The sequence below is a fragment of the Vicinamibacteria bacterium genome (assembly GCA_035570235.1).
Lineage (GTDB): Bacteria > Acidobacteriota > Vicinamibacteria > Fen-336 > Fen-336 > DATMML01.
Genome location: DATMML010000107.1, coordinates 1 through 56098, shown reverse-complemented (window position 1 = coordinate 56098; position 56098 = coordinate 1). Strand labels below are relative to the sequence as shown.

General features: G+C 69.6%; 55 protein-coding genes (1 of these 55 cut by a window edge). 31 read left to right on the top strand and 24 right to left on the bottom strand.

Annotated elements, in window-relative coordinates; all coding sequences use genetic code 11:
* The coding region annotated (locus VN461_20365) for a TonB-dependent receptor (GenBank protein ID HXB57130.1) crosses the window boundary (this coding region is incomplete at its 3' end): on the bottom strand, window positions 1-533 show 533 of its 1085 nt. The annotated region extends 552 nt beyond the left edge of the window.
* A 106-nt stretch (window positions 534-639) separates the two neighbouring features.
* On the bottom strand, window positions 640-4851 hold the full coding sequence (locus VN461_20360; GenBank protein HXB57129.1) for a hypothetical protein: 4212 nt from the start codon (window positions 4849-4851) through the stop codon (window positions 640-642).
* 236 nt (window positions 4852-5087) lie between these two features.
* Here VN461_20360 and VN461_20355 point away from each other — a divergent pair, with 236 nt between their 5' ends.
* From VN461_20355 to eno, 3 genes are all read left to right on the top strand, one after another.
* A complete protein-coding gene (locus VN461_20355) occupies window positions 5088-5720 on the top strand; it encodes a cyclase family protein (GenBank protein HXB57128.1) in 633 nt (210 codons plus the stop codon).
* 73 nt (window positions 5721-5793) lie between these two features.
* On the top strand, window positions 5794-7041 hold the full coding sequence (gene glgC / locus VN461_20350) for a glucose-1-phosphate adenylyltransferase (protein HXB57127.1): 1248 nt from the start codon (window positions 5794-5796) through the stop codon (window positions 7039-7041).
* 47 nt (window positions 7042-7088) lie between these two features.
* Complete coding sequence (gene eno / locus VN461_20345) at window positions 7089-8375, top strand: phosphopyruvate hydratase (protein HXB57126.1); 1287 nt, start codon at window positions 7089-7091, stop codon at window positions 8373-8375.
* A 34-nt stretch (window positions 8376-8409) separates the two neighbouring features.
* Here the strand turns inward: eno and VN461_20340 are convergent, their stop codons facing one another.
* Entirely contained in the window at window positions 8410-8712 is a 303-nt protein-coding gene (locus tag VN461_20340) for a hypothetical protein (protein HXB57125.1), read from the bottom strand.
* 101 nt (window positions 8713-8813) lie between these two features.
* Here VN461_20340 and VN461_20335 point away from each other — a divergent pair, with 101 nt between their 5' ends.
* Complete coding sequence (locus tag VN461_20335) at window positions 8814-10442, top strand: methylmalonyl-CoA mutase family protein (protein ID HXB57124.1); 1629 nt, start codon at window positions 8814-8816, stop codon at window positions 10440-10442.
* A gap of 128 nt (window positions 10443-10570) precedes the next feature.
* Here the strand turns inward: VN461_20335 and VN461_20330 are convergent, their stop codons facing one another.
* The 3 genes from VN461_20330 to VN461_20320 form a co-directional block, all read right to left on the bottom strand.
* Window positions 10571-11158: a DUF2911 domain-containing protein gene (locus VN461_20330; protein HXB57123.1), complete on the bottom strand. Its 588-nt coding sequence runs from the start codon at window positions 11156-11158 to the stop codon at window positions 10571-10573.
* A gap of 85 nt (window positions 11159-11243) precedes the next feature.
* Window positions 11244-12725: an Asp-tRNA(Asn)/Glu-tRNA(Gln) amidotransferase subunit GatB gene (gene gatB, locus VN461_20325; GenBank protein ID HXB57122.1), complete on the bottom strand. Its 1482-nt coding sequence runs from the start codon at window positions 12723-12725 to the stop codon at window positions 11244-11246.
* A gap of 93 nt (window positions 12726-12818) precedes the next feature.
* Window positions 12819-13223 (bottom strand): helix-turn-helix domain-containing protein, encoded by a 405-nt coding sequence (locus tag VN461_20320; GenBank protein HXB57121.1) that lies wholly within the window; start codon window positions 13221-13223, stop codon window positions 12819-12821.
* Window positions 13224-13311: 88 nt separating this feature from the next.
* On the opposite strand from VN461_20320, the gene VN461_20315 reads away from it, so the two are divergent.
* From VN461_20315 to VN461_20300, 4 genes are all read left to right on the top strand, one after another.
* On the top strand, window positions 13312-13782 hold the full coding sequence (locus tag VN461_20315) for a (2Fe-2S)-binding protein (protein ID HXB57120.1): 471 nt from the start codon (window positions 13312-13314) through the stop codon (window positions 13780-13782).
* Window positions 13779-15932 carry a xanthine dehydrogenase family protein molybdopterin-binding subunit gene (locus tag VN461_20310; protein ID HXB57119.1) on the top strand — a complete coding sequence of 718 codons (2154 nt, stop codon included), beginning with the start codon at window positions 13779-13781 and terminating at the stop codon, window positions 15930-15932. Before VN461_20315 ends, VN461_20310 begins: the two co-directional genes overlap by 4 nt.
* A 19-nt stretch (window positions 15933-15951) precedes the next feature.
* A complete protein-coding gene (locus VN461_20305; GenBank protein ID HXB57118.1) occupies window positions 15952-16533 on the top strand; it encodes a hypothetical protein in 582 nt (193 codons plus the stop codon).
* Between the two features lie 71 nt (window positions 16534-16604).
* A complete protein-coding gene (locus VN461_20300) occupies window positions 16605-16823 on the top strand; it encodes a cytoplasmic protein (GenBank protein HXB57117.1) in 219 nt (72 codons plus the stop codon).
* 14 nt (window positions 16824-16837) lie between these two features.
* Here VN461_20300 and VN461_20295 read toward each other — a convergent pair whose 3' ends face one another.
* Window positions 16838-17221 carry a tautomerase family protein gene (locus VN461_20295; GenBank protein HXB57116.1) on the bottom strand — a complete coding sequence of 128 codons (384 nt, stop codon included), beginning with the start codon at window positions 17219-17221 and terminating at the stop codon, window positions 16838-16840.
* 79 nt (window positions 17222-17300) lie between these two features.
* Here VN461_20295 and VN461_20290 point away from each other — a divergent pair, with 79 nt between their 5' ends.
* From VN461_20290 to VN461_20275, 4 genes are all read left to right on the top strand, one after another.
* Complete coding sequence (locus tag VN461_20290; GenBank protein HXB57115.1) at window positions 17301-17819, top strand: DinB family protein; 519 nt, start codon at window positions 17301-17303, stop codon at window positions 17817-17819.
* Between the two features lie 166 nt (window positions 17820-17985).
* The gene (locus VN461_20285; protein ID HXB57114.1) at window positions 17986-18663 is read left to right on the top strand and encodes a sterol desaturase family protein; all 678 of its coding nucleotides are present in this window, start codon (window positions 17986-17988) and stop codon (window positions 18661-18663) included.
* Window positions 18660-19682 (top strand): GntG family PLP-dependent aldolase, encoded by a 1023-nt coding sequence (locus tag VN461_20280; protein ID HXB57113.1) that lies wholly within the window; start codon window positions 18660-18662, stop codon window positions 19680-19682. Before VN461_20285 ends, VN461_20280 begins: the two co-directional genes overlap by 4 nt.
* A 4-nt stretch (window positions 19683-19686) precedes the next feature.
* Complete coding sequence (locus tag VN461_20275; protein ID HXB57112.1) at window positions 19687-20898, top strand: MFS transporter; 1212 nt, start codon at window positions 19687-19689, stop codon at window positions 20896-20898.
* 24 nt (window positions 20899-20922) lie between these two features.
* On the opposite strand, the gene VN461_20270 is transcribed toward VN461_20275, so the two are convergent.
* On the bottom strand, window positions 20923-21570 hold the full coding sequence (locus VN461_20270; GenBank protein HXB57111.1) for a methyltransferase domain-containing protein: 648 nt from the start codon (window positions 21568-21570) through the stop codon (window positions 20923-20925).
* A 71-nt stretch (window positions 21571-21641) separates the two neighbouring features.
* Between VN461_20270 and VN461_20265 the strand changes: the two genes are divergently transcribed.
* Both VN461_20265 and bla read left to right on the top strand, forming a co-directional pair.
* Entirely contained in the window at window positions 21642-23192 is a 1551-nt protein-coding gene (locus VN461_20265; GenBank protein ID HXB57110.1) for a SpoIIE family protein phosphatase, read from the top strand.
* Between the two features lie 178 nt (window positions 23193-23370).
* Window positions 23371-24840, top strand: a complete 1470-nt coding sequence (gene bla / locus VN461_20260; GenBank protein ID HXB57109.1) for a subclass B3 metallo-beta-lactamase — start codon at window positions 23371-23373, stop codon at window positions 24838-24840.
* A gap of 89 nt (window positions 24841-24929) precedes the next feature.
* On the opposite strand, the gene VN461_20255 is transcribed toward bla, so the two are convergent.
* Both VN461_20255 and VN461_20250 read right to left on the bottom strand, forming a co-directional pair.
* Entirely contained in the window at window positions 24930-25415 is a 486-nt protein-coding gene (locus VN461_20255) for an SRPBCC family protein (GenBank protein HXB57108.1), read from the bottom strand.
* Window positions 25408-25740: a metalloregulator ArsR/SmtB family transcription factor gene (locus tag VN461_20250; protein HXB57107.1), complete on the bottom strand. Its 333-nt coding sequence runs from the start codon at window positions 25738-25740 to the stop codon at window positions 25408-25410. The genes VN461_20255 and VN461_20250 overlap by 8 nt, the downstream gene beginning before the upstream one ends.
* Before the next feature lie 466 nt (window positions 25741-26206).
* On the opposite strand from VN461_20250, the gene VN461_20245 reads away from it, so the two are divergent.
* Genes VN461_20245 through pepE form a run of 3 tightly spaced genes read left to right on the top strand, consistent with a single transcriptional unit; the run spans window position 26207 to window position 29868 of the window.
* Complete coding sequence (locus VN461_20245; protein ID HXB57106.1) at window positions 26207-27649, top strand: FAD-dependent oxidoreductase; 1443 nt, start codon at window positions 26207-26209, stop codon at window positions 27647-27649.
* Between the two features lie 45 nt (window positions 27650-27694).
* Window positions 27695-29170: a diguanylate cyclase gene (locus VN461_20240; GenBank protein HXB57105.1), complete on the top strand. Its 1476-nt coding sequence runs from the start codon at window positions 27695-27697 to the stop codon at window positions 29168-29170.
* Window positions 29167-29868, top strand: a complete 702-nt coding sequence (pepE, locus tag VN461_20235) for a dipeptidase PepE (GenBank protein ID HXB57104.1) — start codon at window positions 29167-29169, stop codon at window positions 29866-29868. Before VN461_20240 ends, pepE begins: the two co-directional genes overlap by 4 nt.
* A 14-nt stretch (window positions 29869-29882) precedes the next feature.
* Here pepE and VN461_20230 read toward each other — a convergent pair whose 3' ends face one another.
* From VN461_20230 to hisC, 4 genes are read right to left on the bottom strand one after another with little or no spacing between them, the layout of a single operon-like run.
* Complete coding sequence (locus VN461_20230) at window positions 29883-30662, bottom strand: class I SAM-dependent methyltransferase (protein ID HXB57103.1); 780 nt, start codon at window positions 30660-30662, stop codon at window positions 29883-29885.
* Window positions 30655-31371 carry a class I SAM-dependent methyltransferase gene (locus VN461_20225; GenBank protein ID HXB57102.1) on the bottom strand — a complete coding sequence of 239 codons (717 nt, stop codon included), beginning with the start codon at window positions 31369-31371 and terminating at the stop codon, window positions 30655-30657. Before VN461_20225 ends, VN461_20230 begins: the two co-directional genes overlap by 8 nt.
* Before the next feature lie 39 nt (window positions 31372-31410).
* On the bottom strand, window positions 31411-31845 hold the full coding sequence (locus VN461_20220) for a CBS domain-containing protein (protein HXB57101.1): 435 nt from the start codon (window positions 31843-31845) through the stop codon (window positions 31411-31413).
* Between the two features lie 36 nt (window positions 31846-31881).
* Window positions 31882-33036, bottom strand: coding sequence for a histidinol-phosphate transaminase (hisC, locus tag VN461_20215; GenBank protein ID HXB57100.1), 1155 nt, complete (start codon window positions 33034-33036; stop codon window positions 31882-31884).
* Between the two features lie 115 nt (window positions 33037-33151).
* On the opposite strand from hisC, the gene VN461_20210 reads away from it, so the two are divergent.
* Genes VN461_20210 through VN461_20185 form a run of 6 tightly spaced genes read left to right on the top strand, consistent with a single transcriptional unit; the run spans window position 33152 to window position 38375 of the window.
* Window positions 33152-34333, top strand: coding sequence for an acyl-CoA dehydrogenase (locus VN461_20210; protein HXB57099.1), 1182 nt, complete (start codon window positions 33152-33154; stop codon window positions 34331-34333).
* 10 nt (window positions 34334-34343) lie between these two features.
* The gene (gene meaB / locus VN461_20205; GenBank protein HXB57098.1) at window positions 34344-35318 is read left to right on the top strand and encodes a methylmalonyl Co-A mutase-associated GTPase MeaB; all 975 of its coding nucleotides are present in this window, start codon (window positions 34344-34346) and stop codon (window positions 35316-35318) included.
* Complete coding sequence (mce, locus tag VN461_20200) at window positions 35315-35740, top strand: methylmalonyl-CoA epimerase (protein HXB57097.1); 426 nt, start codon at window positions 35315-35317, stop codon at window positions 35738-35740. Before meaB ends, mce begins: the two co-directional genes overlap by 4 nt.
* Window positions 35741-35750: 10 nt before the next feature.
* Complete coding sequence (locus VN461_20195) at window positions 35751-36590, top strand: MBL fold metallo-hydrolase (protein HXB57096.1); 840 nt, start codon at window positions 35751-35753, stop codon at window positions 36588-36590.
* Window positions 36587-37453 (top strand): S-methyl-5'-thioadenosine phosphorylase, encoded by an 867-nt coding sequence (mtnP, locus tag VN461_20190; GenBank protein ID HXB57095.1) that lies wholly within the window; start codon window positions 36587-36589, stop codon window positions 37451-37453. The genes VN461_20195 and mtnP overlap by 4 nt, the downstream gene beginning before the upstream one ends.
* A gap of 10 nt (window positions 37454-37463) precedes the next feature.
* A complete protein-coding gene (locus VN461_20185) occupies window positions 37464-38375 on the top strand; it encodes a PfkB family carbohydrate kinase (GenBank protein ID HXB57094.1) in 912 nt (303 codons plus the stop codon).
* A 60-nt stretch (window positions 38376-38435) separates the two neighbouring features.
* On the opposite strand, the gene VN461_20180 is transcribed toward VN461_20185, so the two are convergent.
* The 5 genes from VN461_20180 to lpxB all read right to left on the bottom strand — a co-directional run bounded on the left by VN461_20180 (window position 38436) and on the right by lpxB (window position 41884).
* Window positions 38436-38819 carry a response regulator gene (locus VN461_20180; protein HXB57093.1) on the bottom strand — a complete coding sequence of 128 codons (384 nt, stop codon included), beginning with the start codon at window positions 38817-38819 and terminating at the stop codon, window positions 38436-38438.
* An 87-nt stretch (window positions 38820-38906) separates the two neighbouring features.
* Window positions 38907-39299: a hypothetical protein gene (locus VN461_20175; GenBank protein HXB57092.1), complete on the bottom strand. Its 393-nt coding sequence runs from the start codon at window positions 39297-39299 to the stop codon at window positions 38907-38909.
* A gap of 60 nt (window positions 39300-39359) precedes the next feature.
* Window positions 39360-39902, bottom strand: coding sequence for a hypothetical protein (locus tag VN461_20170; protein ID HXB57091.1), 543 nt, complete (start codon window positions 39900-39902; stop codon window positions 39360-39362).
* A gap of 71 nt (window positions 39903-39973) precedes the next feature.
* Window positions 39974-40345, bottom strand: coding sequence for a hypothetical protein (locus tag VN461_20165; GenBank protein ID HXB57090.1), 372 nt, complete (start codon window positions 40343-40345; stop codon window positions 39974-39976).
* A 411-nt stretch (window positions 40346-40756) separates the two neighbouring features.
* Window positions 40757-41884 (bottom strand): lipid-A-disaccharide synthase, encoded by a 1128-nt coding sequence (gene lpxB, locus VN461_20160; protein HXB57089.1) that lies wholly within the window; start codon window positions 41882-41884, stop codon window positions 40757-40759.
* Window positions 41885-42126: 242 nt separating this feature from the next.
* Between lpxB and VN461_20155 the strand changes: the two genes are divergently transcribed.
* On the top strand, window positions 42127-43185 hold the full coding sequence (locus tag VN461_20155; GenBank protein ID HXB57088.1) for a PEGA domain-containing protein: 1059 nt from the start codon (window positions 42127-42129) through the stop codon (window positions 43183-43185).
* Window positions 43186-43192: 7 nt separating this feature from the next.
* Here the strand turns inward: VN461_20155 and VN461_20150 are convergent, their stop codons facing one another.
* On the bottom strand, window positions 43193-44200 hold the full coding sequence (locus VN461_20150; protein HXB57087.1) for a penicillin-binding transpeptidase domain-containing protein: 1008 nt from the start codon (window positions 44198-44200) through the stop codon (window positions 43193-43195).
* A 125-nt stretch (window positions 44201-44325) separates the two neighbouring features.
* Between VN461_20150 and VN461_20145 the strand changes: the two genes are divergently transcribed.
* Together VN461_20145 and VN461_20140 are read left to right on the top strand one after the other, a co-directional pair.
* Window positions 44326-45747 carry a GWxTD domain-containing protein gene (locus VN461_20145; GenBank protein ID HXB57086.1) on the top strand — a complete coding sequence of 474 codons (1422 nt, stop codon included), beginning with the start codon at window positions 44326-44328 and terminating at the stop codon, window positions 45745-45747.
* Window positions 45748-45782: 35 nt separating this feature from the next.
* Window positions 45783-46055 (top strand): HU family DNA-binding protein, encoded by a 273-nt coding sequence (locus VN461_20140; GenBank protein HXB57085.1) that lies wholly within the window; start codon window positions 45783-45785, stop codon window positions 46053-46055.
* Between the two features lie 20 nt (window positions 46056-46075).
* Here the strand turns inward: VN461_20140 and VN461_20135 are convergent, their stop codons facing one another.
* On the bottom strand, window positions 46076-47239 hold the full coding sequence (locus VN461_20135; protein ID HXB57084.1) for a S41 family peptidase: 1164 nt from the start codon (window positions 47237-47239) through the stop codon (window positions 46076-46078).
* A 416-nt stretch (window positions 47240-47655) separates the two neighbouring features.
* On the opposite strand from VN461_20135, the gene VN461_20130 reads away from it, so the two are divergent.
* Window positions 47656-48375, top strand: a complete 720-nt coding sequence (locus VN461_20130) for a hypothetical protein (GenBank protein HXB57083.1) — start codon at window positions 47656-47658, stop codon at window positions 48373-48375.
* A 192-nt stretch (window positions 48376-48567) separates the two neighbouring features.
* Here the strand turns inward: VN461_20130 and VN461_20125 are convergent, their stop codons facing one another.
* Both VN461_20125 and VN461_20120 read right to left on the bottom strand, forming a co-directional pair.
* A complete protein-coding gene (locus VN461_20125; GenBank protein ID HXB57082.1) occupies window positions 48568-49701 on the bottom strand; it encodes a peptidoglycan DD-metalloendopeptidase family protein in 1134 nt (377 codons plus the stop codon).
* Window positions 49698-51791 (bottom strand): alkaline phosphatase family protein, encoded by a 2094-nt coding sequence (locus VN461_20120; GenBank protein ID HXB57081.1) that lies wholly within the window; start codon window positions 51789-51791, stop codon window positions 49698-49700. Before VN461_20120 ends, VN461_20125 begins: the two co-directional genes overlap by 4 nt.
* Before the next feature lie 100 nt (window positions 51792-51891).
* On the opposite strand from VN461_20120, the gene VN461_20115 reads away from it, so the two are divergent.
* Window positions 51892-52728 (top strand): rhomboid family intramembrane serine protease, encoded by an 837-nt coding sequence (locus VN461_20115; protein HXB57080.1) that lies wholly within the window; start codon window positions 51892-51894, stop codon window positions 52726-52728.
* A gap of 63 nt (window positions 52729-52791) precedes the next feature.
* Here the strand turns inward: VN461_20115 and VN461_20110 are convergent, their stop codons facing one another.
* Window positions 52792-53934, bottom strand: a complete 1143-nt coding sequence (locus VN461_20110; GenBank protein ID HXB57079.1) for a serine/threonine-protein kinase — start codon at window positions 53932-53934, stop codon at window positions 52792-52794.
* 84 nt (window positions 53935-54018) lie between these two features.
* Here VN461_20110 and ruvX point away from each other — a divergent pair, with 84 nt between their 5' ends.
* The 3 genes from ruvX to VN461_20095 all read left to right on the top strand — a co-directional run.
* Window positions 54019-54462 carry a Holliday junction resolvase RuvX gene (gene ruvX, locus VN461_20105; GenBank protein HXB57078.1) on the top strand — a complete coding sequence of 148 codons (444 nt, stop codon included), beginning with the start codon at window positions 54019-54021 and terminating at the stop codon, window positions 54460-54462.
* Window positions 54434-55495, top strand: coding sequence for an endolytic transglycosylase MltG (gene mltG, locus VN461_20100; GenBank protein HXB57077.1), 1062 nt, complete (start codon window positions 54434-54436; stop codon window positions 55493-55495). The genes ruvX and mltG overlap by 29 nt, the downstream gene beginning before the upstream one ends.
* The coding region (locus VN461_20095; protein ID HXB57076.1) for a hypothetical protein at window positions 55495-56098 on the top strand (604 nt) is incomplete at its 3' end. The genes mltG and VN461_20095, both read left to right, overlap by 1 nt.

Below are 56098 nucleotides of genomic sequence, written 5' to 3'. Positions count from 1 at the left end.
GGCGTCACGCTCGTCACGGTCATCACGCCCAGCGGTGGCTCTTCGTTGCGCTCCTCCAGCACCGAGCGGCGCTTGTGGCGGAGCAGCCATCGCCATTCGCGCAGGGCGACGATGTCGCTGATCATGTCCGCGGTCGCCGACTCCCGCTCGGGCCCCGGCTTCTCGCCGATGGGGGTGAGGCTGAGCGTGAACAGGGAGTCCCGGTCGGGGAGAACCGTGACCTCGCGCGCGGGCGCGGGCAGGTGGCCGGGGCCGAGCGCGCGCAGCCGGTAGGAGCCCGCGGGAAGGGCGGGCAGCGTGAACCAGCCCGCGCTGTCGGAGAGGGTCACGAGGCCGCCGCCCCGCATCCCCTTCCCGAAAACCGAGATCACCGCTCCCGCCACGGGAGCCCCTTGGGTGTTCTCGACCCAGCCCACGACTCCGCCGCCCTCGGCGGCGAAGGCCACATCAGTGAAAAGGAGGGCAAGGAGTGCTGCGGCCCCCCGATGGTGGAGGATCGCCGCACGCATCCGTGCTGCGGAGAGGGATCCCATCGTGTCCCTCGAAGCTAACAGGCTGAGTTCCCCCTGTCAACTGCGATTTTGCGAGCGTATAGAGAGTAAACACACGATCTGCTCATGTTGTGGCCCGATGAGTCGATCACAGCCCCTTTGCCCCGCTCTCCACGGGCCCCCCCGAAGCCGGCGGGCCGGAAGGAGGGGAGGCGGGCGCGGCGTCCGGGGCGGCCGCGGCCTTCCGACGTGGGCGCGACAGGGGCCGCCACCAGCCGCCCGCGGCCAAGGCTCGCCAGGCCCAAGCGCCCCAGCGCAAGAGGCTTTTGGCCAGCCAAAGCGCCCAGGCCAGCATCAGGCCTCGGTAAGTCCAAAGGGGCAGGCTCAAGACGCCGGCGGAAGGGCTGGTGTGGTCGATGCGGTCCGTGTACCAGCGCAGGACGGTGTTGGTGCTCCCCGCCCCCGCGACCTGCATGTCGGGCCGCAGCAAGAGTCCCGTCTGAACGACGTCGTAGAGCAGGACGAGCGCCGCCGCCACCCAGACCGCGAGCAGGACCTGGAGGGCATCGTGGGCCAGGGCCGATGATCTGGGCTGCCGCGCGCGCCAGGAAAGCGCGACGAACAAACCGGCCACCAAAACCCCGCCCAGGGCTGACGTCTGGGTGAGGCCCAGGGCCAAGAGCAGCCACTGCCCGACCCCGAGCGGGCTCTCCGCGAAGAGGCCGAGGCAGAAGGCCACGAGGAGCGCGAAGCCCAAGTAGCTCCAAAAGAGCACGGCGGGGCCCCATGCGGGCCCCCGCGCGTAGAGGAGCCACCGGTTGTCGGGCAGATGCAGCGTGGTCTCGACGTTGACCGCGGGGAGGGGCAAGCCAACCGCGGGGACACGGTGATAGAGGCTCATGCCCCGCGGCTCGCGCCATTTCACGATCACAGCCTGCGTGCCCGCGGGCACGGTGAGACGCAGGCCGGCCTGGTCGGGCTTACCGGGCCGGGCCGTACCGCCGACCGTGACCTCCTGGACCTCGGCGTCGGGGGGGATGGTGAGCACGAAAGACTCCTCGCGGCTGGCGCGTACGGCCAAGGTGAGAACGGTCGTGCTCAGGCGCCCGCCCGGGGTCGTGTCGATGCGGAGGGAATCCACGGTGACGGTCGGGCCCGCCACCGCCTGCGGGCGGCGGAAGCGGAGCGTGAGGGACTCGCCGGGCCAGGGGCGGAACTCGGGAGCCAGCACGCCCTGGCTCTCCCGGCTCACCGGAGGGAGCCCATCGGCCTCGCACTGCCAGATCACACCGCACTCCAGCTGCCAGACTTCGGACCAGGGCTGGCCCTCGGGCGCTTTCAGGCTGAGGGCGTCGCTCAAGGGCAGGGTGGAGGACCAGCCCGCCTCGGCCTGGTCGCGACCGAGAGCGACACGGGCGACACCATCCTTGGTCTCGAGGTCGGCCTCGAGCGGCGCCTCGCCGCGGAGGAGCGGGATGCTCAGGGAGACGGGGGAGCCGGTCTGGCTCACCCGATGAACCTCGGTCCGGACGCGCCAGGTCAGGCCCAGGCTGAGCGTGCGCTTGATCTCGAGCCAGGGGGCATACTGGCCGGCCTCCTCGCGCGCGTGCTCGCCCGCGCGAAGACGACGGCTGAGCTGGATGGAGATGTCCGGCGGGCCGTCCCTGCGCAGGCCCGCGATCTCCCACCCCGGTGCGTCCGCGCTCGCCTGCTGGGGGCGGTCGCGGAGCTGCAAGGTGAGGGTGTCCGCGGGAGGGGCTGGCCCCGCGACCTCGAGACGATGGACCCCGGGCGAGACCCGCACATAGAGGAAGCCGTCATCCAGGCGGGCGAGGGCGCTCGTGGGCTGATTGTCCACGCGGACCCGGCTCGGGGCCCAGCTCGTCGGGGGGCCGGGAATGGCCCAGGCCCCCGCGTCGGCGGCGTGGACCTCGGCCTCGAAGGAGAGCCCCCCTTCCGCGAGGCGCAGGCGCAGCGACGAGGTGGAGATGCAGTTGGGCTGGCAGGGCTCGGGACGGGTCAAACGGCGCTTCAGCTCTTCGAGGAGGGCGCGGTCGGGAAAGGCGCCGCCTTCTTGGGCGCCGGCGGGCGTGGGGGTCAGGGCAAGCAGAGCGAGCATGAGCGCCGCGGGCGCGCCGGCCGAGAGCCGAAGCCCCCCGCCCACCAAGAGCCGCCCGGCAAGAAGAAGGACGAGCAACAGGCGGAGGAACGTGATCAGCCGGTTCAGGCCGGAGGAGATCAGGAAGAGGCGCACGGTCTGGTCGCCCTTCACGGGCCCGGACCACGCGAGGGGATAGCTCCGCCACGACCAACTCGGCACTCCCGGTCCGGTCTGGAGGACGGCCCGCGGGTCCTGCTCGAGGGCGACGTTCAGGGAAGAAGCGTATTGACGGCCCGCCTTCGCGCGCGGCTCCGCCTCGTCTTTGGCGATCGTCTTCTCGTCGGCGCTCTTCCTCGTTCGCGCCAGGCCTCCGAGCTTGCCCCCCACGACACCGCCGGCCACCCCACCTTCGATTCCCTCCTCGGTGACGTATCCGAGGGCTTTCAATTTGTCGGCGGCTTCGGGCGTCATGGGGGCCTGGTTGGCGGGGGGCGGCGCGGCGGGTGCGCGAGCGGCGTGGGAGCCGGCGACGAAGAAATCCGGGATGCCCTCGCCCCTCCCCACCTGCGGATAGAGCGCCTCCCTCACCTGGTCACGCAGGAAAGGGATGAGGCAGAGGAGGAGGGCCAGGACGCTCACCGCGCGCCAGAGGCGAGAGACGCCCGCCAACCGCCCCGCGGGCGCGACCGCGGAGAGGGCGGTGGCGCCCAGCAGGCTGAGCCACACGAGGAACGGAGCTTCCGGCTCCGCATAGGTCAGGGTCATGGCCAGCAGGGCGACGACACCCCAGCCCCGGCCAAAGATCCGGCCCGTGGCCAAGGCCACGATGAGGACGAAGAAGAAGCCGAGCAGCGTCCAGCGCGCGGCCCAGGCCCCGGGGGCTTCATCGACACCGGTGGCGGCCAGCAGCCACCAGCCGGGCGGGAGGTGCAGGGTTCCTTCCAGCCGCTCGACGTCGGCCGACCACCCCACCGCGAGCAGCCGTCCAGAGCGGGGAACTCGCGAGTCCGCTTCCAGGTTCAAGGCGCCGCGGCGGAGCTCGAGCCCCGGGGCTTGGGTCGTCGGGTTCGACGTGATGAGCTGGTCGGTCCTGTCCAGGGCGGCCCGCCCCAACTCCCCCGGCCGCTGCAGGTCGAGCCGCCACGTCCGCGAGAGGGCGCCCGAGAAGTTGTCGCGCACGGTGAAGGCCCCCCCCGCCAGGTCCAGCCAGAGCTCCCGGTGGAGCCTTATGCGGTCGGGCGGGGGCACCGGCTCGCCCCGCCGGACCTCCTTCAGCGTGAGCCGGGCGCCCGCCTCCACCGCGAAAGCGGGGAGCTTGCGCCACTCGGCGGGGAGGTCGGTGCGCGAGGAGTCCACGGGCGCGAGCCCCGAGAGCTCGACTTGTCGCAGCCTCTCGTCGGCGGCAAAGACCCACACCTCCCGCGCCGGCCAGGGCTCGAAGACCGGGGGGGGCGTCAGGGTCTGGGGTCGATTCTCCAAGCGGGCGAGAACGGCGACCGCGAAGGTGCCCGCTCGAAGCTGTACGTGAAGGCGTCCGGAAGCGTCCAGGCGTGCGGGGAGATCGCCGCTCACGGCCACGGGGACGGAGCCGGGGAGGAGGGCGCCTCGGAGCTCGACCTCGCGGGCCTTGCCCGAGACCTCGAGCTGGAGGCGCGTCTCCGCCCAGAGCGGGATACCGTCGACGATGCGGCGGAAGGCCTGCACGCGCAAGCTCTCCGCCTTGCCCGCCGACTCGCCCCCCGCCCGGAGCCACACGAGCCCCGCCTCGTCCCGCCGCGGCAGGGCCACGGAGCGCCCATCCACGCTGAGGTCGACCAGCGCCAGTCGCGGTGGGACGGGCAGGGAGTCGGGCAGGTGGCTCCAGGCGAAGCGACCCTCCAGACGGTGGGCGCCCGCCGTCAAGCGGACCGCGGGGCCGCCCTCCGACACGGCCACCACGGCCGGGCGGCCATCCAAACGCACGTCCTGTGGCCAGCGCTGGGCGTCGCCGGGCAGGCGCAGATCGAGCGCGCGGTCGGCGTAGGCCTCGAGCTTGAAGGTTCCCCCAGGAGCGCCGAGCACCAAATCGAGCCGTCCGGGCCAGAGGCACAGCGCCGTCCCTTGCACGACCGGACAGGCGCGGTCGGGAACCTCGTCCCGGATCCAGGCCACCCAGGGCCGGAGCGCGGGCGGAACGTCACGCTCGGGGAGGGGCTGGGCGCCGGCGCCGGCCGGGAAGTAGAGGGCGGCCGCGAAAAAGGCCAGGACCACGCGTCTCATGAGGCCTCCCGACAGAGAGTGACGTGGAGCCTACCATGCGGGGGTTGGGGTTATTCCACTTCCCGAGGCGGCGGACCGGGCTCCCCTCGCGCCCGCACCGCAGTCCGAGAAGCGTCGGGGCGTCGAGCGTTTCGAAGACGTCTTGAGCACCGCCTCGGCGCAAAAGGGTACGCGCGCTTCATGGCAAGGGAGCGCTCTCGTGTGCTATAAAGCCGTGGTCTCCTTCCGGGATACCCATGAACAGGATCTTCGACGTGACCGTGCCCCTCGTGCGCGAGGGCCCCACCTATCCGGGCGATGCCCGCTTCGAGCTCGAGTTCACGCACGAGCTCGCGAAGGGCGATCCCTTCAACGCGGCCCGGATCGTGATCGGGACCCACTCCGGGACCCACGTCGACGCCCCTTATCACTTCCTGATCGACGGGGACGCGGTGGACCGGCTTCCCCTCGAGATCCTGATGGGCAAGGCGCGAGTGGTCGAGCTCTCGGTGCGGGAGAGGATCGAGCGGGCGGACCTGGAGGCCCAGGACCTGCGGGACGATATTCGGGTCCTCCTAAAGACGCGGATGTCGGGGCAGCTGCGCCAGCCCGCCTTCCAGGAGGACCACGTCTACCTCTCCCGGGACGCCGCCCTCTATCTCGCCCAGGCCGGGATTAAGCTCGTCGGGTTCGACTACCTCTCCCTCGACCGCTCGGGGGCCGCCGATTTTCCGGTCCACCAGGTCCTGCTGGGGGCGGGGGTGGTCATCGTGGAGGGCCTCGACCTCTCGGAGGTGCCCGCGGGCGAATACGAGATGGCGTGCCTTCCCCTGCGGATCGTCGGCGGCGACGGCTCGCCCGCGCGGGTCATCCTCCGGACGCGCCTGTGAGCGACCGCCTCGACCGCCGGTGGGGGCGGGGGGCCGCGAAGGGGACGGGGGGTGCGAGGCCGGCGGCAGGCCTATGAACGTCCTTCTCCTCCGCGACGTGGTGGCGGTGCTCCTGGCCGGGGGAGCGGGGGAGCGCCTCTATCCGCTGACCCGGGACCGGGCCAAGCCGGCGGTGCCCTTCGGCGGCCCCTACCGAATCATCGACTTCACCCTCTCCAACTGCATCAACTCCGGCCTCCGCAAGATCTTCATCGCCACCCAGTACAAGGCCCAGAGCCTGAACCGCCACGTGCGTATGGGCTGGAATGTGGTGAACCGCGAACTGGGGGAGTTCGTGGAGATCCTGCCCCCCCAGAAGCGGGTGGGCGAGCACTGGTACTTGGGCACGGCCGACGCCGTCTACCAGAACCTGTACTCGCTGGAACGGGAGAGTCCGCGCTGGGTGATCGTCCTCTCCGGCGACCACATCTACAAGATGGACTACGGCAAGATGCTGGACGTCCACATCGCTCGCGGGGCCTGCCTGACCGTGGCCGCCATCGAAGTGCCGCAGGCGGCCGCGAGTCGCTTCGGAGTCCTGGAGGTGGACGAGGACAACCGGGTGACCGGCTTCCAGGAGAAGCCGGAGAACGCCCCCTCCCTTCCCCACAACGCCGGCTTCTGCCTCGGCTCCATGGGGATCTACATCTTCGACACCGACGTCCTCGTGCGGGAGCTGACCCGGGACGCCGAGGAGGACACCAGCCACGATTTCGGGCGCGACATCATCCCCAAGCTGATGGGAGGGGGCGAGCGCGTCTACGCCTACCTCTTCTGGGACGAGAACAAGAAGGAGGCGAAGTACTGGCGGGACGTGGGGACCCTCGACGCCTACTACGAGGCCTCCATGGACCTGATCCAGGTCGATCCCATCTTCAACCTCTACGACCCGGACTGGCCGATGCGCACCTACCAGCCCCAGTTCCCGCCCGCCAAGTTCGTCTTCTCCCAGGACGGCCGCCGCGGGCGGGCCACGGACTCCATGGTCTCCATGGGCTGCATCATCTCCGGGAGCGAGGTGCAGCGCTCGATCCTCTCCACCAACGTCCGCGTGCACTCCTACTGCGACATCCAGGACTCCATCCTTCTCCCCAACGCGATCGTCCACCGCAACTCCCGGATGCGCCGCGCCATCATCGACCGCAACGTGGAGGTGCCCAAGGGGGCCATCATCGGCTACGATCCGGCCGAGGATCGCCGTCGCCACACGGTCTCCGAGGGCGGGGTGGTGGTGGTGACCCCGGGCGAGGACATCCTCGTGGACCCCGCCCTCCGGGGCTAGGTTTCAAGGAGCCCCAAGACGGGACGCGAAGACCGAGGGAGTGAGCCATGACCAACATCGATTCCGTCTTCGCGCGCGAGATCCTGGATAGCCGGGGCAATCCCACCGTAGAGGTGGAGGTGGTGCTCGAGGGAGGGGCCCTGGGCCGCGCCGCGGTGCCTTCGGGGGCCTCCACCGGGGAGCGGGAGGCGGTGGAGCTGCGCGACGGGAACCGGAAGCGCTACCTCGGCAAGGGCGTGCAGAAGGCGGTGGCGGCGGTCAACGACGCCCTCTCCGGCCAGGTCATCGGGGAGGACGCCCTCGATCAAGCCCTGATCGACCAGCTCATGATCGAGCTGGACGGCACCGAGACCAAGAAGCGACTGGGGGCCAACGCCATCCTCGCCGTCTCCCTGGCCGTGGCCAAGGCGGCGGCCGAGGCCACGGGGGTTCCCCTCTACCGCTACGTGGGCGGGCTCGGAGCCCGCACCCTGCCCGTGCCCTTCATGAACATCATCAACGGGGGAGTCCACGCCGACAACAAGCTCGACCCCCAGGAGTTCATGATCGTCCCCCACAGCGCCCCCTCCTTCGCGGAGGCGCTGCGCGCGGGGGTCGAGGTCTTCCACCACCTGAAGTCCATTCTCAAGAAGAAAGGCTACAGCACGGCGGTGGGGGACGAGGGCGGCTTCGCCCCCGACCTCAAGTCGAACGAGGAGGCCCTGGAGACCATCTTGGATGCCATCCGCGCCGCCGGCTACGCGCCGGGGAAAGAGGTCTCGCTCGCCCTGGACCCCGCGGCCAGCGAGTTTCACGAGGGGAAGAAGTACGTCTTCAGGAAGTCCGGGGGCGGGACCAAGACCTCGGATCAGATGGTGGCCATGTACGAGAAGTGGGTCAAGTCCTACCCCATCGTCTCCATCGAGGACGGCCTGGGTGAGAAAGATCGGGAGGGGTGGCGGGCCCTGACCAAGGCGCTCGGCGCCAAGATCCAGCTGGTGGGGGACGATCTCTTCGTCACCAACCCGAAGATCCTGGCCCAAGGGATCGCGGAGGGGCTCGCCAACGCGGTGCTCGTGAAGGTGAACCAGATCGGCACTCTGACCGAGACCCTGGACTGCATGGCCCTGGCCGGCCGCGCCGGATACACCTGCATGATGAGCCACCGCAGCGGCGAGACCGAGGACACCACCATCGCCGACCTGGCCGTGGCCACGAGCTGCGGCCAGATCAAGACCGGCTCCGCCTCCCGCACCGACCGCATGGCCAAGTACAACCAGCTCCTGCGCATCGAAGAGGAGCTCGGGCCCATGGCCCGGTTCGCAGGGCGCGGGGCCATCAACCCGCGAAGCTAGACCCCGGAGGAGGGCGCGCGCGCCCGCGCCCGCTTTACTCTTCTTCGACCGTGATCTTGAGCGAGCGGAGGAACTTCTTGTCGAGGGGCGTCATTTTGAGGGGAGCGGGCTCGGTCTTCTCCACCCGGAAGTCGAAGGTGGAGACCTCCGCGCTCTCCCGGCTTCCCGTCTTGTTGAAGCCGATGGTGGCCTCGAGGACCAGGGAGACATCGTAGCCCTCGGCCTTGATCCGGTGCAGGCAGTGGGCGATCTGCGAGGACTCGGACAGGGTTCGCTGGATGGTGGCGCCGATTTCCTGCACCATCCGCTTGACGTCCTCGCCGCTTGTCGGGTCCATCTGTGCCACTTACGAAATTATGCGGAGAGGCAACCAGCGCTGTCAAGCGGGAAGCGTGGGACGCTGCCCGGGCCCGGCCTCCTGTGCTAACGTGAAGACTCATGGCCAGGCCCGCGTCACCCGCCCCGCCCCGCCCGGGGGAAGAGAGGCCGCGCGCGTACCAGACGGCCTCTGAGCTCCCCCGCGCCGCGGCGTACGGCCCCGGCGACGTGCCCGATCCAAAGACCGCGATCGGAGAACCGGGGCAGTTTCCGTTCACCCGCGGCCTCCACCCCGCCGGCTACCGCGGCCGACTCTGGACCATGCGCCAGTACGCGGGCTTCGGGACGGCGGCGGAGTCGAACCGCCGCTACCGCTACCTGCTGGAGAGCGGCACCACCGGGCTTTCCGTGGCCTTCGATCTGCCCACCCAGATCGGCTACGACTCCGACGACCCCCAGGCGGCGGGAGAGGTGGGCCGGGTGGGCGTGGCCATCGACAGCCTGGAGGACATGGAGACCCTGTTCGCGGGGATCCCCCTCGACCGCATCTCAACCTCCATGACCATCAATGCCACCGCCGCCATCCTGCTCTCCCTATACATCGCGGTGGCCCGCCGGCGGGGGATCCCCGACGCCGCCCTCTCCGGCACCGTGCAGAACGACATCCTCAAGGAGTACGCGGCGCGCGGCACCTACATCTATCCCCCCGCCCCCTCCCTGCGGCTGGTCACGGACGTCATCGCCTACTGCGCCCAGCACGTGCCCCGCTGGAACCCCATCTCCATCTCTGGCTACCACATCCGGGAGGCGGGGGCGACCGCGCCCCAGGAGATCGCGTTCACTTTCGCCGACGCCCTCGAGTACGTGCGGGCGGCGCAGCGGTCCGGCCTCGACCCCGACCGTTTCGGAGAGCGCCTCTCCTTCTTCTTCGCCTGCCATTCCGACTTCATCGAAGAGGTCGCGAAGTTCCGCGCCGCGCGAAGGCTTTGGGCCCGGCTCATGAAGGAACGCTTCGCGGTCAAGAACCCCAAGGCCCAGCAGCTGCGCTTCCACGTCCAGACGGGGGGCGTGACCTTGACCGCCCAGCAGCCGGACAACAACGTGGTGCGGGTGGCCCTAGAGGCGCTGGCCGCGGTGCTCGGCGGCTGCCAGAGCCTCCACACCAACGGCAAGGACGAGGCCCTGGCCCTGCCCACGGAGGCCTCGGCCCGCCTGGCTCTGCGCACCCAGCAGGTCATCGCCTTCGAGTCGGGGGTGGCCGATACCGTGGATCCCCTGGGCGGCGCCTACGCGGTGGAGGCGGCCACCGAGGCCTTGGAGCGGGAGGCCCTTCGTCTCCTGGAAGGCATCGAAGCCAGAGGCGGGGCCCTCCGGGCCATCGAGCAGGGGGAGATCCAGCGCGCGATCCAGGAGTCGGCCTACCGCTTCCAGAAGGAAGTCGAGTCCGGGGAGCGCGTGATCGTGGGCCTGAACCGGTTCCTTGAGGAGGGCGAGGAGACGGGGGCCGTCCTCCTGCGCATCGATCCCGCCTTGGAGCGCGAGCAGGTAGAGCGACTGCGCGCCCTCCGGGCCCGCCGTGCGTCCGGCCCGTGGAAGGCCGCCCTCGGCGTCCTCGCCGACCGCGCGCGCTCAGGGGAAAACCTGGTACCCGCCATCATCGATGCCGTCCTGGCCGGGGCCACGGTGGGAGAGGTGGCGGGCCGTCTGCGCGAGGTGTTCGGGGAGCACCGCGAGGCCCTGGTCCTCTAAGGCCTGCCCCCCCCGGAGGGGGCGTCGTTCTTGTCCCTATTCCCTTGCGAGCCCGGGGATGAACCCGGCCTTGATGGCGCGAGTTCGCGGCGGCCGGAGGCGCGGTCCGCCTCCGGCCCGCCACTCGTCTACTTCGCGGCCTTCAGGTCCAGCGACCAGGTCTTCTCGCCCCAGGCGAGGGTGAGGCCGGCGCCGTCCGGGGTCGGCTTGAGCGTGATCGTGAACAGGTCCGCGGGGGTCGCGGCCGGGCTCGGCTTCATGGCTGCCCGCACGACCTCCTTGTCCGCGATGCTCTTCTGGTAGTCCCGGTAGTGAGGCCAGGGAGCATTCTTCAGCTCCGCGGGGGCCTTGTCCCAGATCTGGCCGAGGGGCTGCCCGGGGTCGCGGCTGAGGACGAGGGCCCAGTCGCCGGTGGCGGGGGCGTAGACGTATAGGGTGTACTTGCCCGCCGGCACTTTCTTGCCGCCGACGAGGACGTCCGTCTCCGTGGTGAACGTCGTCACCTGGTTCTCGCCCGCCCTCCAAATGCGGTCGGCGGGGAGCTCGCCCAGCAGCTGGTCCAGGTTGCGCCCTTTGAGGGCGGGGCGGCCGTATTCGATCGTGACCGTCTTGCCGCCCAACGGGGCGCTAGCCACGCCGCGCGGGTTCGGGGACTGCGCGAAAGCGACCGTGCTCAATCCGAGAGCGGCCGCCACGGCTACAAAGCGAACGTGCATGTCGAGAGCTCCTCTAACAACGGGTTGAACGGCGAGACATAAAGCCCCTGCCTACGTACGAGATTGCGCGGTCGAAGTTCCCCCCTCAAGGCTTCCTCTCCAGCGCTTTCTTGAGCAGGGCGTTGACGACCTGGGGGTTGGCCCGGCCCCCTGTCTTCTTCATGACCTGGCCCACGAACCAACCGAGAGTGTTGGTCTTGCCCTTCCGGTACGTCTCGACCTGGACCGGGCTGGCCGCCATGACCTCCGCGACGGCGGTCTCGATGGCCGTTTCGTCGGAGACCTGGAGGAGGCCCTCGCGCTCCACGATTTGCTTCGCCCCCTCGCCCGTGGACCACATCTTCTCGAAAACGTCCTTGGCGGTCTTCCCGCTGATCGTCCCCGCGTCGATGAGCTGGATCATTTGCGCCAGCTGACCGGGCCGGACCGGACAGGCGGCCAGGGGCCGCTCGTCGTCCTTCAGCTTGCGCAGGACCTCCGTCATCACCCAGTTGGAGGCGGCCTTGGCGCTGCCGCTTTCCCGCGCCACCTCCTCGTAGTAGTCGGCCACCTCCCGGGAGAGGGTCAGGACCCCCGCGTCATAGTCCGGGATGCCGTAGGCGGCCACGAAGCGGCGCCGCTTGTCCGCGGGCAGCTCGGGGAGGGAGCGCCGCACCTCCTCGATCCAATCCCGGCCCACCACGAGGGGCGGCAGGTCCGGCTCCGGGAAGTAGCGGTAGTCGTGGGCCTCCTCCTTGGAGCGCATGGACGCGGTCTCGGACCGGTCGGCGTTCCAGAGCCGGGTCTCCTGCACCACCTTCTGCCCCGCCTCCACCACCGCCACCTGGCGCGCCACCTCGTAGTCGATGGCCCGGGCCACGTTCCGGAAGGAGTTCAGGTTCTTGATCTCGGTGCGGGTGCCGAAGGGCTCCGTGCCCCGCCGCCGCACGGAGACGTTGGCGTCGCAGCGCAGAGAGCCCTCCTCCATGTTGCAGTCGGACACCTCCGCGTAGAGAAGAAGGGCCTTGAGCGCGGTCAGGTAGTCGTGGGCTTCCTCCGCGCTGCGCATGTCGGGATGGGACACGATCTCGATCAAGGGGATGCCGCTGCGGTTGAAGTCGACCCCGCTCTTCTCCGTCGACCAGGGGAAGCCCTCGTGGAGGAGCTTGCCCGCGTCCTCCTCCACGTGGATGCGCTGCACGCGCACGCGGCGGAAGGCGCCGCCCCCCGGGATCTCTACGTGACCCTCCGTGGCCAGCGGGCGCTCGTACTGGGAGATCTGGTAGCCCTTGGGGAGGTCGGGATAGAAGTAGTTCTTGCGCGCGAAGATCGAGGTCTCGTGGAGAGTGCATCCGGTGGCGAGGGCCGCCCGCAGGGCGAGGGTGATGGCGTGTCGGGAGAGGACGGGCAGGGCCCCCGGCAGGCCCAGGCAGACCGGGCAGACGTTGGTGTTGGGTTCGTCGCCGAAATGGTTGGGGCAGGAGCAGAAGAGCTTGGTGCGGGTGAGGAGCTGGCAGTGGACCTCGAGGCCGATGACGGGCTCGTAGGCGGTGAGGATCCCCCCCTTGCTCGCGGTCGCGGTCGCCATGGGACGGAGATTTTAGCATCATCGCCCGCGCCGGCCGGCCGTCGCGGACCTCCTTCCCGGGCCGGCGGGAGGCGTCCCTTCCCGCCCCCGAACCTAGCGTCCCTGGACCGCGACCCTCTCCGGCAGCGGCTTCTTCGGGGCGTAGCGTAGGCGGGCGGCCATCATCTGGGGGAGGTGGCGCTCCGCCCACTCACAAAAGACGGCGAGGGGCCGGACCAGGGACCGCCCCAGAGAAGTCAGCGCGTAGTCCACCCGGGGCGGGACCACGGCGTGGACCTTGCGGGCCACGAGGCCGTCCCGTTCCAGGTTGCGCAGGGTCTGGGTCAGCATCTTCTGCGAGATCCCCCCGATCATCCTCTGGAGCTCGCCATTCCGCTGCGGGCCGTCCTCGAGGGCGTAGATCACGAGCACGCTCCACTTGTCGGCCAGGCGGGCGAGGAATTGGCGAGACGGACAGTCCGCATCGAGGACGCAAGCGGGGTTTGGGCTCGGGGTCATGGTCACCCTCCGGGGCGTAGGTTACCAGAAAGTACGTACTTGTCTGTCGGTGGTCGCGGAACCATACTCGCGGGCAACGGGAGGGCCCATGATCCAGCTGAACGTCAACGGCATGGAGCGGACGGTCGACGTGGAGCCCGACACCCCTCTCCTTTGGGTTCTCCGGGACGAGCTGGGCCTTACCGGCACCAAGTACGGCTGCGGCATGGCCCTCTGCGGGGCCTGCACGGTGCACGTGGATGGCAACGCCATCCGCTCGTGCGTGACCCCGGTCTCGGCGGTGCCCGGGAAGAAGGTGCTCACCATCGAGGGGCTCGGGCACGGGACGCGGCACGTGGTCCAGGAAGCCTGGCTGGCGGAGGACGTGCCGCAGTGCGGGTACTGCCAGTCCGGCCAGGTGATGGCGGCCGCTTGCCTCCTCGCCGAGAACCCCCGGCCGACCGACGGCGACATCGACGACGCCATGAGCGGCAACCTCTGCCGCTGCGGCACCTACCCCCGGATCCGGAGGGCGATCCATCGGGCGGCGGGCGAGCTCGCGAAGGGAGGCCGGCCGTGAGGGCGCAACTTCCCCGCCGCGCCTTCCTCAAGGCCTCCGCGGCCACCGGCGGCGGCCTGATCCTCGGCTTCTGGCTCCCCGGCCCCGGGGGCGGTCGCGCCCAGGCCGAGGAGGGCCCGGTACCTTATCCCCCCAACGCTTTCATCCGGATCCGGCCCGACGGGAGCGTGACCTTCATCATCGGCAAGTCGGAAATGGGCCAGGGCATCTACACCGCCCTCGCCATGCTCATCGCCGAGCAGCTGGAGTGCGACTGGAGCAAGGTCCGCGTGGAGTCGGCCCCGGTGGCGCCCGCCTACAACCATACCGCCTACGGCATGCAGCTCACGGGGGGCAGCACCAGCGTGTGGTCGTCCTGGGACCAGCTCCAAAAGGTCGGGGCCACCGCGCGGCAGATGCTGGTGACGGCCGCCGCCCAGAGGTGGGGGGTGGAGGCCGCGTCCTGCCGGGCCGAGAACAGCTTCGTGATCCACACCCCCAGCGGCCGGCGCCTGCCCTACGGCGAGCTGGCGGAGGCGGCGGAGAGGCTCCCCCTCCCGACCGCGGTCACCCTCAAGGACGAGAGCGCGTTCAAGCTGGTCGGCAAGCCCACGAGGCGCCTCGATTCGCCCTCCAAGGTCGACGGCTCCGCGGTCTTCGGCCTGGACGTGAGGCTCCCCGGGCTGCAAACAGTTCTCATTGCCCGGCCCCCCGTCTTCGGGGCGCGAGCCCTCCGCGTGAACGCGGCCCGGGCGAGGGCCGTGCCCGGCGTCAAGGACGTGGTCCAGGTGCCGACGGGGGTGGCGGTGGTGGCCACCGGGTTCTGGCCGGCCAAGAAAGGGCGCGCCGCCCTCGAGATCGAATGGGACGAGGGGGCGAACGCCGCCCTCTCCACGGCCGGGCTCCGGGAGCAGTACGCAGCCTTGGCGAAGACGCCCGGCCGTCGGGCCAAGGCCCTGGGCGACATCGCCGGCCTCGAGGGAGCCAAGACCAAGGTCTCCGCCGAGTACGAGGTGCCCTACCTCGCGCACGCGACCATGGAGCCCCTCAACTGCGTGGTGGACCTCCGCCCCGCGAGCTGCGAGATCTGGACGGGGACGCAGATGCAGACCGTGGACCGGGCGGCAGCGGCCAAGGCGGCCGGCCTCGAGCCCGACCAGGTCCAGATCCACACCACCCTCCTGGGAGGCGGTTTCGGGCGGCGGGCAAACCCGGTGTCGGACTTCGTGGTCGAGGCCGTCGAGGTGGCGAAGGCGGTGAGACAGCCCGTCAAGGTGGTCTGGACAAGGGAGGACGATATCCGGGGCGGGTATTACCGGCCGATGTGGTACGACCGGATCGAGGGCGGCATCGACGCCTCCGGCGCTCCCGTGGCCTGGCATCACCGGCTGGTGGGCCAGTCCATCCTCACCGGCACGCCCTTCGAGAAGGTCATGGTCAAGGACGGGATCGACGACACTTCGGTGGAGGGCGCGGCCGACATCCCCTACTCGATCCCGAACCTTCTCGTGGAGCTGCACAGCCCCACGGTCGGGGTGCCCGTGCTCTGGTGGCGCTCCGTCGGCCACTCCCACACCGCCTTCGTGGTCGAGTCCTTCATGGACGAGCTGGCCCACGCCGCCGGCCGCGACCCCCTCGCGTTCCGGCGACCCCTGCTCAAAGATCACCCGCGTCACCTAGGCGTCCTCGAGCGGGCGGCGCAGGAAGCGGGTTGGGGAAGCCCCCTGCCGAAGGGGCACGGCCGGGGTCTGGCCGTCCACGAGTCGTTCGGGAGCTTTGTGGCCCAGGTCGCGGAGGCATCGTTCGAAGGGGGGGAGGTCAAGGTCCATCGCGTCGTCTGCGCCGTCGACTGCGGCAAGATCGTGAACCCCGATACGATCGCGGCCCAGATCGAGGGCGCCGTGACCTTCGGGCTCTCCGCCGCCCTGCACGGCGAGATCACCTTAGAGCGCGGGCGCGTGCAGCAGAGCAACTTCCACGATTACCCCCTCCTCCGCCTCTATGAGATGCCGAGGGTCGAGGTCCACATCATGCCGAGCCGCGAGAAGCCGGGCGGGCTCGGCGAACCGGGCGTGCCCCCCGTCGCGCCCGCGGTCGCCAACGCCCTCTTTGCGGCCACGGGGAAGCGGGTGAGGCGCCTGCCCATCCGTCCCCAAGACCTTCGCGCCTGAGCCCAAGGAGGATGAGCCGATGAAGCCCCCCCTCTTCCTGATGGCGGCGTCCTCGCTCTTCGCTCTCGCTCGCGCCGACGGGGTGGTCTTGGAGACCGTTCCCCAAGACGCCGCCGCCCAGGCCTCGCGCCAGGCATTCCTCGAGGCCTATCCCGTCTTCGCTCACCCGCGCTGCGTCAACTGCCATCCCCGGGGCGACCAGCCCCTCCAGGGAGATTCCGGCTCCCCCCACGCCCAGCGCGTGAAGCGGGGGCCGGCTGGCCTCGGCCAGTACGCCGTCAAGTGCGCGGCCTGCCACCAGACCGAAAACCTCGCGGGGGCTCACATGCCGCCGGGCGCCCCGAATTGGCACCTCCCGCCCCCCGCCATGCGGATGGTCTTCGAGGGCCTTAAGCCGGGCGAGCTCTGCCGTCAGCTCAAGGATCCGGCACAAAACGGGGGAAAGGATCTCGGGCAGATCGTGCTCCACGTGACCAAGGATCCGCTCGTGGGCTGGGGATGGGCTCCCGGCGAAGGGCGCGCCCCCGCCCCCGGCGCCCGCGCTGCCTTCGCCGCCCACGTGAAGGCCTGGGCGGACCAGGGCGCGGCCTGCCCCCCCTGATCTGACCGGATGGAGCGGGAGCCCTATGGGCCCGCTTGACTCGTCCGGGGGTGCCCGTCAAAGCTAGATGCATGCTGCCACGACGTCCCTCGCCCGGGCCGGAGAGCTTCCAGGAGTTTCAGGCCTCCGTCCTCTTCTGCGGGCGCTGCCAAACCGCCCAGCCGGTCCGGGAGCGGCTGCTCCTGATCCTGCCCGACGGCGAGCTCCACGAGTACCTCTGCCGGGCCTGCGGGTCGTCGGTGGGCTCGCGCAAGGTAACGGGGGCGGTTCCTCTACTGATCGAGTCTTGACCGGGCGGTCGCTGTCAGGGCGGGTATCCCATGAGGCCGTTGCCGAAGGACCAGTTCTCCTTGGCCACCTCCACGAGGTTGATCACCAGGTCCTCCTTGCGCAGGCCCGGGGAGGCGGCCAGGTTCTCCGCCATCCTCGCGTAGAGGGCTTTCTTGACCTCCACCGAGCGCCCGACGTTGAGGAAGATCTGCACAAAGACGATCCCCGGGGTGTGCGCGATTCCGAGATATTCGGGGCTAAAGTGCAGGTCCGGCCCCGGTACCTCCTCCACGACCTGGAAGCGGTCGGCGGCGGGCACGCCCGCGGTCTCCATCAGGGCCCGATGGACGCCGTCTGCGATGGCCCGCCGGTCGTCGGGGCCGCGGCCGGGAGCAAGACTGATGCGCACGAGGGGCATGTCGATCCTCCTGGGACCAAGGGAGCGGTGATTCTAGCCCCGCCGCCCCGTAGAATGTACCCGGTCCGGGAGGGCCGTCATGACCAACAAGGATGCGCTCGGCCGGCTGCTGGAATACACGACCTGGGCCAACCACCGGATCGTGCGCTCGGCGGCCACCCTGAGTGTCGACGACTTCAAGCGCGACCTCGGATCCAGCCATGGGGGGGTGCGGGGCACCCTCGCCCACATGCTGGGAGCGGAGTGGCTCTGGCTGGAGCGGTTCAAAGGGGTCTCCCCGCCGCGCATGATCGACGAGGGGGAGTTTCCCGATGTGCTCGCCCTCCGCGAGCGGTGGCGGGTGGTGGAGGAGCATCGGAAGGCCTGGTTCAAGAGCCTCCGGGAGCAGGCGGTGCGCGAGAAGGTCCGCTACCAAAATCTCAAGGGCAGGCCGTTCGAGGCTCCCCTCTGGCAGCTCGTCCAGCACGTCGCCAACCACTCGACGTACCACCGCGGCCAGGTCACCACCCTCCTCCGGTTCCTGAAAGCCCGCGTCGTCTCCACGGACCTCGTTTTCTGGGATCGGGAGCGCGCAGAGCGGCGGCGGGCGCGCGGATGAGCTCGGCCCGGCGGGCGGTGGGTCCATTCCCCCTGCGCCTCCGCCCTCGATTGAACCTGCTGACCCTCATGGTCGTAAGAATAGGGGGGGCGTGCGGCCTGGACGGCCCCCCTTGACCAGGGGCCCGCAAAGCGGTTACTTTGCTTACTTTGAGTCTGAGACACCGATGATCCTGAAATCCGTTGATGGCATCCCCTTGCCCGAGTTCCCCCAGGGGGTCGTTCTCGCCGACGAGGCCAAAAAGGCCCGCCGACGCTTCTACCCGGTGACGATCCTCTACACGACCTACGCGGCGATCGTGGTGCCGCTCGCCCTTTACTCGCGCCCGCTCGTGACCCTGGCCTCCCTCGCGCTCGGGGTCGTCATCTGGACTTGGCTCGAGTACATCGTGCATCGCTTCATCCTCCACGGCCGGTTCCCGGACGGGAAGAACTGGCTCAAACACCGGATGCACACCTTCTTCGACACCATGCATGGGGATCACCACCAGCGCCCCTGGGACGGCCTGTACATCAACGGTTACTTGGACAGCATCCCCTTCGCGGTGCTCTTTGTCCTCGCCGCCTCCCGGGCTCCCTTGGCCACCGCCCCCGTGGTGGTGGCGGCCCTGCTGCTGTGCTACGTGATGGAGGAGTGGGTGCACTACACCGTGCATTTCCACCTTTTCCGGTGGAAGTACTTCGACTACATCCGCCGCCACCACATGTACCACCACAGCAAGCGGGGGGCGGAGGTGGGTTACGGCCTCACGAGCGGCCTTTGGGACCTGCTCGTGGGGACGCGGATCCCGGAGGATGACCGCAAGCTCCTCTACGCCCGCGGGCCGCGCGACCGCGCGGCGTGACCGCACCCATAGACCTCCGGTCGGACACCGTGACCCGGCCCACGCCCGCCATGCGGCAGGCCATGGCCGAAGCCGAGGTCGGGGACGACTATTACGCAGAGGACCCCACCGTCAACCGGCTGCAGGAGGAGGCGGCGCAACGCCTGGGCTTCGAGGCCGCCCTCTTCGTCCCCTCGGGGACCATGGGGAACGAGATCGCGATTCGGCTCCTCACGGAGCCGGGCCAGGAGGTTCTGGCGGACGAGCGCAGCCACGTGGTGCAGTACGAGCTCTCGGGCATGGCCGCGCTCTCGGGGGTGGCCCCCCACGTGGTGGTGACGGAGGACGGGCGCCTGACGCCCGATCACGTTCGGCGGGCGCTCAAGCCCCCGGCCCTCAACCGGGCCCAGGTCGGCCTCGTGGTCCTCGAGAATACCCATAACCTCGCGGGGGGAGTGGTGTCCTCCGCGCGGGAGACCGCGGAAACGATCGCGGCCTGCCGCGAGGCGGGCCTGAACGTGCACATCGACGGGGCCCGGGTGTGGAACGCGGCGGTGGCGGAGGGGGTAGCGCCGCGGGAGCTGCTGAAAGGCGCCGACACCGCGATGGTGACCTTCTCCAAGGGACTCTGCGCACCCGTGGGCTCCATGCTCCTCTGCTCGGCGCGTCTTTATCCCCGAGCGCGGCGGGTGCGGCAGCAGCTCGGGGGGGGCATGCGCCAAGCCGGGATATTGGCCGCGGCTGGCCTCGTTGGTCTGCACACCATGGTCCATCGGCTGGTCGAGGACCACGAGAACGCCCAAGTCCTGGCCCGCCGTCTCGCGCTCGCCCCCCGCGTGCGCGTCCTGCCCGCGCGCACGAACATCGTGGTGGGGAGGATGGAACAAGACCGGGCCCCGGAGGTGGCGGCGGCCCTGGCCCTTCGCGGCGTGCTCGCCTCCGCCATGGACGCCTCCACCCTGCGCCTCGTGACCCACCACGACGTCTCGCGTGCCGATTGCGAGCGAGCCGCGGACGCGCTCGCCGCCGTCCTCGCCTGAGCTCGTGCTCGCCCTCAGCCGCGACGGGCGCCTCGTCTTCGCGGGCCGCGCCCTGCGAACGTTCTCCTTCGGCTACCTGTCGGTGGTGCTGGCCCTTTTCTTGTCGGAGCGGGGCCTCTCCGCGGCCCAGATCGGCGGGGTGTTCACGGCCACCCTGGTCGAGGACGCGGTCCTCACCACCCTGCTGGCCGCGGTGGCGGATCGGGTGGGGAGGCGGCGCATCTTGATCCTGACCGCCCCCTTCATTGCGGTGGCGGGGGTGTTTCTGGCCGTGGCCCATGATCCCTGGGTGCTGATGGCGGCGGCCGTCCTCGGCACCCTCAGCCCCAGCGGGCAGGAGGCGGGGCCCTTCTCTCCCCTCGAGCAGGCCATGCTCGCGGAAGCCGTGCCCGCGGAGGCGCGGACGCGCGCCTACGCCTGGTACAACATCTGCGGGTTCCTGCCCGCCGCCCTGGGCGCCTTGGCCGCGGGGCTCTGGCTGCACGCGGTCGAGGCGCGGGGGGGGACCCCCATAGAAGCCTACCGCGGGCTGCTCTGGCTCTATGCCGGGGGCGGCCTGGCCCTGACCCTTCTCTACACCCGCCTCGCTCCGGACCGACGCTCGACCTCCCCGCCCTCTCCGCTCGGGCTTCACCGCTCCCGCGGGATCGTCCTGGAGCTGGCCGCCCTGCAGTCGGTGGACGCGCTGGCGGGGGGATTCATCGTCCAGGCCCTGCTCGCGTACTGGTTTCACCTGCGGTTCGGCGTCGGCCCCGAGGTTCTGGGGCCGCTCTTCTTCGGCACCAACCTGCTCTCCGCCCTGTCCTTCCTGGCCGCCGCCCCCGTGGGCGAGCGGATCGGACTCCTGAACACCATGGTCCTGACCCACCTGCCCTCCAACGTGCTGCTCCTGCTCGTCCCCCTCATGCCCTCGTTCCCTCTGGCCGCGGCGGCCCTCCTGGCCCGTCACCTGCTGTCCCAGATGGATGTCCCCACCCGCCAGGCCTACACCATGGCCCTGGTCGCGCCCGACGAGCGGTCCGCGGCCGCCGGCTTCACCACCAGCGCGCGGGCCCTGGCCCAGTCCGCGGCCCCGGTATTCTCCGGTTTTGCCTTGGCCCGGGCGGCGAGCGGCGTGCCCTTCTTCCTGGCCGGGGGCCTGAAGATCGCGTACGACCTCGCCCTCTACTTCCGGTTCCGCGGCGTGCCCCTCGCCGATCCTCCGCCCCCCCGCTGATCCCCACCGGGGAGGCCCGGGAGTCTAGTCCCCCCAGCCCGCCGCCGCCGCGCGCGTCGTCTCCCTTCGGACGCTCGACGCCGTCACCGCCACGAACCAGTGGCCCTCGTGGAGGACCTTTCCTCCCCCGAGCTCCGCGAGGAGCGCGGGGGCGGAGAAGAAGCGCTTGAAGACCTTGTGCCGCGACCCGTCGGAGAGGATCCGCTCCTGCCACTCGTCGCGGGGAGGGCCCCCCCGACAGGCCGCATCCACGATCACGAGCTCGTCCCCCACCGCGCGGGCTTCGCCCAGAAACAGCGCCCGGTCGTCGGGTAGCAGGTGCCCGTAGAAATGGGCGACGAAGACGCGGTCGAACCTGCGATCGGGAAAGGGGAGGGCCAGGGCGTCCCCGCGCACCCAGGAGGCGCGGGGGGCGCGGCCGCGGGCGACGCTCAGCATGGCCGCGCTCTGATCGAGGCCCAGGACGGCACCCTGGAGGTGCCGGGTGAGATAACCGGTCCCGCAGGCCACGTCGAGGACCCGGGCGGGGGGGAGACCCGCGACCAGGCGGATGACGGCGGCCCGCTCCTCCTCCCAGCCCGGCCGCTCACGGGCGGCGAAAAGGCCCTCGCCCGTATACCAGTCGTCGTACTCGGGGGCCCGACGGTCGTAGTAGGCCCTCATCGAAGCCATGCTAGCCGATCCGCTGCGCATGATAGGCTTTTGTTCTTGGCTCGGCGAAGGAACCCCACGACTCCCGCCCCATGAAGCTCCGCACCCAGCTCATCCTGGCCTTCCTCCTCCTGAGCGTCGTTCCCCTGAGCGGCGTGACCGTCTACTCGTACGTGTCCTCCCAGCGGGCCTTCCGGCGGGCGGTGGCGGAGGAGGCGGGGGCTCTGGCCGAGGACATGAGCAGCCGGCTGGACGCCGTGGCCCACGAGCTCTCCGGCCGTATCGAAAGGATGCGCCAGCGGTCGCGGGAGCCCCGCGGCGCCGCCTATCAGAAGGCGCGCCTGGACGCGCTCGCCACCGCGGAGCAGGCTGAGCTGCGCAGCCTCCTCCTCACCGTCCTCTCCGGTGGCCAGCGTCAGCCGGGCGGGATCCCATTCGCCCTCGACGCCGACCGCAAGATCTACGCCCCGGACCCCGCGGATCTGAAGACCCTCCAGGCCCTGGGTTTGACCCTGGTCACCGGCCCCGAGCCCCGCATGACCTCCGCGGGGAGCGGGGACTGGGTGGTAGTCTCCCGCCGCGACCCCGAATCCGGCTTGACTCTGGGCGTGGCCCGCCCGGTCGGGGAGTCGCTCCGGGAGATCCGACGCACCGCGGTGCGAAACCTCGGCTACGGCCTGGGCATGGTGTGTCTCGCGCTCTTCGGCATCCTGCCCCTCTCGCGAGGCATGACCCGGAACCTGGCCACCCTCACCGAGGGGGCGGAGCGCCTGGCCCGCGGGGATCTGGATGCGCAGGTGCCGATGCTCTCCGGGCGGGAGTTCGGACGCCTGGCCGCCACGTTCAATCGCCTGGCCAAGGACCTGCGCGCCCACCAGGAGCACCTCTTGCAGGAGGAGCGGCTGCACAAGGAGCTCGAGATGTGCCGCCGCATCCAGGAGTACCTGCTCCCCCGGTCGCCCCTGCGCCTCCCATTCGCGGAGGCGAACGGGGTTTCGATTCCCGCCCGCGAGGTGGGGGGCGATTTCTTCAACTACTTCGGGCTCGCGGACGGAGAAGCGGCCTTGATGGTCGGTGACGTCTCGGGCAAGGGCTTGCCGGCCGCGCTGCTCATGGCCAACGTCCAGGCCACCCTCCGCGCCCGCCTGCCCCTGGAGAGCGACCTCGCGGTGCTCGCGGCGCAGCTGGACGACGAAATGGCAGCCTCCACCCTTGGCGCCACCTACTTGACCCTCTTCCTCGCCATCCTTGATGGGCGGGGGGGTGTGCTGCGCTACGTGAGCGCCGGCCACAACACGCAGGTGGGGTTGCGGGCGGATGGTCGCCTGGAATGCCTGGAGTCCACGGGCCGGCCGCTGGGTCTGCTTCCCGGGGGCGGCTACGAGGAGCGCCGGGTGGCCCTGGGCGCGGGGGACGGCCTCTTTCTCTTCACCGACGGCCTGGTGGAGGCGGAGAACGAGGGGGGGGAGGCCTTCGGCATGGGCCGGCTGGAGGCCCTCCTGGTCGAGGAGCGGGAGAGCAACGTGGCCCGGCTCCTCGCCCGTGTCGGCGAAGCGCTGCGGGCCCACCGCGGGGACATGGACGCTTCGGACGACGCCACCATGGTGGTCTTGCGGGTGGGGCAAGCCCAAGGTTCCGCCTGAGCCGACCCCGGGCGTGCCTGTCCGGACACGACGTCGTTTGGGGCTGGACACACCCCCCCCGTCGAGACGCTTCATCACTCAGGCAGCCAACGCCTTCCTGCCTGGCGCGCATTGTGCTGGAGGGAGCACGGCTCCCCGCGGGGAGAGGCTCGATTCCTCGAAAAGGAGGTAACCGACCATGCGCTGCTGCGCGATCTTCCTCATGTCGATCTTGATTGCCCCCCTCGTGGGCGCGCAGTCGAACGAGACCTACCGCTCCATGAATCGGCCGGCGGCGCCCTATCTCATCATCGGCAACCTCTATTCCGTGGGGGCGAGCGACATCACCTCGTTCCTGGTGGCGACCCCGGAAGGCCACATCATCATCAACGGCGGCTTCGTGGAGACCGCGCCCCAGATCCAGCAAAACGTGCGCGCGCTGGGCTTCCGCCTGGAGGACGTGAAGATCCTGCTCCAGAGCCACGCCCACTTCGACCACGCCGCGGGCATCCCGCGCCTGCGGGAGCTCACGGGAGCCCGGGTCATGGTGATGGAAGGGGACGACGGGGTGTTCGCGGCCGGCGGCAAAGGGGACTATCTCTTCGGGGAGGAGTACTTCTGGCCCCCCTGTCCGGTGGACCGGGTCCTCCACGACGGCGAGAAAGTCTCGCTCGGAGGCGCGACCCTGACCGCCGTCCGCACTCCCGGCCACACCCCCGGCTGCACGACCTGGACCCTCGACGTCAAGGACGCGGAGAAGACCCGACAGGTCGTCATCGTGGGGAGCATGAGCATCAACCCCGGCACACGCCTCCTGAACAAGCCTTCTTACCCAGGCATCGCGGAGGACTACGCGAAGACGTTCCGCGTCCTCAAAGGGTTGTCCGGGGAGGTCTTCCTCGCCTCCCACGCCTCCCTCTACGGAGCGGACGACAAGGCGCGCCGGCTCCGCACCGGGGCCACCCCCAACCCCTTCATCGACCCCGTGGGCTACCAGACGGCCGTGGCCCGGGCCGAGCAGGTCTACCACAAGCAGCTGGACCAAGAGCGGGGGGAGGCGAGCGGTGGCCGCCCTTCCGGGTCCGTCCACGAGGACGTGCCGGCCACGATCGATCCCCGCGCTCGCTATCTCATCTACCTGCACGGCCGCATCCTGGAGGACCAGGGCCGCCACGCGGTCAGCCCCGACTTCGGGCCCTACGCGTACGACGCGATCCTGGCTGCCCTGGCCGAGCGTGGCTTCACCGTGATCAGCGAGGTCCGGAAGGGAGAGGCCAGCCTTCCCTTCGCGGCCCGGGTGGCCGGCCAGGTCCGGGCGCTCGTCAAAGCGGGCGCGGCCCCGGAGAGGGTGACCCTGCTCGGCGCTTCCAAGGGCGGCTTCCTCGCCCTCGCGGCCGCGGCGGAGCTGGGCGAGGACGGCTTGAACGTCGTCGTCCTCGGCTCCTGCGGCGGGGGGACCGAGGCGCTGGCCCCCCGGCTCCGGGGGCGCGTCCTCTCCGTCTACGACGAGGTCGATCGCTTCCACCCCTCCTGTCGCGAAACGTTCGCCCGCGCTCCCCAGCTCAAGGCCGCGAAGGAAGCGGTCCTGAAGCTGGGCCTCGACCACGGGCTTCTCTTCACGCCCCGGAAGGAATGGCTGGATCCGGCGACCGGCTGGCCGCCGCCATGACGACCCGGATCCGCGTCGACGTCCTGGCGGACGGGGCCCCTCCCCCCGGCGGAGATCTGGAAACCATGCGCCCGGAGACCTGGGGTGTGTCAGCGGCTGGCCGCAGGCATCTGCCGCTGATTGCCCGTCGGGTACGGGTCGGGCAGAACGATGGAGCCGGTCTCCAGCAGGGACTTCAGGTTGGAGACGACCTTCGGCCAGCCGCCGGACACCGCCTCGATGAATTTCGAGGGTTCGCGCTCGACGGTGTGGGTGATGGAGAGCTTGACCGCCGTTCCACTGGGCTCCAGCTCCATCGTGCATTGCGACTCGCCCTCGGCCTTGAGCTCGGGCTTGTTCTGGTGCTGCCAGCGGATCACTAGGCGCCGCGGGCGCTCGGCCTCGAGGATCTCGCCGGCGTCGAGGATTTGACCGTCGCCGGCCACCAACTTCCACGAGGATCCCACCGTCCACTGGCACTCGCAGCGCACGCCGAACCAGTACTGCTTTATGAACTCCACGTCGGTCAGAGCTGACCACAGCTTCTCCGGCGTGGTGCGGATGTAGCTCACATAGACAAAGGTTGATCTAGCCATTGGCTTTCTCCAGTCGTCGTTTCAGATCGTCAAGCGCCTTGAGGCGCGGCTTCTCGAACTTGGCAATCCAGCGCTCGTAGATCGCCTGCAGCGGTACGGGATTGAGGAAGTGGAGCTTTTCGCGGCCGCGCCGCACGGTGGCGACCAGGTTGGCCGCCTCCAGCAAGTCCAAGTGCTGCGTCACGCCCTGCCGCGTCATGTCCAGGTGCTCGCACAGCTCGTTGAGTGTGCGGCCGTCGTGCGCATGCAGCAGGTCCAGCAGCTTGCGCCGGCTGGGATCGGCCAGGGCCTTGAACAGCACGTCGGTGTCGTGGCGCTCTGCCATGTTCTATACGCAAGCAACTACTTGCCTATAATAGGCAAGTGGTACCTTGCATGTCAAGCGCTTTATTGCGTCGAATTTCGCTGCCGGTAGGACCGCCTTGGGCCGCCGGTGTCGGCCCTAGCGGGCCGTCGTCCCGGAAGACCGACCGGCCCTGGTCTCCCCTTGAGCCAGGGCCGCCACCAGCCTAGCGATGTCGCCGGTTGCTCACCTGGACTGGCGGCCGCTAGTTCGGCTTGCGCATTGTTGAAGAACTGTTGCCGCGCCATGTATGCGCACGCGCCCGTCATGAGGAGCAGGCCGACTGTCGGAACCAGGGCCAGAAACAACAGCCGCCCCCCGCGGTCGGCGGGGGTTACCCAGGGTCCAGGCCCCGATGCTATCGTCGGGCAGTGGCCGGACACCGCGGTTCTCGAGCACGCCTGAAGGCCGCTCCTTCTCCCGCGACCGGAGGTCTGGGCCGCAGAAGATGAAACGGGACCTCGGTCTTCTCGCCGCGCGCGAGCACGATCTCCTCATTGTGGGGGGCGGCATCTACGGCGTGACCGCGGCCTGGGACGCGGCCCAGCGCGGCCTCCACGTGGCCCTCATCGAGGCGGAGGACTTCGGGGCGGGCGTCTCCTGGAACAGCCTCAAGACCATCCACGGCGGCCTTCGTCATCTGCAGAAGGCCGACATCGGCCAGATGCGGGAGTCGCTGCGGGAGCGCCGCGCGCTGCTCCGGATCGCCCCTGTGCTCGTGAAGCCCCTGAACTTCCTGGTCCCGACGTACGGCCACGGCGCTAAGGGGCGGGAGGCCCTGGCCGCAGGCCTTTGGCTCTTTGACCTCCTAGGCCGCGACCGGAACCACGGCCTGGCCCCGGAGCAGCGGATCCCGCCTGCCCGCTCGCTGTCCCGGCGCGACGTGCTGGACCTCATCCCGGGACTTCCCGAGGGCGGCCTGACGGGCGGCGCCCTCTGGACGGACGCCCAGGTCTCGAGCAGCGAACGGCTGAGCCTGGGCTTCGTTCATGCGGCGGTCGAGGCGGGCGCGATCGTTGCGAACCACGCGGCGGCGACGGGCTTCCTCCGGGCGGGCGCGCGGGTGAGCGGGGTTCTGGCCAAGGACACCCTGACGGGAGGCTCCCTGGAAGTCCGCGCCCGGCTCGTGCTGAACGCGGCCGGACCGGGCGTCGACGACCTTCTGGGGGGGGCGGGGATCAAGCGACCCAAGGCCCCCCTCCTGCGCGCAATGAACCTGGTGCTCGGCCGGCCCGCGGCCGCAGGCGGCCGTGCGCTGGGCGCCAATAGCGGCGGACGCTTCCTCTTCCTCGTGCCCTGGCGAGACCGTTCTCTCATTGGCACTGCATACGAGCCCGCGGAGACGGACGGAGCAGGGGCGGTGGAGGCCTTTGTCGCGGAGGCGGCCTCGGCCTTCCCCTGGGTCGGCCTCACCCCCGACGACGTGGTCCTCGTCCACCGCGGTCTGGTGCCCGGTCGAAACGGAGCGGGCGGCCTCGTCACCCGGCCCCGTCTCCTGGATCACGAGACGACGGACGGCGTGCCCGGCCTCGTCTCCGTCCAGGGAGTGAAGTACACGACCGCCCGCGGGGTGGCGGAGAAGGTAGTGGACCTCATCTTCCGGCGGCTGGGGCGGCCCTCTCCAAAGTGCCGCACCGCAATCACGCCTCTCGCCCGGGCCCGGCCCCTCGAGGGCCCTCTCGCCGAGCGGGTGGGGGAGGCCGTGCGCGATGAGATGGCGGTCACGCTCGAAGACGCGGTGCTCCGCCGGCTGGACCTGGGCACGGTGGGACCCCCTTCCGCCGTGGACCTGGAGACGGTCGTGGGAGCGATGGCCGCGGCCCTTGGCTGGGACCGCGTCCGGGTGGGACTCGAGCGCGCGGCCCTCGCCAAGACGTATCGACACGCTTAGAATGAGCCGAGCGTCCGGGGGCGTCCCCGGAGTGCGGAGAGGCCCATGAAGCCGCCCGATCGGCCCGCGCCCCGCGTCCCCGTTGCCAGCGATCCCCTCGCCCAGGACCGCACGATCCGCGCCCTCATGTCCCTGGTGGACGACCTCACGGTCGAGCACGACCAGGCGGGGCTGCTAAGGACCACGCTCGATCATGTGGTGGAGGCCCTGAATCTCACCGGCGGCGTCACGTTCGTATTGGGGCCGGACGAGAGGCTGACCCCCGCCGCGGAGTGCGGCCTCCCCGACGTGGCGGGGGCCCTGGAACTGGCCCAGTCCACCCTCGCGCGGCGCCGTCCCGCGGTCCGGGAGATCGCGGACGGAGGCTGGCTGGCGGCGGCGCCCCTCACCACCCGGGACCGCGACCTCGGCGTCCTTCTTCTCCACGACGGACGGATCGAGAGCCTCTCCCCGGACGTGGAGTTCCTGGAGGCCCTGGGCAAGCAGATCGGCAACGGGCTGGAGAACGTCCGGCTCTATGCCGAGCTGCGCGCGTTCTCGACCCGGGTGGAGATCCTGAACCGGATCACCGCCACCCTCACCTCCGGCATGGAGCTGAAGACGGTGATCCCTGCCTTCGCGCGCGAGATCGTGGCCCTCCAGAATTTCGACCGCCTGGCCTGCGGGTTCGTGAACGACTCCGGCGACTACATCGAGATCGTGGCCCATCCCGAGGGCACGGCCTGGGGCCTGGGAACCGTGATCCCGGTGGTGGGGAGCGGGCCCGGCTCCGTCGTCCTCAACAACAAGGCCATCCTCCAGCGCGACCTTGTCCATCACCACCAATTCATCGAGGACATGCGGCTCTTGGAGGAGGGGATAAGGTCCTACGTCCTCCTTCCCTTGAACTCCCGGGGGCGCAGCATCGGGGTCCTGGCCCTGGGCTCCGAGCAGAGCAACGGCTACGACGATTCCACCCTCGCCCGCATGCAGCCCCTGGCCGACTCCGTGGCCCTCGCCTTCGAGAACGTCCGCCTCTTCCAGAAGACGCGCGAGCTGAGCATCAGCGACGAGGTCACACCCCTCTACAACTTCCGCTACTTCCACCAGATCCTGGACCGCGAGCTGAAGCTCGTGGACCGGTACCGATCACTCCTCTCCTTGATCTTCGCGGACCTCGACCGCTTCAAGCCCATCAACGACCAGTACGGGCACCTCCGGGGGAGCCGCACCCTGCGCGAGGTGGGCTTCCTGATCCGGGCCGCGGTGCGGGAGACCGACTACCCGGCCCGCTACGGGGGGGACGAGTTCGTGATCATCCTCCCCCAGACCGATTTCGCGGCCGCCAGCGTCCTGGCCGAGAAGCTGCGCCGCCTGATCGAGGGCCACACCTTCCTCCAGGAGGAGGGAATCAACGTGCGGCTGGGTATGTCGTACGGGATCGCCACCTACCCGGGCGACGCCTCCACCAAGGAGTCGCTGATCCGGCTGGCCGACAAGCGGATGTACGAGGACAAGGGGGAGCGCAAGACGGGCCGGTGAGGCTCCTCCTCCTCAGCAACTCCACGAGCTTCGGCTCCGGCTACCTCGACCACGCCATGGCCGCGGTCCGCGCGCATCTGGGCGGGATCCGCCGTCTCCTCTTCGTTCCCTTCGCCCTCCGCGAGGAGGCCGTCTACACCGAGAAGGCGGGGGCGCGGTTCGCGGCGGAGGGGATCGAGGTCGTGCGCCTCACCGCGGACGCGGGGGGGGCGGCCGCCCTGAAGGCGGCGGAGGCGGTCTTCGTGGGGGGCGGCAACACCTTCCGCCTCCTCGAGAAGCTCCAGCGCTCGGGCCTCCTCGACCTTCTCAAGGCGCGGGCCCGGGCGGGGATGCCCTACCTGGGGGCGAGCGCCGGCACCAACATCGCCGCCCCCACCATCAAGACCACCAACGACATGCCGATCGTGGAGCCCCAGGGCTTCGCCGCCCTCGGCCTCGTCCCTTTTCAGATCAACCCCCACTACCTGGACGCCGAGGCCTCCTCCCGCCACATGGGCGAGACGCGGGAGCAGCGCCTGCGCGAGTACCTGGAGGAGAACGACACCCCGGTCGTGGCCCTGCGGGAAGGGGCCTGGCTGCTCCTCGAGGGAGAGGGCCTCCGCCTCGAGGGCCAAAACGGAGCCCGGATCTTCCGCCCCCGCCAAGAGCCGGAGGAGGTCCCCCCAGGGACCGCGCTCGACGAGCTCCTCCGGGCCTAGAGGGCGCGCTCGCCTCAGCCCTCCCGGCGGGCGGCCGCGATCAGCATGTACCCGCTCGCCCCCGGCAGGAGCGCGTCCAGGCTCGCGAAGGCCTTCACCAGAGGGTAGACCGCGGAGTAGGCGAGGAACAGCCGGCGGTGCTTCTGGAGGTCACCGCCCGTGACCACCATCCCCTTGCTCGATCCCTTCTTGCCCAGCCGCTCGATTCCCCAATTGAGGAGGGTGTCCACGAGCTCGGAGAAGAACCGCGAGTAGGTGTAGTGGGCCTCGAGGGCGAAGCCCTCGGCCAGGAGGGCGGCCAGCCGCTCCGGCGTGTACCCGGGCCTGAGGTGGCCGTGCTTCTCGTCCGTCTGGCCGAGGAGGTGGCGGAAGCGGCGGAGGAGGGTGCGCTTCTGGTGGGGGGTGTTGATGACCAGCCGCCCGCCGGGCTTGGTCACCCGCGCCAGCTCCGCCACGAAGGCCGCCTCGTCGGGAACGTGCTCCAGCATGTCCACCACCGCCACCTTGTCGAAGGAGGCGTCCGCGAAGGGGAGCCGGCCGCCCTCCACCCGGTGCACGTCTTCCTGCACCAGCCCGCGTATCGAGGCCACCGCTTCCTCCGTCAGGTCGCCGGAGGCCCAGCGGCCGCCGCCTTCCCGCAGGAGCAGGCTGACCACGCCGTTGTCGGAGCCGAGGTCGAGGCAGCGGAGGCCGTCCGTGGGGCCCACCATCCGGGCCAGCTCCGCGAACTTCCGCTGCTTCAGGACGGAGCGGCGATAGAGGGCGAGCGCCCACTCGCGAGGGGTGTCACCCACGGCGCTCGCCCCTCAGGATCACGGGCGACCCCAGCCTGCGGGTGAGGCCCAGGCCGGCCGCCGCCCCCTCCAGGGCCCGGGCCAAAGGGGCTGAGCCCAGCGCGCGGTGCACGGCCATGGGGAAGAAGAACTCCGCCCGGCGGCCGGTCACGCGGAAGCCGGAGGCGGCGAGAGCCTCCTCCACCTCGGCATCGCGGAAGACCGTGAACGGGCGGGTGTTCCCCTCCACCCCCTTCTTCAGGCTGAAGAAGGCGGAGGCGGCGGCGTTGGCGCTTCGGGCCGTGGGGTAGTCGACCAGCACGGCGTAGCGTGCGAGCCGGCACAGCTCCCCCAGGAGCGCGGGCCAGCCCTCGACGTGGGCCAGCAGGCGGTAGGAGATCACCACGTCGAAGGCGCGGTCGGGCCAGGGCGCGTGCAGCAGGTCGCCGGCCCGGAAGGTGACCTTCCCGGTCTCCGTCCACTTGCGGATTCCTTCCCCCAAGGCCCCCGGGCTACCGAAGACGGTGACCTCATGGCCGGCGTCCAGAAGGGGGCCCGTGACCTGCCCGTGGCCGCCTCCCACTTCGAGGATGCGGGAGCGGGGCCAGAGCTGGAGCAGCTCCACGGTGGCGCGAGCCTGGACTTCCAGGAAGAAGGCGCCCAGAGGGCCCGCGAAGCGGCGGGCGTAGCCTTCGGACGAGGTCTCGACGTCGGGGTCCTCCACGGGCACGTGACCGATGCTAGAGGCGTTCCCGGGGCCTAAGGGCGTTCAGTCCTCGCGGCCGAGGATCTCGATGAGGGCGCGGAGCATGTCGTTGTCGGTGATGATCCCCACCAGCCGCCCCTCCTCGACCACGGGCAAGGAGCCGTACTTGGTGCTGTGGAGGGTGTGGGCGGCCTCGAGCAGGGGGGTGGCGGCGGTGACCGTGACCGGGTTCTGGATCATGATCCGGGCGATCGTGGTCCCCTCCATCACTCGCGTGAAGTCCTCCTGGGACTCGGAGAGCGTCGAGGGCTCGGCCCGCTTGAGGTCCCCTTCCACGAGAAGGCCCACCAGCATTCCCGCGAGCACGATGGGGATCCGGCGCACGCTCCTTAGGCGCATGGTCTCCAGGGCCTGCATGAGGCTCTCCTCCGGCTCCAGGGTGAAGGGGTTGGGGGTCATGAACTCCGCAACCGTCGGTCTTTTCTGCACGGGACTCATGGTACATCCACTCCCAAACCGGCCCTGTGCTCCCGCTCACGGGGCGGTCGCGGGCCCCCCGGCCACCGCGGTGGCGAGGGGGAGGACGGCGCGCAGCGCGGCCAGGAAGGTCTCCATCTCCGCGGGAGTGCCGATCGAGACCCTTAGCCAGTTGGCAAGCGACGGGAATTTCCGGCCCACGAGGACATTCCGGCTGCGGAGAGCGTCGATGACGGCCACCACGTCGCGGCCCACGTCGATCATCAGGAAGTTCGTCTCCGAGGGGATGAAGCGGCGCCCGTCCTTGCTGAGCTCCGCGCAGACAAAGGCCCGGGTGTCTCGGTTGCGCCGGCGCTGGTCGGCCACGTGGGCGGGGTCCTGGAGGCTGATGAGGGCGGCCTCGAGGACGGCCCCGTTGGCGTTGCTAAAGATCTGATGCTCGCGGAGGGCGCGGGCGTTCTCCAGGGAAGCGACGGCGTAGCCCAGGCGCATCCCGGCCAGGCCGTAGACCTTGGAGAAGGTCCGGACCACGACCAGATTCGGGGTGCGGGAGAGCCATTCGGAGGCGCTCCGGTAGCCCGGGTCCTCCACGAAATGGTGATAGGCCTCGTCCACGAGCACGACCGCGGTCTTGGGCACCCGGGGCAGAAACGCCCCCAGGGCGTCGCCGCTGACCACGGTGCCGGTGGGGTTGTTGGGGTTGCAGACATAGACGAGGCCGGTCTTCGCGTCGCAGGCCGCGGCCATCTTGGCAAGGTCGTGGCGGTGCTCCGCGTCCAGGGGAACCTTCACCCCCTCCGCCTTGGTCACGCGCGCGTACATCAGCACCGCCTCGAACGTGGGCTCCGCCGCCAGCACCGTCTTTCCCGGGGAGAGGAAGGCCATGTCCGCCATGCGGAGGATCTCACCCGAGCCGCAGCCGAGGACGATCTGCTCGGGCGCCACCCCATGGTCGCGGGCCAGCGCCTCTGCGACCTCGCGCTCGATGGCGTCGGGGTAGCGCGCGGCCCGGGCCTGGGAGTGCGTCATGGCGGCCAGGGCCGCCGGGGAGGGCCCGTAAGGGTTCTCGTTGGAGTCGAGGAGGATGCTCCCCCCCGTGGACACCCGCGGCCGGGCCAGGGCCGCAGAACCCAGGAGCCGGGGCCCCATGAGGGTGGCGCCCAGCCCGGCGCCAAGGGCACCGGTGAAGGAACGACGGGAGAACGTGGGCATATAGGAGCCTCCTGTCTCGGAGAGGACCGAGTGTAGGGCGTAATCCCGTGGCCGGCAACCGCCTTGCCTGCCCTTCGGGCCTCCACTATCATCGAAACCCGCTACCAGAGCCGCGGTGCCCGCGGCGGAGGGCCTTCCTTTGGACTTCAGTCTCAGCGAGGAGCAGCGCCTCCTCCAGAAGACGGTCCGCGAGTTCGCGGAGACCGAGCTCGGACCGCACGCCCGCGAGTGGGACGAGAGGCAGGAGTTCCCGCGCCAGGTCTTCACGAAGCTGGGGGAGATGGGGCTCATGGGTGTCGTGTGGCCCCCCGAGTACGGGGGCTCCGGCCTCACGACCTTGGACTACGCGATCGTCCTGGAGGAGCTGGCCCGGGTGGAGGCGGGGGTGGCCCTCTCCGTGGCCGCGCACAACAGCCTCTGCTCCGGCCACATCTTTCTGGCCGGGAGCGAAGAGCAGAAGAAGCGCTTCCTCGCCCCCCTGGCCCGGGGAGAGAAGATCGGCTGCTGGGGCCTGACCGAGAACAGCGCGGGCTCGGATGCGGGGGGCACCAAGACCACGGCCGTGCGGGACGGCGCCCACTGGGTGCTGAGCGGCTCCAAGACCTTCATCACCAACGGCCGCGTGGCCGACACGGCGGTGGTCATGGCCGTGACCGACCGCGCGAAGGGCAAGAAGGGGATCTCCGCCTTCCTGGTGGAACGGGGGACGAAGGGCTTCCGGGCGGGGAAGAAGGAGGACAAGCTCGGGGTCCGCTCCTCCGACACCTCCGAGCTCATCTTCGAGGATTGCCGGATCCCGGCCGAGAACCTCCTCGGGCAGGAGGGTCATGGGTTCATCGACACCCTCCGCATCCTCGACCGCGGGCGCATCGGGATCGCCGCCTTCTCGGTGGGGATCGCCCAGGCGAGCCTGGAGGCCTCCATCAAGTACGCGGGGGGCAGGCGGCAGTTCGGCCACGCCATCGCCGAGTTCCAGGCCGTCCAGTTCAAGATCGCGGAGATGGCCACCAAGGTCGCGGCCGCCCGCCTGCTGACCTTCCGGGCGGCCGCGCTCCGCGACGAGGGGCGCGAGCACACCACGGAGTCCTCCATGGCCAAGCTCTTCGCGAGCGAGACGGCGGTGGAGGTGGCGACCGAAGCCATCCAGATCCACGGCGGCTACGGCTACGTGAAGGAGTACCCCGTGGAGCGCTACTGGCGTGACTCCAAGCTGGGCACGATCGGGGAGGGCACGAGCGAGGTCCAGCGCCTGGTCATCGCCCGCGAGCTGCTCGGCCTGCGCGGCATGGTGCGCTAGCGCCCCCGCCATGAAAAAGCCGAAGAAGAAAGCGAGGAGCCGGTCCCCGGCCCTGGTCGAGGGCGTGCTCGAGGGCGACGTGCGCTCGGTGGCCCGGGCCATCACCCTCGTGGAGGAGGCGGGGCCGGAAGCCCGCCGCCTGCTCGCCGCCCTCTTCCCCCACGCGGGGCGCGCGCTCGTCCTGGGCCTGACCGGGCCGCCGGGAGCGGGCAAGTCCACCCTCGTGGACCGCATGACCGCCCATCTCCGCCGGAAGGGCAAGACGGTGGGGATCGTGGCCGTGGATCCCACCTCCCCCTTCAGCGGGGGCGCCATCCTGGGCGACCGCATCCGCATGCAGGCCCACGCCACGGACAGCGGGGTCTTCATCCGCTCCATGGCCACCCGCGGCCACCTGGGGGGCCTGGCCGCGGCCACCGGCGATGTCCTGACCGTCCTCGCCGCCTCCGGCAAGGACGTGCTCCTGGTGGAGACGGTGGGGGTGGGCCAGGCCGAGGTGGAGATCGTGGGCACCGCGGACGTGAGCATCGTGGTCCTCCTCCCCGGCCTCGGAGACGAGGTGCAGACCCTGAAGGCGGGGATCATGGAGATCGCGGACGTGTTCGTGGTGAACAAGGCCGACCGGGAGGGCGTGGAGCGGGTGGTGGCGGAGATCGAGTCCATGCTCTCCCTGGCCGCGCACGACGGCCACATCCCCCCGATCGTGCGCACGGTGGCCACCGAGGACCAGGGGGTGGACGACCTGCTCAAGGCGGTGGAGACCTTCCGCGTCTGGGCCGAGGCCACCGGCCTCCTGGCCCGCAAGCGGCGGGTCCACCTCCGCCGCCAGCTGGAGGACACGATCAGGGAGAGGCTCCTGGGCCGGATGCGGACCCGGTACCTCTCCCCCCCCGAGCTGGAGCGGACGGTGGACCGCCTGGCCCGCCGTCGGCTGGACCCCCTGACCGCCGCCGACCGGCTCTTGAAGAAGATGGGACTCTCATGAAGATTCTCAAGATCGATCACCTGGGCATCGCGGTGCCGAGCCTGGCCGAGGCGATGAAGGCCTGGGAGGCCCTGGGCTTCACGCGGGAGTCGACACACGAGGTGCCCACGGAGAGGGTCCGGGCCGCCTTCTTGCCCGTGGGCGAGTCCCGACTAGAGCTCCTCGAGCCCACCGATCCCCGCTCCGTGATCGCCCGCTTCCTCGAGAAGCGGGGGGGCCTGCACCACGTCTGCGTGCTCGTGGATGACCTCGAGGCCGCCCTCGCGGAGCTGAAGGCCCGGAAGGTGCGGCTCATCGACGAGGCCCCGCGGGCGGGCGCCGATGGCTCCCGGGTGGCCTTCATCCACCCCCAGGCGGCCGGAGGCGTGCTGCTGGAGCTGAAGCAAGCCCCGGCCGGCGCACCGGGGCCCGAGCGGACCTGAGGGAGGCGGCGTGCTCGAGCTCGGAAACATCCGGGTCCACATCCTGCACGACGGAGCCTTCGCTCTGGACGGAGGGGCCCTCTTCGGGGTGGTGCCGCGCGGCCTCTGGGAGAAGACCGATCCCCCGGACGAAAAGAACCGTGTCACCCTCGGCCTCAATGTGGCCCTCGTCGAGACTGCGGGCCGAAGGATCCTCGTGGACACCGGCATGGGCGACAAGTGGAACGAGAAGGAGCGGGGCCTCTACGGCATCGAGAGATCGTCGACCCTCCTCGGCTCCCTGCGAGCGCTGGGCCTCGGCCCCGCGGACATCGACATCGTGATCAACACCCACCTCCACTTCGACCACGCCGGGGGCAACACCCGGCTCGAGGAGGGGAGGCCGGTCCCGACCTTTCCCCGCGCGCGCTATCTGGTCCAGAAGGGGGAATGGGAGGACGCCACCCGGCCCCACGAGCGCAGCCGGGCGTCGTATCGGGAGGTCGATATCGCTCCTCTCGCCGAGGCTCGCCAGGTGGATCTGCTCGACGGTCATGCGGAGGTGGCGCCGGGGGTGCGGGTGGTGAGGGTGGGGGGCCACACCGCGCATCATCAAATGGTGATCGTGGAGGGAGGGGGGAACGCCCTCTACATCCCCACCGACCTCCTCCCCACCACGAGCCATCTGCCCCTCCCCTTCGTCATGAGCTACGATCTCTACCCGGTGGCGACGCTGGAGGCGAAGCGGGAGCTGCTCAAAAAGGCCGCGGAGAGCGACGCCTGGCTCCTCTTCTATCACGACCGGGAGACGCCGCTGGGGCGGGTCTGTCGCGAGGGTGACCGCTATCGGCTGAGCGAGGGGGGAGAGTGAGCGAGAGCGTGCGGATCGGCATCATCGGGGGAAGCGGCCTCTACGAGATGGAGGGCTTCCGCGACCGAAGCGAGGTGGCGGTGGAAACGCCCTTCGGGCCGCCCTCGGACAGCCTGGTGATCGGGACGCTGGAGGGGAAGCGGGTGGCCTTCCTGCCCCGCCACGCCCGAGGGCATCGCTTGCTGCCGGGGGAGCTCAACTTCCGGGCCAACATCTTCGCCCTGAAAGCCCTGGGCGTGGAGTGGATCCTGTCCGTCTCCGCGGTGGGCTCCTTGAAGGAGGCCTACGCGCCCCTGCACATGGTGATCCCCGACCAGTTCGTGGACCGCACCACCCAGCGCGTTTCCAGCTTCTTCGGCCGCGGGCTCGTGGCCCACGTGGCCTTCGCCCATCCCTTCTGCCCCAATCTCTCGCGCGTCATGGCGGCGGCCTGCTCGGAGGCGGGGGTCACCCATCACGTGGGGGGGACCTACCTCTGCATCGAGGGGCCGCAGTTCTCCACCCGGGCCGAGTCCGAGCTCTACCGTTCCTGGGGGATGGACATCATCGGCATGACCAACCTGCAGGAGGCCAAGCTGGCCCGGGAGGCGGAGATCTGCTACTCGACGCTCGCCATGGTCACGGACTACGACTGCTGGCACCCCCAGCACGACTCCGTGACCGCGGAGTACATCATCTCCAACCTGGGCAAGAACGCGGCCGCCGCCCAGGCCGTGCTCAAGACGGCCCTGCGCCATCTCCCCATCCCCCGGGGCTGCGAGTGCGCGGAGGCCCTGAAGTCCGCGCTCGTGACCCCCTCCCACCTGGTCCCGGACAAGGTCAAGCGCGAACTGGCCCCCGTCATCGGCAAGTACATCTCCTAGCAGGGAACGAATGTCCATACTGGTCGTGGGCAGCGTGGCGTACGACACCGTGGAGACCCCCTTCGGGCGGGCGGAGCGGGTCCTCGGGGGCAGCGCATCCTTTTTCGCCGTGGCCGCCTCCTTCTTCGCCCCCGTGAACCTGGTGGGGGTGGTGGGGCGGGACTTCGGAGAGGCGCAGCTCGCCGCCTTCCGCGGACGCCCGATCGATCTCGAGGGCCTGGAGCGCATGGAGGGCGCGACCTTCCACTGGCAGGGCAAGTACTCCTACGACCTCAACTCCCGGGAGACCATCTGCACCGACCTCAACGTCTTCGAGTTCTTCAAGCCCAAGATCCCCGCCCGCTATCGCGGCTCCTCCCACGTGTTCCTGGGAAACATCGATCCCGTCCTGCAGCGGGAGGTGCTGGCCCAGGTGGACAACCCCCGGGTGGTGGCCTGCGACACCATGAACTTCTGGATCTCGGGGAAGCCCAATGAGCTCCAAGAGACCCTGAAGCGGGTGGACATCCTGCTCGTGAACGACGCCGAGGCCCGGCAGCTCTCGGGAGAGTGGAACATCGTCAAGGCCGCGCGGGCCATCCGGGCCATGGGCCCCAAGACCCTGGTCGTGAAGAAGGGGGAGCACGGTGTCCTCATGTTCTCCGAGGCGGGCTCCTTCGCCGCTCCCGCCTACCCCCTGGAGGATGTGTTCGACCCCACGGGGGCGGGCGATACCTTCGCGGGGGGCTTCCTGGGCTATCTCGCGGCCGCGCCCGCGGGGGCGGGAGAGGGCGTGCTGCGCCAGGCCGTGATCATGGGCAGCGCGCTCGCCTCCTTCTGCGTGGAGGCGTTCAGCCTCGACCGCCTGCTCACCCTGACCCGCCCCGAGATCGATGAGCGCTTCCGGCTCTTCAAGAGCCTGACCCAGTTCGACAACATCTGAGGGGGGTCGCGCGGGTCCGGCCGCGCTTCTCGGGGTGGGGCTTTGGGGCGGCCCCTTAAATCAGTTCAGCTTCGGACCCGACTCCAGCATCGTGTTCACGATGGTGAGGAGCTTGTTGGCGGTGAACGGCTTGTTGATGTACATGATGGCGCCGGACTCGAAGCCCTCGGCCAGGGCCTCCCCGCCCCCCTTGGCGGTCAAGAAGATCACGGGCACGTCCTTCAAGCGGGGATCCTCCTTGATCTTGCGGCAGACGGTGAAGCCGTCGACCTCCGGCATCATCACGTCCAGGAGGACGAGGTCGAAGACCTGGTCCGCGAGGAGCTTCAACGCCTCCGCGCCCCCGCCCGCCCCCGTCACGTCGAAGCCCTTCTGCTCCAAGATGGTCCGCTCGAGGCTCAGGATGTTCTCGTCATCGTCCACGACAAGGATCCTCTTGGCCATCAGGACCTCCGCCCGGCCATTTGCGCGTGGGGGGGATTCTAACAAGGCAAGCCGGGCATTGTCAGCATACATAAAATTTTGCCGCCTTCAGGGCTTAGAAGCCCGCGCTCGGCGGAGGCCCCGTAGGATCGATTCCATCTCCCACAGGAAGAACCAGAGCGTCTGCGGCCGGACCTCGAGGGCGGCGAGGGCTCGCGCTGCGTCGGCGAGGCGGCGGACCGCGGCCCGCGACTTGTCCTCCCCTGGGCGCGTCCAGCCGTCCAGGTAGGCTCGCACCAGCGTCTCGTCGCCATCATCCCAGGCGTCGCGGCGCGCGGCCAGGAAGCGCCGGGCCCGGGCCTCGTCCCGCGGACCCAGGAGGAGGCTCTTGGCGTCCGCCCCCGAGGCCACCGCCTCTAGCCTCTGGAGCCGCCGCTCCAGGAGGCGGAGGAAGCGGGCGGCCGCGCGCGGGCGGGGCAGGGCCCGGCGGACTCTCGCCACGAGCGGATGGGCGCGGGAGCGCGTACGGGTTCCTCTCCGCTCCTGATCCACGGCGCGGGGTTAGAAGAACGTGACGTCGAAGGCGTTCGAGCGAACCCCGTCCACGGTCGCGTAGACGTTGGTGACGCCGGGGGCGAGGCCGAGCATGGTCGGGTTGTACGCGCTGCCGCCGTGACCGATCCAGAAGCTGGTGTTGCTCCAGGTCCACACCGGGTCGGTCTTGGCTTGGGTGGCCTGGCCATGCCCGTCCTTGGGCGTCACGTCGAGGCGAATGACGCAGCCCACGGCGGCGCTGGTGGTGGCGGGCATGGGCTGGTTGTTGCAGTACACCCCCGTAACCTTGGCGTCGGCGCGGGCCACGGGATTCGTGTTGCTGGGTATGTCGGCGCCGGTCCCGGGAGGAGGAGAGCTCGGGTTGGGCGACGGATTCGCGGGCGGGACCGCGGTCGCCCTAGGCGTGGGGGCGGGTGCCACCGGGATGGGATTGACGGCGGTGGGCGCGCCCGGCGTACCCGAGGAACGGCCCGTCTGCTCCTCGCTGTGCGTTTGGCAGCCCAGGAGGACCAGCGCGGCCGAAATCGCTAAAAGACAAGTTCTTCCCACGCCCGCCTCCCGACGACACCCTGAGGAGTGTACTGCCATTGGCCCCCGGGCCGCGGTGCCCGGGGTCACACTCAGGGGACGTTGTTCACGGTGATCGCCCCGCAGACCCCGGTCCTCAGGATGCAGGCCTCGAACGTCCCCGGCTTGAAGGCCATCACCAGGAACTGGTTGTCCGGATGGTTCTCACAGGGCCCGCCGACGCAGGGCTGGCCGTTGTAGTCCCAGGTCGGCCCCACGCGGCCGGTGTCGGGAGAGATCCCGACGGCCAGGGCATCGCAGGCCGCGTGCTGGGGATGGCCCTCGGGACGCGTCGGGCAGTAGCGTCTCCCATCCGTGAAGCCGATCTGCTGGCAGTAGGCCGCGTCCGGGCCGACCAGCGGGGTCGAGTCCAGGATCAATCGATTGGCGCCCACGATGTGGACCGTGACGTCGATGCGGACCACGGGCCCCGGTACGGGGTTCTTGCAGGAGGATGGATCGAGGTTGGGGTCCGTGGAGCCTGGTGCGGGCGTCGGGCTGGGCGTGGGGCCGGGCGTGGGGGCGGGGTTGGGAGTCGGAGATCCTGGTGACGGTGACGGCTTGGGGGTGGGGCTCGGCCCCGGTGTGGGGCCCGGCGCCGGTGTTGGGCTCGGCCCGGGTAAGAAAGCAAGAGGAGTCGCGCCGGGGAGCGGTACCACGACCGGGTTGGGGTTCGCCCGGGTCGGAAGCTGCTCCGTGAGGAGGGTCTCGCTGCAGCCGGCTAGGCTGACCACCGACAGCCCCAAAAGTACTGTCTTCCACATAGACGGCCCCTCTCCACTAGAAAGCGCTTCATATGGTCAGCCATAACTGTCCTTGCTGTCAACCTTTTTCTGCTATTTTGGAGGGAGGTTGGCCCGGACGATTTCGGCCGCCCGGGCGGAGGCCCCTGGCGGACCGAGGCGCCGCCGGACCTCGCCGAGCGCCTCCCTCATGCCCGCGAGCCTTGCCGGATCGCCCAGGAGGCCGAGCGCCTCCGCCGCAACCCGCTCCGGGGTGAAGCCACCCTGGATAAGCTCGGGCGCCAGGCGCTCTCCGGCGATCAGGTTGGCCATGGCGACGTGGGGGACCCGAACCAGGGGCCGACCGAGGGCGTAGGTGAGGGCCGACAGGCGGTAGACCACAATCATGGGCGTCCCCAGGAGAGCCGCCTCCACGGTCGCGGTCCCGGAGGCCACCAGGGCGAGGGTGGCCGCGCCGAGGACGGCGTGGGTCTTGTCCTGGACGAGGCGGACGGGGAGGCCAGAGAGCTGGCCTTCGAGGGCAGCCGCGTCGATCGAGGGCGCGGCCGCGAGCAGGAACTGCGCATCGGGCCGGGCTTGGGCGAGCAAGCGGAGGGCGCCCAGAAGGGGCGGGAGGTTGTGGGCGATCTCCTTCCTGCGGCTGCCGGGCAGCACCGCCACCACGGGCCGCGACGGGTCCAGACCGAGGCTGGCGAGGAAGGCGGCGCGGTCGGGCGCGGGCCGCACCAGATCCACCAGGGGATGGCCCACGAAGGTGACGGGAACGCCCGCCTCCTTATAAAGGGGCTCCTCGAAGGGAAAGATGACGAGCATCTGGGAGACCGCCTCCCGGATGGTCCTTATGCGGCCGCGGCGCCAGGCCCAGATCTGGGGCGAGACGTAGTAGAGGACGCGCACGCCCCGGCGGTTGAGCTCGCGGGCCAGGCGCAGGTTGAAGTCCGGGTAGTCGATGAGGACGGCAAGATCGGGCGGCTTCCGGTCGACCTCGGCGAGGAGCCCCCGAAAAACGCCGCGGATCCTCCGCAGGTGGGAAAGGACCTCGAGCAGGCCCACGACGGCCAGATCCCGAACGTGGGCCAGGAGGTGAACCTCCTGCTCCCGCAGCCGGTCGCCGCCGAGGCCAAAGACCTCCAGCTCCGGCAGGAGGAGGCGAAGGTGCCGAAGCAGCTCGCCGCCATAGAGGTCGCCGGAGGGCTCGCCGCAGGAGACAAGGAGACGCATGGTGCTGCTCACTGGATTGACAGTATAGGGGTTCGGCCTTCGCTCCCATGAGCTTTGGGGGTGCCGTCTCGCGTCGACACCCATGTCCGTCGAAAGGGACGGACGGTCCCGCCGTTCCCGCCGCGAGCCCTTGATACGATTGACATTACGGGCGGGCGCGAGCCCGCCGGTGTCGGCACGGGGCTTGCAATTCGGTTTGGTCGGGATATGTCTCGCGACCCGTATGAAAGGTGGAGGCAGCAATGACGGTACGACACGTGGCACTTGCTCTGGCTCTTGGGAGCCTGGCCGCCCTACCGCTATGGGCCGATCACGGCCAGCATGGCGGCGGCGGCGGGTCGTCTGGCGGGCACTCCTTCTCGTCGCCCGGGACGCATAACGCGGGTGTCGCCTCTCCTCGGTCCTCGAGTTCGGGGAGTTCGGGCAGGACCCTCGCCGAGAGCCGCCATCCGCGGGCGGGCACGGGGACGGCCGGCTTCTACGGGGGTGGCTTCTACGGGGGTTCCCGCTTCTACCGCCCCTACTACTCTCCCCGCTTCTTCGGGTCCTTCTACTACGGCTGGCCCTACTTCTACGACCCCTTCTACTTCAGCGGGTATTACGGCGGTGGGTACTACGGCGGCGGGTATTACGGGGGTTACTACGGCGCTCCCGGCTACTACGGCTCTCGCTACGGCGACCGCGCCAGCCTCCGGGTGATGGTGAACCCGGACAAGACGCGGGTCTTCGTGGACGGCTACTACGCAGGGGTGGCGGACGACTTCGACGGCTTGTTCCAGCGGCTGCACGTCTCCCCCGGTCGCCACTTGATCACGCTGAAGCTGGAGGGCTACCGGACGCACAGCATGAGGGTGTATGTGGGCGCGGGATCGACCCTCAAGATCCGCTTCGACATGGTCAAAGGATCGGGCGAGGATCCCGTCGAGGACCTGGCCGGAGACCTGGGAACCGACGCCGAGCGGAACGACGACCGCGCCCGTCCCGCGGAGCGGTACGACGACCACGCCCGTCCCGCCGAGCGGGACCGCGACGTCTCCGGAGACGAGCGGCATGACCGCGACCGTGTCCGCGTCGAGGTGCGCGACTCAGGCCGCCTGCGCCTAGACGTGCAGCCGGCCGACGCCTCTGTGTACGTGGACGGCCAGTTCCGAGGGACGGCGCGCCAGGTCGGAGAGCTGGAGCTGCCCCCCGGACGGCATCGGCTGGAGATCGTGCGCCCCGGATTCCGGACGGACGACCGTGACGTCGATGTCGAGGCCGGACGGACCCGTGACCTGAGGGTTGAGCTGCAGCGTCCCTAGGTCGGGGTCAGAACCCGCCGGAGGCGGCGGTGGGGCTTCCGCCCTTGTAGAGGTCCTGGTAGATGCGGCCCGCCACGGCTGAGGCGCGGTGCCCGTTGCCGCGCCTCATGAAGACCACGATCACAAGCTCGGGGCGGTCGGCGGGCGCGTAAGAGGCGAACCACCCGAGCTGGGAACACGAGCCCGTCTTCCCGGCCACCACAATGTCGGGGTCGAACGCGCTGGCCGCGCTGCCCTCGTTCACGGCGCCCAGGAACCCCTCGGCCAGGCCATCCAGCCGGGTCCCCTCCGGAAGCCGCCAGCGCTCCTTGGGCACGAAGTCGTCGGGTCCCCCCACCTGCGGCTGGAAGACGACCCCGCCGTTGATGGCGGCGGAGAGCAGGACCGCGAGCTGCACCGCGGTGGTCGTGATTCCCGCCGCGTGGCTCGAGAGGTGCCCGACCAGCTCCGGCCGCACCGCTTCCGGCACCCGACCCGCCGTCTCCCCGGTGAGATTGATGCCGGAGGGGGATCCGAGGCCGAGGAGGTGGGCGTAGCGCTGGATCTTCTCGTAGCCGAGCTGCTCACCGATCCACTCGAAATAAGTGTTGCAGGAGACGGCCAGGGCCCGCCGCAGGCTGATGACCCCGTGCCCGGGCCACAGGTTGCAGCCCTTCTGGCAGGTGTAGGTGGTCTCGGGCGTGATCACGCCTTCCGACAGGCCGGCGATGGCGACCACGATCTTGAAGACCGAGCAGGGCTGGTAGGCCCTTAGGAGCGCGTTGCCGGGATTCACGACCACGAGCACCCGGCCCGTGCGCGGGTCCATCGCCACCGCGGCCCCGCCCGTGCCCTCCAGCTCGCGGCGGCAGGCCTCGCCCACGGCGAGGTCCCGCTCGGACGCGCCGGGGGGCGCAATCACCAGGGGCAGGACGACGGCGGGAGGCCGGACGTGCGGGGCGGAGGGAGAGGCCGCAGGGAGCGCGGCGGCCGCGAGGGAAAAAAGCAGCAGCAGCCCGCCCAGCCTGATCCTCATTGTGCTCCGAGACTAACATGGATCCGCGGCTCCGTCCCGGCCGCCCGCGCGGCGGAGGCTTCTGGCCCTTGTCCCCCGAGCGCTCCCCCTATAGAATCCCGCCTTTCGGAGAAGGAGAGCCGAGCATGAGCGTGCGCCCGAAGTGGTGGCTTGCCGTGGCCGTCCTTGGTCTGAGCGTGCCCAGGGTGCTCGTGGCCCTCGACAAGGAAGACAAGAAGTGGCTGGACGAAGTAAAGCCCATCATGCTCACGGACGAGGAGAAATCGTTCCGCAACCTGAAGGACAAGGCCGACCGGCTGGAGTTCCAGAAGATCTTCTGGGCCCGCCGCAACCCTGACCTCGAGGCCTCCACGAACGAGTATCAGGCCGAATACCAAAAGGCGGTCGCGGAGGCGGACACAAAGTACAAGGTCGCGGGCCGTCCCGGCTCGACGAGCGACTGCGGCCGCGTCTTCATCCTCCTGGGCAAGCCGGACGAGATCAAGAAAGAGGAAGGGACGGTGAGCCCGGGCCTCCGCCCCGCGGAGACGTGGATCTACAAGGACCGGCCTAACCAGACCTTCACGGGCGGAAAGGCCGAGATTGTTTTCGACACCGAGTGTCGCTTTCCCATGGGCAGCCGGGTCTCCGAGCAGCTCAATCGGGTGGCGGAGCAGAGGATCGCCCACCCCAACATCGACTACCGCCTGACCAAGGACGGGCGCCTGGTCAAGCTGGCGGATCTTCTGCCCAAGCCCACGGCCGCCCAGGCCCTGCTCAAGGCCCCCCGCCAGGACTTCCCGGTCGCCACCCAGGTCGGATTCCTGAAGGTGCTGGACGGAGGGAGCGCGGTTCTGGGGCTGGTCCGGGGGGAGGCGGCGGGCCTCACCGTCGAGGAGGTCGGAGGCAAGAAGACGGCCAAGGTCGTGGTGGTCGCCCAGGCCCTGGACGAGAGCGGGAAGGCGGCCGCCTTCGCGGAGCAGACCACCGTCGCCCCCGTCGTCGACGGCGCCCTGGTGGCCTCGTACCGCATGGGCCTGAAGCCGGGCAAGTACACGCTCCGCGCGGGCGCCCTGGACGAGAAGACGGGCAAGGGCTCGGTGGCCACGATTCCGCTCGAGGTCCCGGCCTTCAACAAGGGCGAGCTGTCGCTCGGGACCGTGCTTCTGCTCCAGGACGTGGAGGACCTCCCCGCGGGCAGCAACCCCGATCCCCAGAACCCCTACGGCGCTTTCACGCTCGGGACGGCGCGTCTCATCCCGCATTTCGGACAGACGTTCACGAAGAGCGACTCCATTTCCATCTTCTACCAGTTCTACGACCTCAAGGTCGACGACGCCACCGGCAAGGCCTCCGGCAGCGCGATCCTCAGCATCCTCCGGGACGGGAAGGCGCCGGTGGCCAAGGCCCCCGAGCAGACCATCGAGACCGTGATCGGCGGCAACGTGGTGGGGCCGGTGCCGCTAGGGAAGTATGAGCCCGGCAAGTACGTGGTGCAGATCAAGGTGACGGACAAGCTGGCCAAGAAGGACGTGGCCCAAGAGGTTCCCTTCGAGATCAAGCCCTAGAGCGAGATCAAGCCCTAGAGGAAGAGGAGCCCGACATGAACAAAGCGGAGCTTGTTGCCCGGGTGGCGAAGGACTCGGGCCTCACCAAGGCCGATGCGGGGCGGGCCCTAGATGCCGCGCTGGACAACGTCACCAAGGCCCTGAAGAAGGGAGAGAAGGTGACCCTCGTCGGCTTCGGCACCTTCGGCGTTTCAAGGCGGCGCGCCCGCGCCGGCCGCAACCCTCAGACGGGAGCGCTCATCAAGATTTCGGCGCGACGGGTGCCCAAGTTCACGGCGGGCAAGGAGCTGAAGTCCGCCGTCCGCTGAGCGCCCCCTAGGAGCGCCGCTCAGGCCGCTTTCTTGGCCGGCTGCGCGAGGAGCTGAAGGGCCTTCTCGAGGATGGGGTCGTGGCTCGTCCCCGGCTCCTGCCCCTCCTCGGTCGAGGCCACGGGCACGCTGGGCTCGACTCCCTTGCCGTGGATCGCCGTGCCCTTGGGTGAGGAGTACCGGGCTACGGTCAGGACCAATCCCCCCTCGGGCAGGGGCACGGCCTTCTGGACGCCGGCACGGCCGAACGTCCGCTCGCCCACCACGGGGGCTCGGCCGGAATCGAGCAGGGCCGCGGCCACGATCTCGGCCGCCCCCGCCGTGCCCGTGTCCACGAGGACCGCCATGGGCCGGTCCCAGGCCGAACGCGCGGGGTCGGCGGTGAAGACCTGCTCGGCCACCTTGGTGCCCGAGAGCTTGGCCACCACCCCGCCCTTGACGAAGACCTCGGCCACCTTCACCCCTTCCGCGGGCGGGCCGTAGGCCGAGTCGCGAAGGTCCAGGACCAGGCTCTTGGCGCCCCCGCGCTTCAGGGCTTCTACCTCGTTGCGCACGTCGTCCGCCACCCGGGCCGGGAACTCCGCGACCTTCAAGTAGCCCGTGCCGTCCTCCAGCATTTTCCCGTGGGGGGCGGCGGGGGTCAGCCGTTCCCGGACCACCGAGACCTCGAGGGGATCGCTGCCCGCGCGCAGGATGCCGAGCTTGACCACGGAGCCGGGGGCGCCGCGCAGGAGCCGCTGGCCGGTGGGCACGGCCAGGGGCCGGGAGTGCTTCCCGTCGATCGTCCGGATGATGTCCCCGCTCTTGATGCCCGCGCGCTCGGCGGGGGAGCCCGGCCGGGCCGCGACCACCATGAGGAACGCGAATCGGCGCGTGAGCACGGCGCCAATCTCGGCGTCCGTCTCCTTGGCCGGCTGCTGGTAGAGGCGGAACTCCTCGGGGTCCAGATAGCCGCTGTCGCCGTCCAAGGCATCGCCCAGGCCGAGGCGGGCCCCGGCCATGGCCCGGTCCAGGTTGACCGGCTCCACATAGGCCTCGAGGACGAGACGCACGACCTCGTTGAATACGGCGAGCTGGCCGTAGCTTGTGTCCCCCAGGACGCGGCCGAGCAGGGAGCCCACGGCCACGTAGCCGATGAGACCGGTGGAGAGGACGGCGATGAGGAGGCGGCTGCGAGGACTCATGAGAGCAGTATACCCGAGACGGCCGGCGGGGGCGGCGGGGGGGGGCGGGAATGCGGGTTAAATTAGTTGTCGCAGGAGGCCAGCCGAAACTCTTCATTCGAAAACGAGCTTGCTGGTGTTAGCTGTCTGCAACATAAATGAGCCACAAGACGTTTGAATTGTGAGAAGTCCCCTCCATTCACAAAACCCCTTAGCGGGGTCTGTCCGCACTTCCCGCCGCGGATCACAACAATCGTCACGACAGAGTTCTGCTGGACGATCGTGGACTGTAGGGCGGGCCCATCTTTAAAGTTCCCACAACCGAGCCCCTCGCTGTAGTTCACGCACTCGGTGCCCGACGATTGGGAGTCAATCGTGACGGGGACACTGCTATAGTTCTTTGCGTCCGCGTAATACTTGAGAGGCAGGAGGCGCTGATGAAGAAGACGTTGGTGGCTTGTCTCAGCGCGATGATCGCTGTTCCGACTTTTGTCCTCCCTGCCGTATTCACAGCCGCCGTCGCCACCTCCGGCTGCACGGCCATCGGCTTTGGCATTGGCGCCGCCATCGACAACTCCCACAAGACCCCGAACACCATGGAGGCGTGGCAGATCCGGCGGATCGAGAAAGGGACGTGGGTCAAGGTCTCTCTTCGAGATGGCAGCGAGGTGGAGGGCAGCTTCAACGGCCTCAGCTTCGACGGGAACGAGTACGCTCAGAGATACGAGGAGCGGCAGAAACAGACGGAGGGCGTCGTGCTCCCCTCCCTCGGTGAGACGATCACCGTGAGCAGTCCCAAGGGAAAGACCACAGTGGGCCGATTCGACGGATTCGAGTTTGCGTCCATCGGCTTCCGTCCTGAGGGCAACTCCCCGCCGCTCGACGTCCCGTTCGAAAAGGTTTCCGCCGTATCCTTCGCGGGCCGTGAGCCGCTAAGTGGGGCTCAGCTCCAGGCCCTGAGGGGGCAGGGGGCCCTGCCTTTGCGCAGCCGGATGGCCGTGCGTGACGCTCGCATTCCCGTTGAGCGCGTCAGTCAGATCGCGGTTCCACATCACGGGCATGCCAAGACCATCGGCGCCCTCATCGGTCTTGGCGTCGATGTCGCCATCATAGCGGTTCTTGGCTCCAGCAAATTTTGCTTCGTTGGCTGCAAGTAAAACCCTGCTAGGCTGTCCGCGGGGTCCTGCTTAGCCGACCTGTACACCTAGCTGTGACAGTGCAGTTATTAAAAGTCCCGGAAAATTGCTGAGACCGTGTGTCGCGCTGCACCCAAACCGTCAAATAACCGTAGCGAGGCGGTTTTCTGGCACTTAGGCCGCAAAATCTCTGCCACTGTTTTACGGGTTACTCTAGTTGCGCTTCAGCCACTCCAACGGGTCCTCGGGCCGGCCCTGGAAGCGCATCTCGAAGTAGAGCCCCGTTCCCAGGAGGCTCGCCGCCCCCACCGTCCCCAGGGTCTCGCCGGCCGCCACCTTCTGCCCAAGGTGCACCCCGGTCTCCGCGAGGTGGGCATAGAGAGAGTGGTGCTTGCCCCCGTGGTCCAGGACCACCATGAGCCCGTAGCCCTTGAAGCGGTCGGCGAACACCACCGTCCCTTCGTAGACCGCCGTCACCGCGCTGTCGGCGGCGGCGTCGATCTCGACGCCGTTGGAAACGGTGTAGGTCTCGAAGCGGGGGTGCTTGCGGCGGCCGAAGGGGACGCGCACGTGGCCGGTCAGCGGCCAGGGCAGAGCACCCCGGAAGGCGGAGACGGGCACGCTCACCTCGCCGTTGCCGAGGCCCTGGAGGAGCTGGCGCAGCTTGCTCTCCGCGTCCTCCAGCTCCAGGACGTAGGCGGCGTGGGTCTCCTTTTTCTCGACGATCGAGGCCAGAAGCTCGGTCTTGCGCTGGCGCTGAACGTCCACGCTGCGGCGGGCCGTCTCCAGCTGCGCCTTCAGGATCAGGGATTCCTGGGTCCTCCGCTCCAGCTCCGCCCGCTGGACGGTGAGGGCCTTGAGGTCGGCCCGGAAGCCGGCGATGCGCTGGTTGTCGCGGCGGGCGAGGGCGGTCACGAAGCGATAGCCGCGGAAGATGTCCGAGGGCCGATCCACGGAGAGGAGGAGCCGGAGGTAGGAGAGCTCCCCCAGCTTGTACAGCGCGCGGGCATGGGCGGCCAGGAGCGGCCTCGTCTCGGCGAGGGTGCGCTCGAGCTCGCGGACCCGCTTCAAAGTGGCGTCCATCTGGGCCCGAGTGCGCAGGAGGCCGATCTGGACCTCGCGCAGGTCCTCCCCCTTGAGACGCACCTCCACTTCGAGCGCGTCCACCTCTCCCAGGAGGCTCCGCTCCTGCCCGCGCAGGCGGGTGAGCTCCCGCTGCAGGAGCTCGCGCCTCTCCTGAATCTTCTTGAGGCGCTCGTCGCCGCCGGGCACGGTCTCCGCCGCGAGGGGTCCCCCCCGGACCGTCACCGGCAGGGCGAGGAGGGCGAGGAGAAGGAGGCGCCTCACATCAAGGGCTTCCCGTCCAGGTCGGGCGGGAGGGGGACGTCGAGCAGCTTCAAGATGGTGGGTGCCAAGTCCATGATGTTCGGCCCCGCGGTGGGGATCTTCCGGCTGCAGAAGAAGACCCCGCCGCTGATCTCGGTGGCGGTGGCGCAGTGGTCGCCGCTCCACTTCTTGTTGTTGTTGTCCACCACCTCCCGGCGGATGGTGCCCAGGGTGTCCTGCCAGCCCACCCGATAACCATCGTTGAAGCCGGCCTGCAGATCGGGGGCGTTCTGCAGGTACTCCCCCTTGTAGATGTCGTCGCGGCGGTAGATATCCCGGAAGACCGGCTCCCCGCCCTCGGGGTCCTTGAGGGTCACGAGCTTCGACCGTATCTCCTCCTGGAGGGCCGAGTACTCTCTCCCCGCGGAAACGATCCCCTGGGATTCGCGACCCCGGAGGTTGAAGTAGATCTGGCCCAGGCCCACCGCGTAGGCCCGCGTCTGCGTCCAATCCACACCCTCCCAGAACCGCCCGCGTCCGAAGAGGTCCTGGAGCTTTTTCTCCTGGCTCTGCCCCTGGAAGTGCATGTAGCCGTTCTGCACCAGCCAGGTGTTCAGGTTGACCTCGCGCCTAAAGGAATGAAAGCCGTGATCGGACATGACCATGAAGACCACGTCCTTTGGAACCCGGGCCAGCAGGCGCCCCACCAGGTCGTCCGCCCGGCGGTAGATCTTCTCGATCGAGTCTCCGTAGCGGGCCGCGAGGTCCTTGTCGTACATCGGGTGCTTGGGGTCGATGAGCCTCCACATCATGTGGGAGATGCGATCGGTCGTCTCTATGGCGGCCACGAAGAGGTCCCAGTCGTCCTGCTTCAGGCTCTCCAGGATGATCTTCTCCCGGTCGTCCATGGCGCGGTCGGAGTCGTAGAGGAACTCGGCCTCGTTCAACCGCCCCTCATTGAGCGGCTTGTCCGCCGACTCCGCCCAGCCCAGGGTGCGGTAGAGGCCGATCTTCTGAGCGAGCGCGGCCGAGAATCCATCGGGCTTCGAGATGGGGAGGGGGGGGTTGCGGGGGTCCATGTTCACGGGGGAGGCGTAGAGCTGCAGCTCCCGGTCGGCCCGGATGACGTGGAACTGGGTCATGCCGTGGACGCTCAGAAGCAGGTTGATCTTGAACGTGAGGGGCACCCAGGGGCTCCACTCCCCGGCCTTGAGCTTTAAGGAGTGGCCCTGGACCTCGATCTCCACCTCCCCCGAGCCCTCCGCCCACCGCACCGCGACGGGAAGGTTGATGTCCTTGCTCGTGCCGAGCTCCTCCAGGCGCGCGGTCTCCTTGTCGCTGAGCCCGCCCGCCTTGCGCTTCTCCTTGAGGGCCGCCTCCTCCTGCTTCAGAACCGGATTCTCGGGTCCCTTGAGCATGGTCTTGGCGCGGCCCCCGTCAAAGAACAGCCGCCTCAGGAACCCCCCGAACTCGGTGTTTCCCTCCTCGAAGGACGACAGGTCCGTGGCCCAGTAGTAGAAGGTGCCGAGCGTCCCCCTGAGATCGGGGAGGGGCAAGCCGCCCAGGAGGTCGCCCCCGGGCACCTCCTCGGGGGGGAACGTAACGGGCACGGTCAGGACCACGCTCCGAACCCCGTCGTTGGCGGCGTGCACCCAGAACGACGTCCCCCCGCGGGTCGAGACGACCCGCGGTCTCCTGGTGGGAATGAGCCCCCACAGGAACTGCGGGGGCTCCCTCCGGATCATGTTGAAGTCGGGCAGGTAGGTCTGGAAGTCCCGGATCAGGAAGTCGTAGATGTTGTGCTTGCCGGGGTTCACGCCGGTGGCGAAGCTGGACCAGGCGGTCGGGGATTCCGAGGGCTGGGTTGAGCCCAGGGTCGAGAAGGTGCCGCTCTCCGCCAGTCGCTTGAGGTTCGGAAGCTTGCCCTCGTCCATGTACTTCCGGGCCAGCGTCGGGTCCATGCCGTCGAAGCCGACCACGAACACCCGTTGCTTGGTCCGGCGGGGCGGCTTGACGCCGGGGGGACGGGACGAGCAGGAAGCGCCGGCGAAGGCCAGAGCGAGGCCCGCGATCATGACGGCGGAACGGCGAAGGATGGGGAGCGATGGCAAGGGCACCTCTTTCGGACGGATGAAAGGACGACGATGCGATTGTAGCCGAGCGCTCGCAGGTACCGGTAAAAGCGGGACCGCCTCAAGATAAGATTGGGCGATGCGGCAAACGAGCGGATCGGTGCTCTGCCCGTCCTGCGGCTCGCTGGTGGGGGTCAAGGACGAACAGTGCCTCATCTGCGGCCGACGGAATCCCGGTCTCTGGGGCTTCACCACCCTCTTGAGAAGGCTCGGCACGGACCTGGGCTTCGTTCCCATGGTGCTCTGGGGCTGCGGGGCGCTCTACATCGCCACCCTGGCCGCGGACCCGGAGGGGATCCGCATGCAGGGCCTGCTCGCCCTCGTGTCGCCGAGCGCGGAGAGCCTCCTCCGGTTCGGAGCCAGCGGGGCCATCCCGGTGTTCCGCCGCGGGCGCTGGTGGACGGTCCTTTCCGCGGGCTGGCTGCACGGCGGGATCCTCCACATCGGCTTCAACATGATGTGGGTGCGCGACCTGGCCCCCGCCATCGCCCATCTCTACGGCCCCGCCCGCACGGTCATCATCTACACCGCTTCCGGCGCCACCGGCTTCCTGGCCAGCAGCCTGGCCGGCCGCTACCTCTTCTTCATGCCCCGGTTCCTGCGCGGGGCCGGTCTCACCATCGGCGCCTCGGCGTCCATCTTTGGCCTGATCGGGGCCTTGCTCTATTACGGCCGGCGGGGGGGGAGCGCGCTCATCAGCCAGCAGGCGAAAAGCTGGGCTTTGACCGGACTCGCCTTCGGCTTCCTCATGCCCGGCATCGACAACTGGGCCCACCTCGGGGGCCTGGCCGGCGGGTACCTGACCGCGCGCTGGCTCGACCCCCTCCTCCCCGAGAGGGGCGACCACACGACCCTGGCCCTCGTCTGTCTGCTGGTGTCAGCAGCCTCAATCGTGGTCTCGATCCTGCTCTGGTGACTCTCTGGAGAGCGCGGCGGGGAGCACGCCCTAAAGGGCCCGAAGGGTAGGCGGGTTCCGGCGCTACCCGCCCTCGCTCTCAGGCCCCGGAGGGGCCTTGCGGCGGCGGCTCCGTGTCTTCTCGGGGGCCTCGGCGGCAGGGGCTTCCAGCGTCTCGGGACCGGGGGGCGGGGGCGGCTGCTTGACCACGCGCGTGTAAGCGGAGGAGATCGCGGAGACGCGCGTGGCCCCGTCTGCGGCCTTCCGCCGCCGGGAGGAACGAACGTCGCCGATGGGGATGAGGGTGGCCTCCACGGGCGGAAAGCGCCCCGCGGGATCGGTCTCCACCACGAAAGAGCCGGGGAAGAGCACGTTCACGTAGTGCTTGAGGGTCAGGTTGGTGGGGCCGTAGCCCTTGTCGTAGAGAAAGTGCTCGCAGGCCTCGCCCATCTCCCCCGCAGAGGTGTAGCGGTGGGCGGGGTCGCGCTGCAGGGCCTGCCGCAGGATGGCGAGCACGCCGTCGGGGATGGCGGGGTTCCGGGAGCGGGGGGAGGGGATGGGGCCGGACACCACCTGCTCCAGCACCTCCCCCGTGGTCCCGCCCCGGAAGAGCTTCTCCCCCGTCAGCATCTCAAAGAGCACCGTGCCCAGGCTGAAGAGATCGCTCCTATTGTCGGCCCGGAGCTCGAGCACCATCTCCGGCGCCATGTAGGAGGGCTTGCCGGTCAGGCTGCTGTCCCGGGTGCCGCTGCGGGTGGCGATGCCGAAATCGATCAGCTTCACCGTCCCCTCGCTGGTCATCATGATGTTGCTGGGGCTGATGTCGCGGTGGACGATGGCCGCCTTCTGGAACACGTACTCCAGGGCCCGGCAGACGCGGCTGACGATGAAGACGGAGAGATCGACATCGGGGAGGCGGCCGAGCTCGGCGTGGCGCTCCAGGTAGTCCACGATCGTCCAGCCGTCGATGTACTCCAGGATGATGCAGAGCTCGCCCCCCACCTGCTCGAAATCGAAGATGCGGCCGATGTTTTCGTGGTCGAGGAGCGCATAGCGGCGAGCCTCATCGACGAAGAGGCGCAGGTGGGCGGGGTCGGGGTTCTTGAGCTGCTTGATGACGATGGGGCGCTGAAAGCCGGCCTGGCCGATGAGCATGCCTTTGCAGACCCTGCCCATCCCTCCCGCGCCCAACTCGTGAAGGATCCGGTACTTCAGCGGCTCGACCATCTTTTTCTGTCGGTTACGAAATCGAATGCGAGCATGGCAGACCCCTGGGGGGGTGTCAACAAAGCGATATACTCATGAGACGACATGCGTTACCTGGGCTTGGACGTGGGCGACGTCCGCATCGGGGTGGCGGCCTCCGACGAGACGGCCACCCTCGCCACGGGCCTTCCGACCCTCCGGCGGGTGGGCCCGCGCAAGGACGTTAAGGCGGTGGCCGCCCTCGTGCGCGGCCACGACGCGGGGGAGGTCGTGGTGGGGTTGCCCAGGAGCCTCGACGGCTCTGAGGGGCCCCAAGCCCGTAAGGTACTGGCCTTCATGGACGATCTCCGCGGCGCGCTGCCCGTGCCGGTCGTTCCCTGGGACGAGCGCTTCACTACAGCCATGGCCACTCAGGCCCTTCGGGAAGCGGGGGCCTCCCGCCGCGACCGACGGGAGGCAGTGGACCAAGTGGCGGCCGTCTTGATCCTTCAGAGCTACCTCGACTACCGCAAGCTCGTCGATGCCGAGGCCCGCAACTCCAGCGCCTGACCTCCTCCGGGTCGCGCGCGTCCTGCTCCTGCTCGCGATCCTGGCCCTATCCCTGCGCCTGGCCTGGGTCTACGAGACCCGCTACCCCCTGAATGGGGTAGGGGAGCCTCCCGTCTCTCTCGTCGTGCCCCCCGGCTCGAGCGCCGAGGCCATCGGTCGGCAGCTCCACGCCCTCGGCCTCGTGCGCTACCCGCTGATCTTCCGCATCCTGGTCGTGAGCCGGGGGGTGGAGACGGTCCTCAAGGCCGGCGAGTACTCGTTCGAGGGGCCCCTCTCCCTGGAACAGATCGTGGACATGATGGCCCGGGGCGAGGTGGTGCGTCATGATGTGACCGTACCCGAGGGCAAGAGCCTGACCGAGGTCGCGGAGATCGTGACCACCCACGGGATCGACGCGCCCGCCTTCCTGAAAGCGGCCCGGGACCCCGCGCCCATACACGACCTCGACCCCCTCGCCTCCGATCTCGAGGGCTACCTCTTCCCCGACACCTACGACGTCGCCTTGAGCCCGGGTGCGCCCGCGGCCCTGGTCACGCGCATGGTCCAGCGCTTCCGCGCGATGATGGAGCCGGAGCTGCCCCGGCTCCTGACCCGGGGCCTGAGCCTGCGCCAGGTCGTCACCTTGGCCTCGCTCGTGGAGCTCGAGACGGCCCAGGGCGAGGAGCGCCCGCGCATTGCCGCCGTTTTCCTGAATCGCCTGCGGAAGAAGATGCCGCTCCAGACCGACCCCACCGTCATCTACGCCCTGCGCCTGGCGGGGGCCTGGGACGGGAAGATCCATAAGGTAGACCTCAGCATTGACTCTCCCTACAACACTTATCGCATTCCCGGCCTCCCGCCGGGGCCGATCGCTTCCCCCGGCCGCGAGTCGCTGCGCGCGGTCCTCGATCCAACTGAGGTCCCAGACCTCTATTTCGTGAGCCGGAACGACGGCACCCATCAGTTCAGCCGCACCCTGGCCGAACACACCCAGGCGGTCGACCGCTACCAGAAGCGCAAGCGGCCGGTGCCGGATCCGCCGGGGAGCCCCTGATGGCCGGCCGCACCCCCGAGGAGTCTCCGGAGTGGGTTTCCCCCGTGGCCATCGGCCCCTCGCTCGGCTCTGCCGCCGCGCTGGGCGCCCTCATCCTGATCCTGCTCCTTTCGAACGGCCGCCCTATCGGGGCCGGGGCGCTTCCCTCCCCCCTCCTCTTGATCCTGACCGCTCCCGTCTTCCTTCTGCTCCGCGGCCTCTTTGTCCTGGACGGAACAGGGGCCGCCCTCGCCGGCAAGATCGTCGCCTCCCTCCTCTCGGCACTGGCCGCGGCCACGCTGTTTCTCGCCGTGGGCCGGCGCCACCCCGAGGAGGACGGGCGGACGACCGCTCTCGTTTTCGCTCTCGGCACCACGGTCTGGGCCACGAGCCAGGCCCTCTACCCCCAGCCGGCGGCGGTCTTCTTCGTCTCCCTCGTGGTGCTCTGCCTCCTCAAGGCCGAGGGCACTCCGGCCTGGGCGGGGCGCGCGGGTTTGCCGCTGGGCTTGGCGGCGGCGGCCGATCCGCAGGCAACCGCGCTCGCAGCCGTGCTCTTCCTCGGTCTTGCCGCGCGCTGGCCGCGGCGATCGCCGTTCCTGCTCCTCTGGACCCTGCCGGGAGCCG

Coding starts and splice junctions, on each gene's coding strand:
- VN461_20135 (HXB57084.1), bottom strand. CDS start 47,239: ATGAGTCCTCGCAGCCGCCTCCTCATCGCCGTCCTCTCCACCGGTCTC.
- VN461_20145 (HXB57086.1), top strand. CDS start 44,326: ATGAGCGTGCGCCCGAAGTGGTGGCTTGCCGTGGCCGTCCTTGGTCTG.
- bla (HXB57109.1), top strand. CDS start 23,371: ATGCGCTGCTGCGCGATCTTCCTCATGTCGATCTTGATTGCCCCCCTC.
- VN461_20330 (HXB57123.1), bottom strand. CDS start 11,158: ATGCACGTTCGCTTTGTAGCCGTGGCGGCCGCTCTCGGATTGAGCACG.
- VN461_20185 (HXB57094.1), top strand. CDS start 37,464: ATGTCCATACTGGTCGTGGGCAGCGTGGCGTACGACACCGTGGAGACC.
- VN461_20270 (HXB57111.1), bottom strand. CDS start 21,570: ATGGCTTCGATGAGGGCCTACTACGACCGTCGGGCCCCCGAGTACGAC.
- VN461_20285 (HXB57114.1), top strand. CDS start 17,986: ATGATCCTGAAATCCGTTGATGGCATCCCCTTGCCCGAGTTCCCCCAG.
- VN461_20110 (HXB57079.1), bottom strand. CDS start 53,934: ATGGTCGAGCCGCTGAAGTACCGGATCCTTCACGAGTTGGGCGCGGGA.
- VN461_20245 (HXB57106.1), top strand. CDS start 26,207: ATGAAACGGGACCTCGGTCTTCTCGCCGCGCGCGAGCACGATCTCCTC.
- VN461_20265 (HXB57110.1), top strand. CDS start 21,642: ATGAAGCTCCGCACCCAGCTCATCCTGGCCTTCCTCCTCCTGAGCGTC.
- mce (HXB57097.1), top strand. CDS start 35,315: ATGAAGATTCTCAAGATCGATCACCTGGGCATCGCGGTGCCGAGCCTG.
- hisC (HXB57100.1), bottom strand. CDS start 33,036: ATGCCCACGTTCTCCCGTCGTTCCTTCACCGGTGCCCTTGGCGCCGGG.
- VN461_20290 (HXB57115.1), top strand. CDS start 17,301: ATGACCAACAAGGATGCGCTCGGCCGGCTGCTGGAATACACGACCTGG.
- meaB (HXB57098.1), top strand. CDS start 34,344: ATGAAAAAGCCGAAGAAGAAAGCGAGGAGCCGGTCCCCGGCCCTGGTC.
- VN461_20315 (HXB57120.1), top strand. CDS start 13,312: ATGATCCAGCTGAACGTCAACGGCATGGAGCGGACGGTCGACGTGGAG.
- eno (HXB57126.1), top strand. CDS start 7,089: ATGACCAACATCGATTCCGTCTTCGCGCGCGAGATCCTGGATAGCCGG.
- VN461_20140 (HXB57085.1), top strand. CDS start 45,783: ATGAACAAAGCGGAGCTTGTTGCCCGGGTGGCGAAGGACTCGGGCCTC.
- VN461_20360 (HXB57129.1), bottom strand. CDS start 4,851: ATGAGACGCGTGGTCCTGGCCTTTTTCGCGGCCGCCCTCTACTTCCCG.
- VN461_20305 (HXB57118.1), top strand. CDS start 15,952: ATGAAGCCCCCCCTCTTCCTGATGGCGGCGTCCTCGCTCTTCGCTCTC.
- VN461_20335 (HXB57124.1), top strand. CDS start 8,814: ATGGCCAGGCCCGCGTCACCCGCCCCGCCCCGCCCGGGGGAAGAGAGG.
- VN461_20240 (HXB57105.1), top strand. CDS start 27,695: ATGAAGCCGCCCGATCGGCCCGCGCCCCGCGTCCCCGTTGCCAGCGAT.
- lpxB (HXB57089.1), bottom strand. CDS start 41,884: ATGCGTCTCCTTGTCTCCTGCGGCGAGCCCTCCGGCGACCTCTATGGC.
- VN461_20180 (HXB57093.1), bottom strand. CDS start 38,819: ATGGCCAAGAGGATCCTTGTCGTGGACGATGACGAGAACATCCTGAGC.
- VN461_20300 (HXB57117.1), top strand. CDS start 16,605: ATGCTGCCACGACGTCCCTCGCCCGGGCCGGAGAGCTTCCAGGAGTTT.
- gatB (HXB57122.1), bottom strand. CDS start 12,725: ATGGCGACCGCGACCGCGAGCAAGGGGGGGATCCTCACCGCCTACGAG.
- VN461_20115 (HXB57080.1), top strand. CDS start 51,892: ATGCGGCAAACGAGCGGATCGGTGCTCTGCCCGTCCTGCGGCTCGCTG.
- VN461_20355 (HXB57128.1), top strand. CDS start 5,088: ATGAACAGGATCTTCGACGTGACCGTGCCCCTCGTGCGCGAGGGCCCC.
- VN461_20150 (HXB57087.1), bottom strand. CDS start 44,200: ATGAGGATCAGGCTGGGCGGGCTGCTGCTGCTTTTTTCCCTCGCGGCC.
- glgC (HXB57127.1), top strand. CDS start 5,794: ATGAACGTCCTTCTCCTCCGCGACGTGGTGGCGGTGCTCCTGGCCGGG.
- VN461_20255 (HXB57108.1), bottom strand. CDS start 25,415: ATGGCTAGATCAACCTTTGTCTATGTGAGCTACATCCGCACCACGCCG.
- VN461_20155 (HXB57088.1), top strand. CDS start 42,127: ATGACGGTACGACACGTGGCACTTGCTCTGGCTCTTGGGAGCCTGGCC.
- VN461_20320 (HXB57121.1), bottom strand. CDS start 13,223: ATGACCCCGAGCCCAAACCCCGCTTGCGTCCTCGATGCGGACTGTCCG.
- VN461_20130 (HXB57083.1), top strand. CDS start 47,656: ATGAAGAAGACGTTGGTGGCTTGTCTCAGCGCGATGATCGCTGTTCCG.
- VN461_20340 (HXB57125.1), bottom strand. CDS start 8,712: ATGGACCCGACAAGCGGCGAGGACGTCAAGCGGATGGTGCAGGAAATC.
- VN461_20250 (HXB57107.1), bottom strand. CDS start 25,740: ATGGCAGAGCGCCACGACACCGACGTGCTGTTCAAGGCCCTGGCCGAT.
- ruvX (HXB57078.1), top strand. CDS start 54,019: ATGCGTTACCTGGGCTTGGACGTGGGCGACGTCCGCATCGGGGTGGCG.
- mltG (HXB57077.1), top strand. CDS start 54,434: ATGCCGAGGCCCGCAACTCCAGCGCCTGACCTCCTCCGGGTCGCGCGC.
- VN461_20220 (HXB57101.1), bottom strand. CDS start 31,845: ATGAGTCCCGTGCAGAAAAGACCGACGGTTGCGGAGTTCATGACCCCC.
- VN461_20295 (HXB57116.1), bottom strand. CDS start 17,221: ATGCCCCTCGTGCGCATCAGTCTTGCTCCCGGCCGCGGCCCCGACGAC.